Source organism: Paenibacillus terreus, from assembly GCF_042138595.1.
Lineage (GTDB): Bacteria > Bacillota > Bacilli > Paenibacillales > Paenibacillaceae > Paenibacillus > Paenibacillus terreus.
In genome coordinates this window covers 1-57,671 of sequence record NZ_JBHIRX010000031.1, presented here as the reverse complement: position 1 = coordinate 57,671, position 57,671 = coordinate 1, and the positions used below count along the sequence as shown (strand labels likewise).

General features: G+C 50.6%; 42 protein-coding genes (1 of these 42 running past the window's edge). 36 read left to right on the top strand and 6 right to left on the bottom strand.

All coding sequences use genetic code 11. The features are described 5' to 3' along the window. The 13 genes from ACE5KN_RS30470 to ACE5KN_RS30410 form a co-directional block, all read left to right on the top strand. On the top strand, positions 1-4,491 hold the 3' portion of the coding sequence (locus ACE5KN_RS30470; RefSeq protein ID WP_375528560.1) for an S-layer homology domain-containing protein. It extends 1,059 nt beyond the left edge of the window; the window shows 4,491 of its 5,550 coding nt (coding positions 1,060-5,550); its start codon lies beyond the left edge, outside the window; the stop codon is at positions 4,489-4,491. 943 nt (positions 4,492-5,434) lie between these two features. Continuing rightward, positions 5,435-6,187, top strand: coding sequence for an IclR family transcriptional regulator (locus ACE5KN_RS30465; RefSeq protein WP_375528561.1), 753 nt, complete (start codon positions 5,435-5,437; stop codon positions 6,185-6,187). 347 nt (positions 6,188-6,534) lie between these two features. Further along, complete coding sequence (locus ACE5KN_RS30460; protein ID WP_375528562.1) at positions 6,535-8,193, top strand: M20/M25/M40 family metallo-hydrolase; 1,659 nt, start codon at positions 6,535-6,537, stop codon at positions 8,191-8,193. An 85-nt stretch (positions 8,194-8,278) separates the two neighbouring features. After that, positions 8,279-9,199, top strand: a complete 921-nt coding sequence (locus ACE5KN_RS30455; RefSeq protein WP_375528563.1) for a proline dehydrogenase family protein — start codon at positions 8,279-8,281, stop codon at positions 9,197-9,199. A 75-nt stretch (positions 9,200-9,274) separates the two neighbouring features. Further along, positions 9,275-10,468, top strand: coding sequence for an ornithine--oxo-acid transaminase (locus ACE5KN_RS30450; protein ID WP_375528564.1), 1,194 nt, complete (start codon positions 9,275-9,277; stop codon positions 10,466-10,468). Between the two features lie 25 nt (positions 10,469-10,493). Then, positions 10,494-12,044: an L-glutamate gamma-semialdehyde dehydrogenase gene (gene pruA, locus ACE5KN_RS30445; RefSeq protein WP_375528565.1), complete on the top strand. Its 1,551-nt coding sequence runs from the start codon at positions 10,494-10,496 to the stop codon at positions 12,042-12,044. Between the two features lie 30 nt (positions 12,045-12,074). Beyond that, the gene (locus ACE5KN_RS30440) at positions 12,075-13,145 is read left to right on the top strand and encodes an ABC transporter permease (RefSeq protein WP_375528566.1); all 1,071 of its coding nucleotides are present in this window, start codon (positions 12,075-12,077) and stop codon (positions 13,143-13,145) included. Between the two features lie 70 nt (positions 13,146-13,215). Next, entirely contained in the window at positions 13,216-14,073 is an 858-nt protein-coding gene (locus tag ACE5KN_RS30435; RefSeq protein ID WP_375528567.1) for an ABC transporter permease, read from the top strand. 22 nt (positions 14,074-14,095) lie between these two features. Next, positions 14,096-15,073, top strand: a complete 978-nt coding sequence (locus tag ACE5KN_RS30430) for an ABC transporter ATP-binding protein (RefSeq protein ID WP_375528568.1) — start codon at positions 14,096-14,098, stop codon at positions 15,071-15,073. Continuing rightward, entirely contained in the window at positions 15,060-16,094 is a 1,035-nt protein-coding gene (locus ACE5KN_RS30425) for an oligopeptide/dipeptide ABC transporter ATP-binding protein (RefSeq protein ID WP_375528569.1), read from the top strand. Before ACE5KN_RS30430 ends, ACE5KN_RS30425 begins: the two co-directional genes overlap by 14 nt. A 38-nt stretch (positions 16,095-16,132) precedes the next feature. Then, positions 16,133-17,713 carry an ABC transporter substrate-binding protein gene (locus tag ACE5KN_RS30420; RefSeq protein WP_375533320.1) on the top strand — a complete coding sequence of 527 codons (1,581 nt, stop codon included), beginning with the start codon at positions 16,133-16,135 and terminating at the stop codon, positions 17,711-17,713. 24 nt (positions 17,714-17,737) lie between these two features. Beyond that, positions 17,738-19,141: a M14 family zinc carboxypeptidase gene (locus ACE5KN_RS30415; RefSeq protein WP_375528571.1), complete on the top strand. Its 1,404-nt coding sequence runs from the start codon at positions 17,738-17,740 to the stop codon at positions 19,139-19,141. 16 nt (positions 19,142-19,157) lie between these two features. Further along, positions 19,158-19,757 (top strand): MSMEG_1061 family FMN-dependent PPOX-type flavoprotein, encoded by a 600-nt coding sequence (locus ACE5KN_RS30410; protein WP_375528572.1) that lies wholly within the window; start codon positions 19,158-19,160, stop codon positions 19,755-19,757. An 84-nt stretch (positions 19,758-19,841) separates the two neighbouring features. Here the strand turns inward: ACE5KN_RS30410 and ACE5KN_RS30405 are convergent, their stop codons facing one another. Continuing rightward, positions 19,842-21,407: a choice-of-anchor I domain-containing protein gene (locus tag ACE5KN_RS30405; RefSeq protein WP_375528573.1), complete on the bottom strand. Its 1,566-nt coding sequence runs from the start codon at positions 21,405-21,407 to the stop codon at positions 19,842-19,844. 222 nt (positions 21,408-21,629) lie between these two features. Here ACE5KN_RS30405 and ACE5KN_RS30400 point away from each other — a divergent pair, with 222 nt between their 5' ends. The 6 genes from ACE5KN_RS30400 (at position 21,630) to ACE5KN_RS30375 (ending at position 27,217) form a co-directional block, all read left to right on the top strand. Continuing rightward, the gene (locus tag ACE5KN_RS30400) at positions 21,630-23,291 is read left to right on the top strand and encodes a LytS/YhcK type 5TM receptor domain-containing protein (protein WP_375528574.1); all 1,662 of its coding nucleotides are present in this window, start codon (positions 21,630-21,632) and stop codon (positions 23,289-23,291) included. After that, complete coding sequence (locus tag ACE5KN_RS30395; RefSeq protein ID WP_375528575.1) at positions 23,288-24,064, top strand: LytR/AlgR family response regulator transcription factor; 777 nt, start codon at positions 23,288-23,290, stop codon at positions 24,062-24,064. The genes ACE5KN_RS30400 and ACE5KN_RS30395 overlap by 4 nt, the downstream gene beginning before the upstream one ends. 163 nt (positions 24,065-24,227) lie before the next feature. After that, a complete protein-coding gene (locus ACE5KN_RS30390) occupies positions 24,228-25,481 on the top strand; it encodes an L-lactate MFS transporter (protein ID WP_375528576.1) in 1,254 nt (417 codons plus the stop codon). A gap of 200 nt (positions 25,482-25,681) precedes the next feature. Then, a complete protein-coding gene (locus tag ACE5KN_RS30385) occupies positions 25,682-26,143 on the top strand; it encodes an Hsp20/alpha crystallin family protein (RefSeq protein WP_375528577.1) in 462 nt (153 codons plus the stop codon). Positions 26,144-26,181: 38 nt separating this feature from the next. Next, positions 26,182-26,610 carry a hypothetical protein gene (locus ACE5KN_RS30380; protein ID WP_375533319.1) on the top strand — a complete coding sequence of 143 codons (429 nt, stop codon included), beginning with the start codon at positions 26,182-26,184 and terminating at the stop codon, positions 26,608-26,610. A 121-nt stretch (positions 26,611-26,731) separates the two neighbouring features. Then, complete coding sequence (locus ACE5KN_RS30375) at positions 26,732-27,217, top strand: Hsp20/alpha crystallin family protein (RefSeq protein ID WP_375528579.1); 486 nt, start codon at positions 26,732-26,734, stop codon at positions 27,215-27,217. Between the two features lie 72 nt (positions 27,218-27,289). On the opposite strand, the gene ACE5KN_RS30370 is transcribed toward ACE5KN_RS30375, so the two are convergent. From ACE5KN_RS30370 to ACE5KN_RS30355, 4 genes are read right to left on the bottom strand one after another with little or no spacing between them, the layout of a single operon-like run. After that, entirely contained in the window at positions 27,290-27,526 is a 237-nt protein-coding gene (locus tag ACE5KN_RS30370; protein ID WP_355320476.1) for a hypothetical protein, read from the bottom strand. A 33-nt stretch (positions 27,527-27,559) separates the two neighbouring features. Beyond that, the gene (locus ACE5KN_RS30365; protein WP_375533318.1) at positions 27,560-27,811 is read right to left on the bottom strand and encodes a hypothetical protein; all 252 of its coding nucleotides are present in this window, start codon (positions 27,809-27,811) and stop codon (positions 27,560-27,562) included. Further along, positions 27,798-28,055, bottom strand: coding sequence for a hypothetical protein (locus tag ACE5KN_RS30360; protein WP_375528580.1), 258 nt, complete (start codon positions 28,053-28,055; stop codon positions 27,798-27,800). Before ACE5KN_RS30360 ends, ACE5KN_RS30365 begins: the two co-directional genes overlap by 14 nt. Before the next feature lie 45 nt (positions 28,056-28,100). Further along, positions 28,101-28,328 (bottom strand): hypothetical protein, encoded by a 228-nt coding sequence (locus ACE5KN_RS30355; RefSeq protein WP_375528581.1) that lies wholly within the window; start codon positions 28,326-28,328, stop codon positions 28,101-28,103. Positions 28,329-28,616: 288 nt separating this feature from the next. Here ACE5KN_RS30355 and ACE5KN_RS30350 point away from each other — a divergent pair, with 288 nt between their 5' ends. From ACE5KN_RS30350 to yicI, 17 genes are all read left to right on the top strand, one after another. Then, the gene (locus ACE5KN_RS30350) at positions 28,617-29,729 is read left to right on the top strand and encodes an SAF domain-containing protein (RefSeq protein WP_375528582.1); all 1,113 of its coding nucleotides are present in this window, start codon (positions 28,617-28,619) and stop codon (positions 29,727-29,729) included. Between the two features lie 12 nt (positions 29,730-29,741). Then, positions 29,742-30,500 carry a hypothetical protein gene (locus ACE5KN_RS30345; RefSeq protein ID WP_375528583.1) on the top strand — a complete coding sequence of 253 codons (759 nt, stop codon included), beginning with the start codon at positions 29,742-29,744 and terminating at the stop codon, positions 30,498-30,500. 3 nt (positions 30,501-30,503) lie between these two features. Further along, a complete protein-coding gene (locus ACE5KN_RS30340) occupies positions 30,504-31,343 on the top strand; it encodes a P-loop NTPase family protein (protein WP_375528584.1) in 840 nt (279 codons plus the stop codon). After that, positions 31,343-33,214, top strand: a complete 1,872-nt coding sequence (locus ACE5KN_RS30335) for a P-loop NTPase family protein (RefSeq protein WP_375528585.1) — start codon at positions 31,343-31,345, stop codon at positions 33,212-33,214. Before ACE5KN_RS30340 ends, ACE5KN_RS30335 begins: the two co-directional genes overlap by 1 nt. Continuing rightward, positions 33,211-35,280, top strand: coding sequence for a hypothetical protein (locus ACE5KN_RS30330; RefSeq protein WP_375528586.1), 2,070 nt, complete (start codon positions 33,211-33,213; stop codon positions 35,278-35,280). The genes ACE5KN_RS30335 and ACE5KN_RS30330 overlap by 4 nt, the downstream gene beginning before the upstream one ends. A 44-nt stretch (positions 35,281-35,324) precedes the next feature. Then, entirely contained in the window at positions 35,325-35,741 is a 417-nt protein-coding gene (locus ACE5KN_RS30325) for an ABC transporter permease (RefSeq protein WP_375528587.1), read from the top strand. 18 nt (positions 35,742-35,759) lie between these two features. Further along, positions 35,760-36,146 (top strand): hypothetical protein, encoded by a 387-nt coding sequence (locus ACE5KN_RS30320; RefSeq protein ID WP_375528588.1) that lies wholly within the window; start codon positions 35,760-35,762, stop codon positions 36,144-36,146. Positions 36,147-36,162: 16 nt separating this feature from the next. Then, a complete protein-coding gene (locus ACE5KN_RS30315; protein ID WP_375528589.1) occupies positions 36,163-36,714 on the top strand; it encodes a hypothetical protein in 552 nt (183 codons plus the stop codon). Beyond that, positions 36,701-37,684, top strand: a complete 984-nt coding sequence (locus ACE5KN_RS30310) for a hypothetical protein (RefSeq protein WP_375528590.1) — start codon at positions 36,701-36,703, stop codon at positions 37,682-37,684. Before ACE5KN_RS30315 ends, ACE5KN_RS30310 begins: the two co-directional genes overlap by 14 nt. A gap of 93 nt (positions 37,685-37,777) precedes the next feature. Further along, on the top strand, positions 37,778-39,025 hold the full coding sequence (locus ACE5KN_RS30305; protein ID WP_375528591.1) for an S-layer homology domain-containing protein: 1,248 nt from the start codon (positions 37,778-37,780) through the stop codon (positions 39,023-39,025). A 778-nt stretch (positions 39,026-39,803) separates the two neighbouring features. Beyond that, the gene (locus tag ACE5KN_RS30300) at positions 39,804-42,443 is read left to right on the top strand and encodes a DUF5704 domain-containing protein (RefSeq protein ID WP_375533317.1); all 2,640 of its coding nucleotides are present in this window, start codon (positions 39,804-39,806) and stop codon (positions 42,441-42,443) included. Positions 42,444-42,477: 34 nt separating this feature from the next. Beyond that, positions 42,478-49,515 (top strand): OmpL47-type beta-barrel domain-containing protein, encoded by a 7,038-nt coding sequence (locus ACE5KN_RS30295; protein WP_375528864.1) that lies wholly within the window; start codon positions 42,478-42,480, stop codon positions 49,513-49,515. A gap of 371 nt (positions 49,516-49,886) precedes the next feature. Then, positions 49,887-50,942, top strand: a complete 1,056-nt coding sequence (locus ACE5KN_RS30290; RefSeq protein WP_375528865.1) for a substrate-binding domain-containing protein — start codon at positions 49,887-49,889, stop codon at positions 50,940-50,942. Between the two features lie 350 nt (positions 50,943-51,292). Beyond that, entirely contained in the window at positions 51,293-52,534 is a 1,242-nt protein-coding gene (locus ACE5KN_RS30285) for an ABC transporter substrate-binding protein (protein ID WP_375528866.1), read from the top strand. A 16-nt stretch (positions 52,535-52,550) separates the two neighbouring features. After that, on the top strand, positions 52,551-53,468 hold the full coding sequence (locus tag ACE5KN_RS30280; RefSeq protein ID WP_375528867.1) for a carbohydrate ABC transporter permease: 918 nt from the start codon (positions 52,551-52,553) through the stop codon (positions 53,466-53,468). A 1-nt stretch (position 53,469) separates the two neighbouring features. Continuing rightward, positions 53,470-54,300, top strand: coding sequence for a carbohydrate ABC transporter permease (locus ACE5KN_RS30275; protein WP_375528868.1), 831 nt, complete (start codon positions 53,470-53,472; stop codon positions 54,298-54,300). A 31-nt stretch (positions 54,301-54,331) separates the two neighbouring features. After that, a complete protein-coding gene (gene yicI, locus ACE5KN_RS30270; protein ID WP_375528869.1) occupies positions 54,332-56,653 on the top strand; it encodes an alpha-xylosidase in 2,322 nt (773 codons plus the stop codon). Between the two features lie 136 nt (positions 56,654-56,789). On the opposite strand, the gene ACE5KN_RS30265 is transcribed toward yicI, so the two are convergent. Then, positions 56,790-57,017: a hypothetical protein gene (locus tag ACE5KN_RS30265; protein WP_375528870.1), complete on the bottom strand. Its 228-nt coding sequence runs from the start codon at positions 57,015-57,017 to the stop codon at positions 56,790-56,792. Positions 57,018-57,671: the final 654 nt, after the last annotated feature.

Here is a 57,671-nt window from a genome sequence, read left to right as displayed (position 1 = left end):
CCGGGCGAGCGTTACGAAGGCATGCTTGTCGAGATCAGCCAAGCAGGGATCACCCGCAGCAGCAGCACGACCTTCTATGGTAAAGATACGCACAGCGATCAGGAGATTACGATCTATGCCAAGAATGCTCCAACAGCTCTTGCTGCAGGCAAGACCTATGAGCGGATTACAGGCGTGCTGACCTATAACACAAGCTACGGTCTGGAGCTCCTGCCACGGGATGCATCAGACGTAATCGAGCGCCTGCTGTCTGTGCAGGCCAGTGTTCCGGCCGGTGGGATTGTGAAGGGTGGTTCGGTAGCACTGACCTCACCGAAGGACGGAGCACAAATCTATTACACGCTGAATGGTGAAGTGCCTACCACGCAATCCGCCTTGTATTCTGCACCGATTGTGGTTGAGGAAGATACCACCATCAAAGCAATTGCGGTTATCAATAATGAAATCAGCAGTGTGTACACCTTTGCATACAAAGTGCTTCCTTCATTGGAGGGACTGCGCATCCATGATATCCAGGGAAGCTCCCAAACCTCGCTGTTTAACGGCATGGAGGTCAAGGACGTTGAGGGTATTGTTACCTCCGTATCCGGAAGCACCTTCACTATGCAGGAATATCCGGGTAAAGAGGATGATAACGAGGCCACCTCTGAAGCCATTCAGGTGTATCGCCCGTCACATGGCGTGACTGTAGGTACCCCGGTGAAGGTAAGCGGCCAGGTCAAGGAATACCTGCCGGCTGCCAATGAATTGACAGTTACTCAGATTGTGGCAAGTGACATTCAAAAGGAGAACACAACCGCAGCTTTGCCTGAACCCGTCATTCTGGGGACAGGCGGACGAATCATACCTAATGTAATTGATTCCGATCGTTTGGGTGCGTTCAATCCGGAACAGGATGCCATTGACTTCTTCGAAAGTCTGGAGAGCATGAGAGTAGAGATTGATCAGCCAACGATTGTTGGTCCATATTCAAGTGAGCCCGGACTTGCTGTCGTAGTAGATAACGGGCCTAACAATCCGTTGCGCACGCCGGCAGGCGGTGTCATTCTGCGCGGAGACGGAGCCGCGGAATTTGAGAGCTCCTTGAACCCGCAGCGGATATTTATTAGCAAAAAGCCATCTGGAGCAGTCAAGACCGGTGATAAGCTGAACGACTCTGTCACAGGTGTTATGAACTATTCTTCAGGAAATTTCAAGATTCAGCCGGAGGGCAACCTCCCGGAAGTGATTCCAAGCAGCTTGAGTCAGGCTGTCACAACTATTGAACCGGCTGAAGACAAGCTGACTGTGGCCACATTCAATGTAGAGAACTTTAGCAAGAAGGACGCAGCAAGAGCCCAGAAGATTGCAAATATTATGGTGAACAACCTGAAGCAGCCGGACATTATCGGTGTCATGGAGGTTCAGGACAACGACGGTGATACGAACAGCGGTACAACGGCTGCAGATCAAAGCTTCCAGACGCTGCTTGATGCCATTAAGAATAAGGGTGGAGTCAGCTACAACTATACGGACATTGCACCGGTCAACAATCAGGATGGCGGGGCGCCGGGAGCGAACATCCGGGTTGGCTTCCTGTATAACCCTGCGCGTGTAAGCCTGACGGACAATGCGGTCAAGGGAGACTCCACTACGGCCGTGCAGGTAAATGCGGATGGCAGTCTGTCGCTGAATCCGGGGCGGATTGCACCGGGAGATGAAGCATTCGCCAGCTCCCGTAAGCCCTTGGCAGCAGAATTCTCGTTCAAGGGCGAGCGTGTGGTTGTCATCGCCAACCACTTCAATTCCAAGGGTGGCGACCTGAAGCCATTCGGCAGTGTACAGCCGGTGGTGCGCAGCAGTGAGGTGCAGCGCGCCAAGCAGGCTGCCATCTTGAACGGCTTCGTTAAGCAGCTGGTAGAACGCGATCCCGACGTCAGAGTCGTGGCTCTTGGGGATTTTAATGATTTCCAATTCTCCAAAACATTGAATTTGGTGAAGGGCCAGGAGCTTAGCAATCTGGTGGATCAGCTTCCGGAAAACAAGCGTTACTCCTATATCTATGATGGCAACTCCCAGACACTGGATCATATCCTGACAGATCGCCGGACTGCCAAAACCGCTGCAATCGAGGCTGTTCATGTGAATGCGGATTTCGAGGAAGCACAGGGCCGGGTAAGCGACCATGATCCATTGCTGGCTCAGCTGTCCTTCACGGAGGTTCCTGAGGACGGCGGCTACAAGCTGCGTGTGCTGCATACGAATGACACGCACGCCCATTTGGACAATGTGACGCGCCGTATTACGGCGATTAAGGAGCAGCGCAACGATCATACCCTGCTGTTGGACGCGGGAGACGTGTTCTCGGGTACACTATACTTTAACTTGTTTAATGGACAGGCTGATTTGCGGTTCATGAATCTGGCGGGTTATGACGCGATGACCTTCGGGAATCATGAGTTTGACAAGGGCCCTAGCGTATTGGCTGATTTCATCAAAAAGGCGGAGTTCCCGTTCGTCAGCTCCAATATTGATTTTACGAATGATCCGAGCCTGTCTGGCCTGTACCGCAATGAAATCGGCCAACCAGGTGAGAAGGCCGCGATCTACCCAGCCACCATCAAGGAAGTAAATGGCGAGAAGATCGGTATTTTCGGCTTGACGACACCAGACACTGCAGCACTGTCTTCACCGGGGGATCATATCGTATTCCGCAATCAGGTGGCCAGTGCAAATGCGACTGTAGAAATGCTTAAAGGTGAGGGCATTAACAAGATTATCGCAGTCTCGCATCTGGGCTACACTGTAGACCTGGAGCTTGCGAAGGCTGTACAGGGTATTGATATTATTGTAGGCGGTCATTCGCATACGAAGCTGTCTGCGCCTGTGGTGGTGAATGATCAAGCCGAGCCGACGCTGATCGTACAGACAGGAGAATACAACCAATCCTTGGGAGAGTTGGATGCAACCTTTAATGAAGAGGGCATACTGCAAAGCTGGGAGGGTTCCCTGCTGAATCTGGATCAGAAGGATGCTTCCGGAGCCTATGTCTACCCGGATGACCCGGAGGCAGCGGCGATCCTGTCGGAATATTCCCCTCAGCTTGATGATTTCAAGAGAACCGTTGTGGGCCGCACAGAGGTGCTTCTCGACGGAGAACGCGGAAATGTGCGCAAGCGGGAGACCAATCTGGGCAACCTGATGACTGACGGCATGCTTGCGAAAGTCAAAAGCATCGTACAGGCGGATGATGTGAAAGGGTACGTAGCCATCCAGAATGGTGGAGGTATCCGGGCATCCCTGCCTCAAGGAGATATTACGCTGGGCGGACTGCTGACGATGATGCCATTCGGCAACAATCTCACAGCGCTCAAGATGACAGGCAAGGAAATTACAGCAGCTCTGGAAAATGGCGTCAGCGGGGTTGAATCCGGTGAAGGCCGCTTCCCGCAAGTATCAGGACTTCGCTTCTATTATGATTCGACCAAGCCAGGGGAGAAGATTGACGCTACTACCGGACAGGTTACACAGGTTGGCGAACGTGTTCGGAGAGTCCAGATCAAGAATGCTGACGGAACCTATAGTGATATTGATCCAAATGCATATTATATCGTTGCTGCGAATTCGTTCATGGCCGATGGCGGTGATTTCTATCGCTCCATGAAGGCAGCCAAGGCGGATAAACGTCATTATGAATTGAATCTCGTTGATTATGAGGTATTCCTTGAGCACCTGCAGCGAGTGGGTGTAGTGAAGCAAGGAGTGGAAGAACGGATTATCGATCTCAAGGGTGCTGCCCTCCCTGGCAGCGGCTCCAGTGGCGGCGGCTCTGGCGGCAGTTCCGGTGGAAGCTCTGGTGGAGGAAGCACAACCACGCCGGCCAAGCCAACGAATCCAGACACAACCACTCCAGTGACACCGACAACTCCGGAGTCGCCAAGTGGCACAACGGCACCGCCGGCAGCCAGCATCAACTTCTCCGACACAGCTAATCACTGGGCGAGAGAGGCGATTCAGAAGGCTGTAGCTCTTGGGATTGTTAATGGCTATGAAAATGGCGAGTTCCGTCCTAACGCGGCTGCAAGCCGTGCTGAATTTGTAGTGATGCTGGCACGCGCGCTGGGCCTTGAGACCGGCAGCAATGAGCTATCCTTCAAGGATGCAGGCAAAATTCCAGTCTGGTCAAGTTCTTACGTGGCACAAGCTGTACAACTGGGTATAATTAGCGGATATGAGGATGGAACCTTCCGTCCGTCTGCGAAAATGAACAGAACAGAAATGACTGTGATGATGGTAAGGGCGCTCGGGTTGACCGTTGACCCGGCTGCGAAGCCAACTTTCGCCGATGCCGCCCGGATTCCGGCATGGGCCGCGCCGTATGTGGCGGCTGCTGCCAAGGCAGGCCTGGTGCAGGGTGCAGGCAAAAATCAATTTAATCCGCTGGCTGAAGCAACCCGTGCTGAAGTAACGACTTTGCTCTTGAACGCCCTTGAGGCACGGCAAGTGCAATAAGTTGCGGAAGATACCACTTTATCAAATTGACAGGATTGCACACAAGCATCACATGCTTGCGGGTGCAATCCTGTTTCTTTTTAATTTTTTTACGCAACTTTCGCAGCAAGAAGTCGGCAAACAGGCCTTGATGTAACTGGGTAAAACGGGGATCCACTGCTGGAGTTGACGCTGAATCATCAGACAGCTTTTTTCTAGCTTTCTTGGAAGAAAGGGATTCGCCCCGCTCAGAGTCTCGTATCCAGAGTGAGAGGGGGTCTATAGGGTATGGTATCTGGTATCTGGTGCCCGTTACCTGATGCCTGTTGCCTCTCCATGCAGCTTTTCATGATTATCCCTTTTGCTCAGACTCTCGGTCAGTTTCACATCACCTAAACGCTCTGCTTTCTCCTAAGATCGCCTCATCATCTCGAACCGATCTGCTTCCTCATAAGGCACGATCAAAACATAATAGACCCATTCGATGGCCCTGAATAGCGTAACAACAGGCATTTTCGTGCCTCACTTGATCCGTTATTTTCTTTAACGTGCCTAAAGTATATTTTCGGTTCCCGGTTTTCTGGTTTTCTTTGCCTGATCCAAGGGGATAATCGTGCAAGCTCCCGAGCAGCGAGTTCATATGCCTTGCCATGATCGGCTGGCGGCTTGACTGTCAAGCTTTAACTTTCGCAGCATGAAATTGGCAAACTTGCACGGAGGGGATTCGAATTCCTCAGAACCCAGCAGCGGACTTCGCGTAATATTTTATGACATAAATGAAATTATAAAGCAAAAAATCAGCGAAAAATCATTTTTTTATTGACAATGAAAAGAATAAAAATTAACATCGTCAATAAGAAAAACATCTATCGACGTACATTCACAGAAGCCAGACCGCGTTTAGCGGTAATTTTTCTTGCGATTATAGAAATGTTCAGAAGCTTCCAAAAAGAGGGGGTAGACCATGATTCAGTCGTTCGACCGGGCGATGCAGATTATCCAGCTGCTGACCTCTGATTCCAAAAGAAGCTATTGGCCCATTTCGGATATTTCCGACCGGCTAGGTCTGCCGCTCAGCACGACCCATCGCTTGATTGCCTCATTGATGAAGCATGAGCTGGTCAGCCAGACTGCTGACACGAAGCACTATACCGTCGGCCCCCGCTGGATGGAAATCGGTTTGCGCCAGCTCGAGCAAGTGGATTTGCGCACCGCTGCGCGGCCCATTATGGAGAGGCTTGCCGAAGAAGTTAAGGAAAGCGTTTATTTAAGCATTCCAAGCGGGCTTTATGCGATCCTGATTGAGCGTATCGACAGCCCCTCGAGTTTGAAGGTCATCGATACTTTGGGAGTGCGCATAGATATGCATATCGGAGCACCGAACAAAACGATGCTCGCCTCCATGCCCCCTGCCGAGGCGGAGGACATTCTGTCCGTTCTTATTGCTGATCCTGCCGAACGCAGTAAATTATTAAACAGGCTGCCGGAAATCAGGGAAGCAGGCTTCTGTGTCAGCTACAGCGAACGAACGGAGGGGACGGCTTCTGTCGCCGCTCCAATAATCGGTTTCGGGCAAAAGGTGGCCGGATCACTCAGCATCGGCGTCCCGAAAGGCGAAATCCCCCAGGACAGACTGGACTATCTCAGCAAAATGGTTATCAGCACGGCCAGAGAAATCTCGGCCAGAATGGGCGGTTTGCAGACCGCCATTTATTGAATGTTATTTTCGGAAAGTGTTTCCGCAATACGGAAAAAGTATTAAAAAAGTGCTTTAAATGTTTCCTGTACAAGGCTACAACAATCTATCAATTTCTACTTTCTCTGCTCTAGTTGCACTAATATACCGCGTACTTTTTTATCCTTTCATGACTGCTTTTCAGCAGTGATCCATACTTCAAGTGAGTGATCCCAACCCACCTTGGAACAACCTCCAAATTGTGTTTTCAGACATTCAATTCCCACACCATGAGCAAACGAGTACAACTGAACAACATTTTTCGCAAGAACCGCCGCAGAGCTTTCTTTTAAGCGGTATGCGCGGTTCAGCCGCAAGGAGTGGAGAAGATGACAAAATGGTCAACACCGGACCAGCTTACCCGCCTGCTTGCCGACCTTGTCCGCATCCCCAGCATTACCGGCAGTCTGGCCGAAAGGGAATTCCCTGTTTTGCTGGCGGAACGGATCCGGGAGCTGGCTTATTTTCAGACCAGGCCTGATTTGGTGCAAACCCACCTGCTGGATGACGGGAACAGCGTACTGACCGCTTTGGTTCACTCAGAAAAAGCTGCCGGAGATACGGTGGTGCTGCTCAGCCATTTTGATGTGGTGGATGTGGAGGACTACGGCGAGCTAGCCGGGCAGGCGTTTGACATTGAAGCGCTGACGGAGCACTTTCGGACTCATCCCGGACTGCTTCCTGAAGAGGTCAGGGAGGATCTTGCCAGTGGAGACTGGGTGTTCGGACGGGGAGTCATGGATATGAAATGCGGGCTCGTTCTGCAGCTGTCGCTTCTGGAGAGGGCATCTCTCGGGGAATTTGAAGGCAATATTCTGCTGCTGGCCGTTCCGGATGAAGAGGTCAATTCGAGCGGCATGAGGGCGGCGGTAAGCATACTGGCGCGCATTGCACAACTTCATGGCTTGAATTACAAGCTGTTTTTAAATTCGGAGCCGATGCTTTTTCAGAATGAGGAAGATCAAAACCGGTATATATATACTGGTACGATCGGCAAGGTGCTCCCCGGATTTCTGTGCTTCGGCAAGGAAACACATGTCGGCGAGTCGATGGCGGGCCTGAACGGCAATTTCATGGCTTCCCAAATCACCTGCGAAATCGAGCTGAATACGGAGTTTTGCGAAATGGTGGATGATGAAGCGACCTCGCCGCCAACCAATCTGATCCAGCGCGGACTCAAAAAGGAATATTCAGTGCAGACACCTTTTCGCGCGGTGACGCTTTTTAACCTGCTTACGATGAACAAGACGGCTGATGAAGTGAAGAAGCCGCTGCTGGCGGCCGCCAAACGGGCGGCACTGCGCATGGAGCAGGCCTACGCGCAAAATACGGAGTACGTCTTGTCCCATGGCGGGATAGCCATCAAGGACTTGAAGATCCGAACGCTGACGTATGATGAGCTGTATGACTATGCCTGCCGTACGAAAGGGAAGGAACGGGTGGCGCAGCTCATGGATCGCATCACGGCGGGCAGAGGAACAGCAGACGACCGGGATGTGGCCATCATGCTCACGGATGAACTTGCACTGCTCTGTAAAGAGCTGGCGCCGATGATTGTCTTGTTTTTCGCCCCGCCTTATTATCCGGCCGTCTGCTCCAGCAGCATTCCGTTCGTCAGGCAGGTTGTGAAGGATTTACAGGCTTTTGCGAGGAGGGAATGCGGGGTGAAGCTCACAACCAGGCACTATATGCCGGGGATTACCGATCTGAGCTATACCGGCGCTGCGGATACGGCATCCCTGCAAGCCCTGACCCGATGCATGCCGAATTGGGGGCGCGGATACAGCATCCCGATCGAAGATTTGAAGCTTATTTCCGCCCCGGTGCTTAATGTAGGGCCTGTCGGAAAAGACGCGCATAAATGGACAGAACGCCTAGACCGCGCTTATGCCTTCGGGACGCTTGCACAACTGCTTCCGGAAGTTGTTCATGCCGCCTTCCGCACATCCGCAGAGACAGCCGGGGATGCGTATGCTAACTTCCGCTAACCAGGGTCTGCCTTTTGTGCCAGTACATCGTTAGATGTTTGTTATCCCCATTGCTCTATATATTCAGAGAAAGGAGGATGCAGAAATGGAGATCATGAGAAATACCTTGCTTTACCTGTCGAAGAATCGTACGGCCAATCGGATGGCGAAATTGCATGGGCTTCGATTGGGGGCTGAGCGCTTCGTGGCGGGTGAGACACTTGCAGCCGCCATTGAGAAGGTAAGAGAGCTGAACGCGGAAGGCATTGAGGCGACCCTGGACCATCTGGGCGAATTCGTGGAGGGCAGGGAGGAGGCGGAAGAGGCTGCGCGGGAGGTTGTAAATGCCGTGAGAGGCATCGCCGACTCCGGTATACGCTCCAATGTGTCGGTCAAGCTGACTCAGCTCGGGCTTGATTTGTCCGAGGATGAATGCCTGGCCAATATGCGGAGCATTGTCGGGGAAGCCAAGCTTCATGGCGGATTTGTACGCATCGACATGGAGGACTATGCCCATAATGAGCCAGCAATCCGCATATTCGAACAGCTTCATGGCGAATACGGGGGCCAGCATGTAGGACTTGTGCTGCAGGCCTATCTGCGGAAGACGGAGGATGACATGAAGCGGCTGGAGCATCTTGCTCCCAATTATAGGCTGGTCAAGGGAGCATACAAGGAGCCGCCGGAAGTCGCCTATCCGGAAAAGAGCGAGGTGGACGAAAACTTTATCCGTCTCATTCATATTCAGTTGGAACGTGGACACTATGCCGCTGTAGCCACCCATGATGACCGCATTATAGAACACGTTAAAGCCTTCACTGCCGAAAAGGCAATCCCGCGCGATGCCTTCGAGTTTCAGATGCTCTACGGCATCCGTCCCCAGCTGCAGCGCGAGCTGGCGCGTGAGGGCTACAGGATGAGGGTGTATGTGCCATACGGCATCGATTGGTACGGATATTTTATGAGAAGACTGGCGGAACGGCCGGAAAATGTAAGCTTTGTGCTGAAATCGATGTTTAAACGATAATTCTGAGCTGGTGTGGCGGTCAACATTTCAAAAAAACGCAATGCCTTTAAGACGGTAAAAGGAATGAGGTGCCTGATGTCTACAATGGAATCCATTATGGAGCAGACAGAGCGTCTGGGGGCGCATAATTATCATCCGCTGCCGATTGTGATTGCGGAGGCGGAGGGGGTATGGGTGACCGATCCGGCGGGGAAGCGGTATATGGATATGCTAAGCGGTTACTCCGCCTTGAACCAGGGCCACCGCCATCCGCGGATCATCGAGGCGCTGAAACGCCAGGCGGACCGGGTTACGCTGACTTCGCGGGCTTTCTATAACGAGCCGCTGGCAGAACTGCTGGAACTGCTGACCAGGCTTACCGGCAAAGAGATGATTTTGCCGATGAACACGGGCGCCGAAGCGGTGGAGACAGCCATCAAAGCAGCCCGGCGCTGGGGATACCGGGTGAAGGGAATTGCTGAAAACAAGGCGGAGATCATCGTGTGTGCAGGCAACTTCCACGGCAGGACACTGACCGTCACCTCGTTCTCTTCAGAGTCCGCATACCGCGCGGAGTTCGGTCCGTTTACGCCAGGATTCCGCATCATTCCGTACGGTGACATTGAAGCGCTGAAGCAGGCGATAAATCCAAACACGGCTGCTTTTCTGCTGGAGCCCATTCAGGGAGAAGCGGGAATTGTCATTCCGCCGGATGGATACCTGCAGCAGGCCCGCAGTCTGTGCACCGAACATGGCGTGCTGCTCATGGCGGATGAAATCCAGACCGGCTTCGGCCGGACGGGGCGGCGGTTTGCCTGTGACTGGGAGGGAGTTGTGCCGGACATGTACATTTTGGGCAAGGCGCTGGGCGGCGGTGTGCTGCCGGTGTCTGCGGTTGCCGCAGACCGCAGCATTCTTGGCCTGTTTGAACCGGGCTCGCACGGCTCCACCTTCGGCGGCAACCCGCTGGCAAGCGCTGTCGCCGTGGCTGCCCTGCAGGTCATTGAAGAGGAAAAGCTGGCTGAACGCTCCCGGCGGCTGGGCGCAAGGCTGCTTGAGCGCCTGCAAAGGCTGGAGCATCCAGATATTGTACAGATTCGCGGGCGCGGGCTGTTTATCGCCATCGAGGCTGCAGGCCCGGCAAGGCCTTACTGCGAAAGGCTGCAGCAGGAGGGGCTGCTCTGCAAAGAGACGCATGAGCATGTCATCCGGTTGGCTCCGCCGCTGATCATTTCCGAGCAGGAGCTGGATTGGGCGGCCGAAAGGCTCGAGCGGGTATTCCAAAATTAAATAATTTAGGAAAGGTGAGATAAGCATGGTGCCATACCGTCCCGAACCGTTTACAGATTTCAGCAATGAAACGAACCGCAAGGCAATTGAAGCAGCTCTGGATAAAGTGAAGGCGGAGCTTGGTCAGGAGTATCCCTTGATTATAGGCGGAAAACGGGTGAAGACAGGGGAAAGCTTGGACTCCATCAATCCTTCCCGCAAAGCGGAAATCATCGGGCACGTGTCCAAGGCCGATGCGGAATTGGCCGAAGAGGCGATTCAGTCTGCCCATAAAACCTTCGCATCATGGTCGCGCGTTCCTGCACAGCAGCGGGCGAGGCTGCTGTTCAAGACAGCGGCGCTGCTGCGCGGACGCAAGCATGAGTTCAGCGCCTGGCTCATGCTGGAATCCGGCAAGACGGCTCCCGAAGCGGATGCGGATACGGCGGAGGCCATTGATTTCATGGAGTACTATGCCCGCCAAATGATCGAGCTGGATACGACGGCAGCTTCACGCCTTATCTCCCTTGAAGGGGAAGACAACGATCTGCGCTATATCCCGCTTGGCGTCGGCGTTATCATTCCACCCTGGAATTTTCCGCTGGCTATCATGGCCGGCATGACAACGGCCGCCGTCGTGGCAGGCAACACGGTGGTACTTAAGCCAGCGAGCGCGACACCGGTCATCGCGGCCCGTTTTGTCGCCCTGCTGGAGGAAGCCGGCATGCCGCCGGGAGTGGTCCAGTTCCTGCCTGGCAGCGGGGGAGAGATCGGCGATTTGCTGGTTAGCCATCCGCTTACACGCTTTATTTCCTTTACAGGCTCCAAGGAAGTCGGACTGCGCATCTTCGAATTGTCGGCCAAAACCGCGCCCGGGCAAAAGTGGCTGAAGCGTTTTGTCGGGGAGCTGGGCGGCAAGGATGCCATCATCGTGGACAGTGAGGCCGATCTGGAAGCGGCTGCCCAGGCGATCGTGGCCTCGGCCTTCGGCTTCTCGGGGCAGAAATGCTCGGCCTGCTCGCGCGCGATCGTGCATGCCGATGTGTACGATGAAGTGCTAGAGCGCTGCAAGGAGCTGACCCGGCAGCTTAAAGTCGGCACAGCCAGCGATCTGGCCAGTTCAACCGGACCGGTCATCGATGAGGCGGCATACCGTAAAATTTTGAGCTACATCGAGCAAGGGAAGAAGGAAAGCCGCCTGGTGACAGGGGGCGGAACCGCAGGGGAAGACGGCTATTTCATCGAGCCGACGATCTTTGCGGATGCCGCTCCTGATGCGGTCATCATGCAGGAGGAAATCTTCGGGCCGGTCGTGGCATTCTGCAAGGCAGAGTCGTTTGAGCAGGCGCTGGACATTGCCAATAATACGGAATACGGCCTGACGGGCTCGGTATTTTCCTCGAACCGCACCCGGCTGGAGCAGGCAAGGGAGCACTTTCATGTCGGCAACCTGTATTTCAACCGTAAATGTACGGGGGCGCTTGTCGGCGTGCATCCGTTCGGCGGCTTCAATATGTCCGGCACGGATTCCAAAGCCGGCGGACCGGATTACCTGCTGCAGTTTACACAACTCAAGCTTATTTCCGAGAAATTATGATGTTTATCCCAAAACAGGGAGAGCGGTCCGTTGTGTGCCGCTCGTCCCTGTTCACCCGGTGAAGGCAAGCAGAGCTTCAGGCTGAGACTTCTGCACATTGAAGCAGCAAAGTATTTGATCGTGGAGGTGACGCAAGTGTCCAGATATATCGCCAGAAGAGCACTTACCGGCGCTCTGATCGTGCTCGTATCCATTTTTCTTAACTTTATGCTTATTCATCTTGCTCCCGGCGATCCTGTCAGCATCTTATCAGGGAAGGACAGCCCGTCTCCGGAAATGGAAGCGGCGCTGCGTGCCAAGTATGGTCTGGATCAGCCTGTACTGGTCCAGTTCGGCGCTTATATCCGTACTCTGCTGCAGGGAGATTTGGGGGAGTCCATTCTCAGCGGCCGGCCGGTGGCGGAAATGATTGCGGAACGCATCGGCCCTACACTGCTTCTGGCTCTGACGACGGCTGTTTTGTCGGTCATGATTGGCACGGCGCTCGGTATTCATTGTGCCAGACGGCAGGGCACGAAGCTTGATACGACGCTGAGCGGCATATCCTACCTGTTCGACGCAATGCCGCCGTTCTGGCTTGGCATGATGTTCATACTGGCGTTCGCGTCCACGCTCAAGCTGTTCCCGACGGCGGGCATGGTCGATATGCGGGCCGATTATGAAGGCATACAGTACGTGGCGGACGTGCTCAGGCACTTGTTTCTCCCCGCTCTGACACTTACGCTGCTGAACATCCCCTACTTTTTCCGGATTGCGCGTGCTTCGGTCATTCAGGTGATGTCCGAGGATTTCGTCATGACATTCCGGGCCGCCGGCATGAAGGAAAGCCGGATATTCTACAAGTATATTTTCAAAAATTCGATTCTTCCGACAGTTACGGTTTTCGGGATCACGCTAGCTTACATCATTACCGGTGTATCCATCATTGAAATTGTGTTTTCCTGGCCGGGCATGGGCAATTTCATGATGAATGCCATTTCGCGCCGCGACTATCCGCTTTTGATGGGTCTGTATCTGATTTTATCCGTGTCGGTTGCCGTCAATATGATCCTTACAGATATTGTTTACGCTTGGATTGATCCCCGCATCCGCTATAACTGAAGACACGATTTGGGGACAAACCATAGAATGGCAGTCTGAACATGCAGCCGGAGAAGGAGGAGGTAAAAGGATGGAAATGAAACGCAGGCCGAATGTCTTGCAGCGCGCTTTGACACATATCAGCTCCGTGACTCAGCTCAAGGCAGGGCTCATCATTCTCTGTCTGCTGCTGATTATGGCGGCATTTGCGCCCCTGATCGCCACCCATGGACCGCAGGAGCTGACGGACGACATGGCCGTGCCCCCCGGCAAAGAGCATCTGCTTGGGACGGACGGGCTCGGCCGGGATGTGTTCAGCATGATTGTGTACGGAACACGCACTTCCCTGGTCATCGGGGTGACCGCCGCGCTCATATCCGGGGTCATCGGTACGGTGCTGGGCGGGATCGCGGGTTTTTACCGCGGCAGGACCGACACGGTGCTGACCGAGCTGAACAACGTTTTCCTGATGATGCCGACTTTTTTTCTGATTCTGATCGTGATTGCTTTCTTCGGCAGCAGCATGCTGAATGTCATGATCGTCATCGGACTTACAAGCTGGGTGGGTAACGCCCGTCTCATGCGCGCGCAGGCGATGTCCCTGCGGGAGCGGACCTTTGTGCTCAGCTCCTTTGCCGTGGGGGAAAGCCGGACAAGAATTCTGTTCAGGCACATCATGCCGAACGGAATCTTCCCGATTATTGCCAATACGACGATGAATATTTCAGCCGCGATTTTAACGGAATCAAGCCTGAGCTTTCTCGGCCTGGGAGACCCGAATGTCGTGAGCTGGGGGCAAATTGTATATAACGGCCGCTCCTATTTGACGAATGGCTGGTGGATTTCGACCTTTTCCGGTCTGATGATCGTGATCACGGTGCTTGCTTTTTATCTGATCGGCGACGGACTTAACAAGGTGCTCAGCCCGAAGCTGCGCCAGCATAATTGATCAACTTAAGGGGGTGCACGGCATGGCGCTTTTGCAAATTCGCAATTTATCGGTGTCCTATCATACCGGAAGCAGGATGGTCACCGCTGTAAACGGGGTTTCGCTTGATGTGGAAGAACAGGACTCCGTTGGTATCGTGGGGGAATCAGGCTCCGGAAAATCCACCCTGGCCATGGCCATTCTGCGACTTCTGCCCGGTCGGACGGCCAGGGTGGAAGGAGAGATTTTATTTGGTGGCCAGCCGCTGCTGGAGCTGGGAGAGCAGGAGCTGTCCCGGCTGAGGTGGAAGGAGCTGGCAGTCGTGTTCCAGAAATCGATGAACTCGCTCAGTCCGGTTCACCGTATCGGGGCGCAAATGGCGGACATATACCGGCTGCACGAGAAGGGGCTGAACAAAAAGCAGCTCCGGGAACGGATCATCAAGCTGCTGGAGTCTGTAAGGCTCCCGGCCAGGGTGTATGATCTGTACCCGCATGAGCTGTCAGGCGGCATGATGCAGCGGGTGTCGATCGCCCTCGGTCTGATGCACAGGCCCAGACTGCTCATTCTGGATGAGGCGACAACGGCGCTGGATGTCGTTACCCAAGGGCAGATTCTCCGGGAGATGATGGAACTGGAGCGGGAGCTCCGCATCGCACGCATCATGATTACCCACGACATGTCTGTGGTGGCGGTGGCCTGCAAGAAGGTTGCGGTCATGTATGCCGGTCATCTCGTCGAGTTCGGGCCCGTTCAGGATGTCCTGCGCCATCCCCTTCATCCATATACAAAAGGATTGCTGCAGTCTCTGCCTTCCTTCAAAGGCGCCAAAGACAATATCCGCGGCATTCCCGGCTCGCTGCCCGATCTGAGCTTGCCCGTGCAGGGCTGTGTGTTCGCAGACAGGTGTGAGCATGCCATGCCGGTCTGCCGGCAGGTGAAGCCTGCGGACACTGCTTATTCCGTGTCAAGGCGCACAGCCTGCCACTTGATAGGAGGTGAGGAGCATGCCGCACAATAATGGGCCTGTTGTCGTGGTAGAAGATGTCAAAAAGCATTTCAAGCAGCGTGGAAGCTCCTTTTTCGGGAGGGCAAAGAAAGCGGGCGCCATCAAGTCGGTCGACGGGGTCAGCTTTACGCTCGGACAGGGAGAGGTGCTCGGGGTCATCGGGGAAAGCGGCTGCGGCAAGTCCACGCTCGGCAAGCTGCTGGTGCAGCTTGAAAGTCCGACAAGCGGGGAAATCGATATCCTGGGGGAATCGTCCCGTGGCATGCTGAAGCGCAGCCCGCTGGCTTTCCGCCGCCAAGCGCAAATCATCTTTCAAAATCCATTCGATACCTTTGATCCGCGCCATACGATTGCCCGTATTTTGACGGACACGCTGCGGCTTCACGGCGTGGGAGGAAGCCACGAGGAGAGGCTGACCCTGTGCGGGCAGCGGATGGAGGAAGCCGGACTGGCGCCTGCCAGAGACTATCTGTATCGCTTTCCGCATGAGCTGTCCGGGGGGCAGCTGCAGCGCATTTCCATTTTGCGCTCAATGCTGCTGGACCCGCTGTTTCTGGTGGCGGACGAGCCGATTTCCATGCTGGACGTGTCCATCCGGGCCGACATCATCAACATGCTGTCGGAGTTGTGCAGGAGCCGCAACACCGCCATGGTGTTCATTAGCCATGACATTACAACGACAAGGTATATATCGGACCGGGTGGCCGTCATGTATTTGGGTCGGTTCGTGGAGATCGGCCCGACCGACGAGGTGCTGCACCGTCCGCAGCATCCGTATACGAGAGCACTCATCTCCAATTCGGCGCCGCTGGATGCGGGCGGGGAACAGGAAATTATCCGTATTGACGGAGAGCCCCCGACGCCTGTGAATACGGGACCGGGCTGCTACTTCTACGACCGCTGCTACCAGCGGCGCGAGGAGTGCAGGCTGCATTATCCCGCATTCCGGACGGTGTCGCCGGGCCATCAGGTGGCCTGCCCGTATTCTTCCGGAGACAGCGAATCTGTTAGCGTCGGTTCAGCAGGCGGCTAACAGACGAACAACATTGACTTTGAGGGAGTGGATCCATGATGAAAAGAAAGGCTATCGTTTGGCTGGCATTGCTGTTGGCGCTTTCCTTGCTCGCAGGCTGCGCCGGATCGGGGAGCGGTGGAGAGGAAGGGCAGGATAACGGCTCCGGCGGAGGAGGCACGCTCGTAGTCGGAGCCAGCGGCGATCCGCAAACCTTTAACCCGAGTGCCAGAGCGGACGACAACTTTTATGCCGCCGCGCAAAATATTTTCAGCAGACTGATCAAGATTAACAACAATCAGGAGATCATCCCGGACCTGGCCAAGGAATGGACGGTGTCCAAGGATGGTACGGAAATCACATTTAAGCTGCATGAAAATGTGAAATGGCATGATGGAGAGCCATTCACCTCGGCGGATGTCAAATTCACATTGGATTCCATACACGAGAAGGCGGGCTTTGCCGTCAGCAATCTGAGCAGCATGGAAGAAGTGACTGCGCCTGACGACAATACAGTGGTCATCAAGCTATCCAAGCCCGATGCGACCTTTCTTGGTTATCTGGCTTGGTATGCGACGTTTATCGTGCCCGAGCACATTTATGGCGGCGGCAATTGGGATGCGGGAACGGCGGTTGAGCCTGTCGGCACAGGCCCGTTCAAGTTTGCGGAATATCAGACAGGTGTAAGTCTGACCCTGGAGCGGAATGACGACTATTTTGGCCAGGTTCCGAGCGTAGACCGGCTTGTCTTCTCCATCATGACGGATCCGAATACGATGGTTCAGGCCTTTTATAACGGAGAGCTGGATATTCTGGGCACCGATCCGCCAAGCTCCGAGGTGCAAAGCATGCTGGACGATCCGGATATCACTGTAAATCCCAAAGTATTTCCTTCACGGTATTATTTGACCTTCAATATGGAGAAAGCCCCGTTTGACAAACCGCAGGTCCGGCAGGCGATCGCTTATGCGCTGGACAATGAGGAGATTGTGAAGCGGGCGATGAAGGGCCAGGGACAGGCGTCGACGACATTTATATCACCGGTGTATGAGTGGGCGCTTAGCGATCAATACAAGGTGCCAGGCTATGAACCCGAACGTGCCAGGAAGCTGCTGGAAGAAGCCGGGCTCACTCCCGATGGCAATGGCAATTATTTGTCCCTTACCTTCAAGCTGTTCGAGGGTGGAGCCTTCTCGGATATAGCCACCGTCGTCAAGGACCAGCTGAGCCAGGTCGGTATTGACGTGAAGCTGAGCGTGATGGACTACGCCACCTGGGAGGAGGAGGTTGTGAACAGCCGCAATTTTGAATTGACGATGCTGGGAGGTTATCAGGGACCGGATGTCGGAGCCGTCGGATCGCGGGTTGGCAGTGAAGGGGCGAGCAATTTTATGGGCTACAGCAATCCCGGGCTCGATCAAGCGCTAAAGGAAGGAGTCACCAGGACGACGGAAGAGGAACGCAAGCCGTATTATGAAGAGGTACAGCGCATCATGTCCGAGGATATGCCGATTTATCCGGTTTCGGAATGGGTAAGCCTCGTGCCTGCCCACTCCTATGTTAAAGGCGATCCTACCTCCGACGAGGCCATCGTTCACACCGGTTTCAGCGAGTATAACTACGTGCGCATTGAAAAATAATGGCGGAAGGGGAGGAATAAAATCATGGATTTTCAGCGTATTATAGACGGCGTTCCCGATTACGGGGCATTTATGACGGTGGATGAGATGGATGAAAGCACCCGCCGGTTGGCGGAGGAGTTTCCAGATATCGTAACGGTTTTTGAAGCAGGCGTTTCCCGGCAGGGGCATCCTCTGCTCTGCCTCAAAATCGGGGACGGTCCGCTGAACGCTCTCTGCTTCGCCTGTCCGCATCCGAATGAGCCGATCGGCGCCATGACGATGGAATATTTCTCAAGGGCGCTTGCGGAAGACAAGGAGCTCCGGGAGGAGCTCGGATACACCTGGTATATTATCAAATGCATAGACCCCGACGGCACAAGATTGAATGAAAACTGGTTCAAGGGGCCTTTTCATCTGTACCATTATATGCGCAACTATTTCCGTCCCGTGGGCAAGGAGCAGGTGGAATGGACCTTTCCGGTGGATCATAAATCATTGCATTTCAACAGTCCGCTGCCCGAGACGGAAGCCCTGATGAAGCTGATCAGGGACAAAAAGCCGAAGTTCATGTATTCCCTGCACAATGCCGGCTTTGGCGGCGCCTACTGGTACATTTCCGAGGATATGCCCGAAGTGTATGAAGCGCTGTATGCATCCGCGCGCAGGCAGGGGGTGGCGATCAGCCTTGGCGAGCCTGAAGTGCCTTCGGTTACCGAATTTGCACCGGCTGTTTACGGCTGCATCAGCGCGGCACAGGAATACGACTATCTGGAGCAATACGGCGGCGATCCAGCCACATACGACTGCGGCACAAGCAGCGCGGATTATGCTTTAACCGAGACGGGCGATTGTGTCACCTTCCTGACAGAGCTTCCTTACTTCTTTGATCCGAGGATTGAGGATTTAAGCGACAGCGACATGACAAGGCTGGAGGCCGTACGGAAAAATGTCGAGCAGAGCAGAGCACAGCATGCGGATCTGGAAAGCATTCTTGCCGATATCCGCTCCGATATCCAGCAGGACAATCCGTTTGTCAAGCTGGTGAATCAAATTCTCCGCTATGGTGAATCGGGCGGGGATGCCAAGCTGAAATGGGCGGAAAGCGATGCTTCCTTCAAGGAGCCGGCGAAGGTGTCGCATGTATTCGATAACTTGCAGATTGCTTCTTTCTATCACGGTCTATCGCTCGGACTTAGTGTCCGTGCCTGCGAGTATGAACTTGACCGTCTGCCCGGCAGTGGAGCACCAAATGAGGCTGCTCAGCGTCTGAAGGCGGCCAGAGATCATGGCTTGGAGCTGTTGAAGAGTTTATGTGATAGACTTGAGAAGGAAATGAACTACTCGGTCATTCCTATTCAAAAGCTGGTGCGCATTCAGCTTGAAGGCGGGCTGATTGTCTCGAAACGTGTAGCTGATAAACAGAAGGATGCGCATGTCAGCCTCTAATCGGGAGGAAGAACATATGAATTCACCATCATGGATGCAGCACATTATGACATCCCCGGATGAGCTCAGGGAGCTTGTCGGGACTCCGAGTGAGCGTGTGCAGCATAAGGTTGTATCTGTCATCGAGGAGCATACTCGGGGATATCTGCAGCAATCTCCGCTATTTTTCCTCGCAACGAGCAGCGCTGACGGGCGCTGTGATGTGTCTCCGCGCGGAGACGGGCCGGGCTTCGTCAGGGTGCTGGATGAACGCAGGCTGGTCTTTCCCGAGCGTCCGGGGAACAAGCGGGTGGACTCGCTGCTGAACATCATGGAGAACCCCCAGGTGGGCATGATTTTTCTGATCCCCGGTCTGGATGAAGTGCTGCGCATTAACGGTAAAGCATGGATTACGAGGAGTCCGGAGCTGCTGGAGCAAATGCAGTGGGATGGCAAAACAACAGGAATGTGTGTCGTGGTCGAGGTGGAGGAATGTTTTGTGCATTGTCCGCGCGCATTCAAGCAGTCGAAGATATGGAGCCCGGACGCTTGGCCAGAGAAGGAGGAGCTTCCATCCATAGCGGAAATGTTCCTCGCGCATCTGGAGCTGAACAAAAGTGTACAGAAGGAGGATTGAGGCTTTACGGGGCTATGTTGAATATTGTCTTTAAAAAAAGGCAGTCGGGCAGAATGGGAAACACTCCGCTCGTCTGCCTTTTTTTTACTGCTGTCTTTTATAGAAGCTGATCGTACCAGTACCTTCATCGGCGCTGACGAACATATCTCTTGCGTTCACATAATGAATTCCCTCCGGTGATTCGCCAGCCGTTGGAATCAGTCCCAGCAAAGCCGGCGATTCGGGATTCGACAGGTCGAAAAACAGGATGGCGTCCGCACGCTCGGAGGCAACTGCCGCAATATCGCGACCATTCACCTGCGCAATCGTCAGATTTTCCACCTCGCTGCCCTTCTTCTCGCTGCGTCCATCCGGATACAAGCCGACTCTGGCCGCTGCCTTGTCAATCAAATCGGCGCTGTCGTAAATTTTATCGCCATCAAGGCTCCACACCGCGATATTGCGTCCGCCAGCCTTCACGCCGTCCTTGAATTCATCCTCGCCAAGGTCCCCTTCATTCGCCGTCAGCAGGTAGCGTCCGTCCGAGGTAAAGGTGATGCCGTCCGGCTCATAGCGGGCAGTAATTTCATCCGTAAACGATACCCGGCCATCATCCTTCGCATCCGCAGCATGGGTGGTCGTACCGAGGGCGAATATACGGACAAGCTTCCGCGCCTTCAGATCGACAATCGCAATGGCGTTATTCTCCTGCAGCGTTACCGCAGCGGTAGTGCTGTCCGGACTGATGGCCACGTATTCCGGCTGCGGCTCGTGCGGATACATGGCGCCTTCAACGCCGTTCAAGTCCACGGGCACCTGAACCAGCTCACCTGCCAGCACGTTGCCCTCCGGGAAGTGAAGCACAGCGATGCTGCCCGGGCGCTTGTTGGCCGTATAATCAAACTCCTCCGTCTTCGGATCCATTTCTTCATCCTCAATCGCGATTACGGCATAGCTGCCGTCGCGGGAAATGGCGATGGAATCCGGGCCAATGCCGATCTCGTACACCTTGGCAATCTCGTAGGTATCCAAATCGATGACGGCGGCCATGCCTGGATTCGGATCATTAAAGTTGTCACCAGTGCGGATGACGGCGATGGCATGCTTGCCGTCAGGCATAACCGCAACGCTGGTAACCTCCGCTTTGCCAGAGAGGCTGCTGAAGCTGATGGTTTTTAATTCATTAACCTGGTCCGTGTAAGTAATGTCAAGGACGCTGACGCTGCCTTTGTCCGCCTCGGTCACGAGCAGGCGGCTGCCGTCCGGAGTGGAAGCGGCGATCTCGGCCTTGCCGCTAGGCATCTGGAACGAGCCGGCAAGCTCATATCCTGTCCGGTTTTGCGCGTCGATCAGGCTGCCGCGCAGCTGCCTGGCAGTGTTTTCAGAGATGTATAATTTACCGTCTTCAATATATGGCGCTTGATCAAGTGTAACCTCTGCTCCATCCAGGACGGCCTTCGCCGAGCCGGTCCGGAAAACAGCGGTTATATCACCAAGGCTGATATTTGCACTCTTATCCCCGGTGTTCCATTTCAAAGTCCCCTGCATGTCCGATACCATGGAACGGACCGCTTCGCCTTTAGCCTCGGCGGCATGCACAGCCGGCAATGCGGCGGCAGTGGTGATGGAGGCTGCTGCCATGGCGAGCAGCCATTTGTTTGTCTTTTTCAAGTTATAATCCCCTTTTTATTCAATATAGTAGATGGGCTTTAGCAGAGACCGTTCGCCCTTTGTTTGTAAAAATTATAGTTTCTTTATGTTAAAAGAAACGGGGATGTGCGTAAAATTTGTCCGATTAATGTAAAAAATGCATTGGAGAGCGCTGCTGCTCTGGGTCTCATAATCTGGTACACTGATTTAGTTCTGAAAGTTTATAGGCGCGGGGGGAGTAGATTGAACGCACAATTTGAAATGCTGATGCAGCTGTTCGAGCGGGCCGCCTTGCTGCTCATCTGTCTTTTTTTCATGACAAGGATACCCCGCTTCAAAGAGACGCTGCAGCGGGAGAGTCACTCTCCGGCTGAGCTTGCCGTGGTAACGGCTATATTTTGCCTGTTTGCTCTCTTCGGCACTTATTCGGGCATTGAAGTGGAAGGATCACTCGTTAACGTAAGGATCATTGCGATCGTTTCCGGAGGTATTTTGTTCGGTCCGTGGGTAGGCATCATCACCGGCCTCGTCTCCGGCATTCATCGTTATTTGATTGACATCGGGGGCGTAACTTCGCTTCCCTGTCTTATTACAAGCATTCTTGCAGGGGTGCTGTCCGGTTATATCAACCGCAAAGTCAGCCGCGCCAAACGGTGGATCGCCGGCATTACGGCAGGCATGCTGTGTGAGGCCTTAACGATGCTGCTGATTCTGGCGATGGCCGAACCGCTCGCCTTGGGACTGGAAATTGTCTCGAAAATCAGCTTTCCCATGATTCTTGGAGAAGTTAGCGTTGGCCTGATCGTGCTGCTGGTTCAGAGCGTGGAAGGGGAAAAGGAAATGATTGCGGCCCGGCAGGCCAAGCTGGCCCTCGATATCGCCAATAAAACGCTGCCTTATTTCCGTTCCATCAACAGTGATTCGCTGCGGACGATCTGCAGCATCATCAAGCAGGATATTCAGGCGGATGCCGTGGCTATTACGGATAAGCATAATGTGCTTGCTTATGTGGGCTTCGGTGAAGAACGCTATCACATCGGGCATCAGATCAGCAGTGATGTGACGAAGGGCACCATCCGCAGCGGGAAGATTACCATCCGCAACCATATTGCGGATGACCAGACGCCGCAGATCCAGTCTCTGCTGATTATTCCACTGGAGGAACGGGGAGAGGTTACGGGAACGCTCAAGATTTATTACCGCAAGGCCTATAAAATCACCTATCCGCTGCAGACGATGGCGATTGGTCTGTCACAGATCATCTCCACCCTGATGGAGGTTTCGCGGGTGGAGCAGATTAAAGAGGCGGCCAATAAAGCGGAGCTGAAGGCCCTGCAGACGACGATCAATCCGCATTTTCTGTTTAATGCGCTGAACGCGGTAGCGTCTACGACCCGCACCAACCCGGAGAAGGCCAGGGAGCTGATCATCAATCTGTCCGGTTTTCTACGCTACAATTTGGAGCTGAACAACGAACTGATCGATATTCACCGCGAGCTGGAGCAGGTGAGGGATTACGTGGAAATCGAAAAGGCGCGGTTCAGCAGCAGACTCAAGGTAGAGTATGATATTGACGATGTAGACGTCCGCATTCCGAGTCTGATTATTCAGCCTTTGGTGGAAAATGCGATCAATCACGGCATTTTGAAACGGAAGGGCCCCGGGACTGTAGCTATTGCAGTCAAAGACAAAGGGGACAAGGTAAGAATTACGGTGTCAGACAGTGGAGTGGGCATCCGGCAGGAGGTCGTCGATCATTTATACAAAGATGATGTTCCTGTTCAGCAAATCGGTTTATACAACGTGCATCAACGGGTCAAGCTGATCTACGGACAGGGACTGGTGATCCGCCGTTTGCAGCCGGGAACAGAGATTTATTTTGATATAACGAAGGGGATTGTATGAAAGCGATCATTGTAGAGGATGAAATACCGGCCCGTCAGGAGCTGGAATATCTCATAGGCGCCCACAGCGGGATTCAGGTGACGGATTGCTTCGAGGACGGCCTGGATGTGCTCAAGTTTCTGCAGGACCAGGAGACGGACGCCATTTTCCTTGACATTAATATCCCGTCCCTGGACGGTATGCTGCTGGCCCGCAATATCAGCAAATTTGCGAAAAAGCCGTATATCATTTTCACTACGGCATATAAGGAGCATGCCGCACAGGCGTTCGAGCTGGAAGCGTTCGATTACATTCTCAAGCCGTATGATGAAAAGCGGATCGCTTCCATGCTGGCCAGGCTGGAGGCTGCGTATGCGCGTGAACGCTACGAAAGGGTGCAGCCGTCCACAGAACGTGCCGATGCAGCAACTGCACCGAATGGCGCGGAGACGCCGGGACCAGTTTCCGGACGGGTGAATCTGCTGAAGAATGACAAAATTATCGTAACGGACGCCAACGATATTTATTACGCTTCCGCCAGCGAGAAAGTGACTCTGGTCTATACCAGAAATGAGGAGTACACGATGCCGATGAGCATCAGCGAATTTCATGCACGGCTGCCGCAGGAGCTGTTTTTTCGCTGCCATCGCTCCTATTCCGTCAATGTGTCCAAAATCAGGGAGATCGTTCCCTGGTTCAACCACACGTATCTGCTGAGGCTGAAAGACCTGAGCGCTGAAGTGCCTGTTAGCCGCAGCAAGGCAAAGGAATTCAGGCAGCTGATGCGCCTGTAGGTGCAGTTCATTCCCGTTCCGGTGCATTTCATGCGCAAACCGGTCCGGCTGTTCATTCCGGGTTTTATAATGGGTTGTGTGGGGAACATGATAACGCATTCATGCGAACGTATTCGGAATTCATTTGCAGCATTATCAGCCGGAATGAAAAGAGGAGATTGGAATGAACAGAAGTACTGGCAGCAACCGTTGGCTTATTGTACTTGGCACCATCATCGTTCAAATGGGATTAGGCACGATTTATACGTGGAGTTTGTTTAATCAGCCCCTGGTCGACCGGTTTGGCTGGGAGTTCAGCTCGGTCGCCATCACCTTTTCCATCACAAGCTTTGCACTGGCGTTTGCCACGCTGTTTGCTGGCAAGCTGCAGGATAAATGGGGATTGCCCCGCCTGATTTTGGCCTCGGGAATAGTGCTCGGTGCAGGCTTGATGCTGAGCTCGCAGGTATCGTCGCTTTCTCTGCTGTATTTGCTGGCAGGGGTTGTGGTCGGATTTGCGGATGGTACGGCATATATCACTTCATTATCCAATCTGATCAAGTGGTTTCCTGAACGGAAAGGGCTGATTTCCGGTATCTCTGTCGGAGCTTACGGAACGGGCAGCCTGGTGTTCAAATATATTAACGGCTCACTGATTGGGTCGGTCGGTGTTACGCAGGCTTTTATGTATTGGGGAATTATGGTCATGATCATGATTGTCGGAGGTTCTTTTCTTGTCAGGGAAGCGTCTTCTGCAGCCGGTACGGTTCAGCAGCGGAACGATTCGGCGCAGCATAATTACACGGTGAAGGAAATGCTGCGCACAAAGCAGGCCTATCTGCTGTTCATTATGTTTTTTACCGCCTGCATGAGCGGTTTGTATCTGATCGGCATTGTTAAGGACATCGGGGTCAAGCTTGCCGGGCTGGATGCGGCGACTGCCGCAAATGCGGTGGCCATGGTGGCCATATTCAATACGACCGGCCGTATCGTGCTGGGTGCCTTGTCGGATAAAATGGGCCGCCTCAAAGTAGTAGCCGGTGCGCTGCTTGTAACAGCCTGCGCGGTAGCTGTCCTGAGCTTTGCGAAGCTGAACTTTGGCCTGTTCTTTGCTTGCGTGGCGGCCATCGCCTTCTGCTTTGGCGGCAACATTACCGTCTTTCCAACGATCGTGGCCGATTTCTTCGGATTGAAAAATCAAAGCAAAAACTACGGTATTGTCTATCAGGGCTTCGGGCTCGGCGCCTTGTCCGCTTCCTTTATCGCTGCTGCGTTGGGCGGTTTTATTCCTACCTTTACCGTCATCGGGGTCCTGTGTATCATATCGTTTCTGATTGCTGTATTTATTCAGGCACCGGGTCAGAAAAAGCGGCGGGACGAGCATGAAAGCCAACATGTGGGTATGCGCAGCATGAGAGCAGGAACAAAAGCGGGTTGATTCCGGGCGGGATTATTCCCGGATCATTCCAATGAAACTCACTTCACAAGTGGGTTTTCTTTTTGTTACAGAGCCAATCATTTAAACAGCCAGTTTGCCAGGCATTTATTGTTCCAGCCTCAAATAAGAATAAATAAAGAGGTATTCTGCCCAATCGGAGAACCTTGCCGCTAATCTAAACCGGAAGCAGGAGGACCGTCATGCAAAATGACAATATAAAGCGATGGTTGGAGCTGGCGAAGCAGTTTCAGCAGGGGCAATTTTGGGACAGCGTGTTTGATTCCGATTACACCGAACAGATGATGAAGCAGTTCTCCGCCACGGACGGCACTGCTAAATCGGCTTCATCGTTCCCTCGTGCAGACGTCTTGCTTGGAATGCGCGAAATGCTGATCCGTGTGGATCTCCCCGGGGTCCGCAAGGAGGATGTGGAGCTGTCTGTTTCGGATAATGCTGTCGTCGTGAAAGGGATCGTTCATCCATTCGCTCAAAACATGAAAATCGTGCAGACGGAGCGGCATACCGGAGAATTTGAGCGGGCGATTTCACTGCCTGAAAGCATAGCTCCGCAAGGGAAAATAACGGCCCGGTTCGAAAACGGTTTGCTGGAAATTCGCATTCCGCGTGTGCAAAGACCGAGAGAGGAAATAAAAATCGATTAGCATCCGCAAGGGGTATGCCATGAAAGGCGGGGAACGGAATGTTCATGAAGCTGTTGAAGCAGTTCCTCGGACAAAATAACCGGATATCCAGTTACAAAGCCGCAGATGCAGAGCAGCAGAGCTATCAGCGGCTGTTGTTGAAAATAGAAGCCATGGAAAAAGAGCTCTCATTATGCAGACAAGCCCTGGATCAGCAGGCGATGAATCCGCCTGTCATTATTGAACATTTGAACATCGAGCATTTGAATATTGATAAGCTCCAGCATGAAAACAACTTTGGAGCACTGGGCATCAAAGAACTCAGCGGACAGCTGAATATCGGCGCCAATTATTACACCGGGAGACCGCAAACGGTGAAGAACAGCGGAGCTGCTCCCATCAAGCCGTCAGCGGCTGTGAAGTCCGAGGAAGGTCCGCGGTGCACCATTCGCGCGCAGAAATCCTCAGATCATGGCAGCAATCATTGAGCAGACTGTACATAAGAAAACGGGCGGTTTTGATCGATAGCTGCTTTCAAGGTCAGTATCGGGTGGGCATTTATCCGCATATGCTGGATAAAAAGCTAAATTGGAAAGGAAGCTGGACCTTGTGACAAAAAGGCAGCACCCCGTATTTGATTGGGATCGCTTCGGAGAATATCTCCAAAAGCAGATTCCGTTTGGCGGCAAATCCGATTGGCTCGGCGGGCTCGTACCCGGCAAACAGATTGAGAGCTATATTCGTAAAACGATGGATCAATTTTTGGGGGACTCGGGCCTTAACCTGAGCGCATTTCAGCCATTCGCAGAATCGGGGGCGGAAACGGGCGAGATTAAATACAATCTGTTTGAGACACACCGCTGCATCTTCGTAAGATGCGACGTTCCGGCAGATACTCCCCTGGAGGACATCAAATTTCTCGTAAACAGACGGACGCTGCGTATCCAGCTGGCGGGAAAGTCCCGGGAAATCACCCTTCCGCAGGATGTAAATCCGAACCGGTCTATCGCGAGGTTAAAGGACGGAATCCTTGAGGTGCGCATGCCGAAATTGCCGGGCACTCAGCCGCTGCGGGAAATTCCCATCCGCGATTGATACAGGATGGTTACAGAGCACAAAAAATCCCCACTGGTGAAACAGCAGGGATTTCGGACTTCCTGCAGCGCCTTATATAGCGCTGTTTTTGACTGTATTACTATCCGCTAAATCAGGATCGACAATCGTAGCGACAGGCACATTGATGGGCGACAAGTCTCCGTTGATTTCTCCCACGGCCTGATTCCTTTTATACGAAAGCAGTTCATCGATTGACTGGAAGGACCCCGCGTTGGTCACGGAAGCATTATCCACTGCATTGATTTTAAAAGCGAGCAGATTGATTTGCATCGGTGTTATAAACAGCATGACATCACTCCTTTTGATCAGACTGGCGAACGGTTAAACGATGCTGTTTTTAATGGAATTCGAGTCCAGCAAATCGGTGTCCGAAACCCACGAAACAGGCAGGAACATGGGGGATATATCGCCATTCTGCTCACCGATCCCCTGATTCCGTTTGTAAGACACGAACAAGTCGATATGCTCACTTGGGCCTATGTTGACAACAGCCGCATGATCAATCGCATTGATTTTTAATCCGCCGATATTGAGTACCATGGGCGCAAAATTCAATATATCACCCCTTGACATAAGGAATCCTATTCGAGTCAAAAGTAGTATTCGAATCGGCGCCATCCCGGTCATCCACAAAGCTGCGTGTCCCCAGAAAATCGGCACCGTCGCCCATATTTTGACCAAGACCCATGTTTTTCTTGTCCGAATTATGCCATTCTGCCAGCAGGTTCTGGCCTACATTGATGGCAGAAGCATTTTCGAAGGAATTCACCTTGATGATATTGATATTAATGACAATGTGAGGAAATGAGGGGGGCATCCGTGTTTCCTCCTTTTGATTTGTGTCATGCTGTCCGGGGCCTCTTTACAGGTTCTTTTTTTGTGAGAAAGAGTCCAGAAAGTCTTCATCCAACACCATTTGTACGGTGAAAAAGCGGGGCGAATCATCCGCATGCTGCTGGCCGAAGCCCTGATTTTTCTTGGCACTGACATTTCTGCCGACCTTGATATTGGTTCCGAACGAAATGTTGCCCAAATGATCCGTGTTATTGACTTCCAGGCCGCCAATATTCACACATACCGGAATAAACATGTCGAATGTTCCTTTCGTGGTTTTTGATCTTGCTGTCAGGCATGTCAGCACCCGGCAACAGGTTTTTTAATAAGACTATGGATTGAAAGCATGAAATATGCCCGCTGTATCCGTAATATGATTTTCCGGTGCCGGGAACGCGCATTTCAACTGGTGGTTGACGAGATGGACGTTTGTTTTTATAATGAAAATAATTTGAATAGCGGAACCTATCGGAAGCACCGATCATCTCCTCCGGGAGAATGGTCGGTGCTTTTTTGTTTTCCGTTCCGGCAAAGGAGAGAAGATATGTCCAGATTACGTGTGCGGCACAGGCAGCTGGTGCTGGCTTGTGCTGTGGGGGCTGTTGTCACGCTGATCGTATGCCTGACCATCGGCGTGCTGCTGTTCCGAAGCTTTGAGACAGATTATTCGCAGGAAACAGCGGAGCTGGAGCAGGAGCTTGCGGAGACGAAGCAAATTTTGCAGCAGGAGATGAGGCAAGTGCCTGTCGTTGTCAGTGATCACAAAGCCGGGGATGCGCTCGCGGAGACAGATATTGCCCTTGTAAATATTCCTGCCGCGTCCGTGCCTGAAAATGTGTTGAACAAGGAGGACATCGTCGGCAAATACACGAGGATTGACCTTCCCAAAAACACGGCGGTTACGAAATCCATGCTGTTTGAGAATGGTGTCACCCCGGATGATATGAGGAATCAGGAATTCAGGCTCATTCAACTGCCAGCCAAGCTGGGGCCGGATCAATTTGTCGATGTCCGGATCAAATTCCCGACCGGTGAAGACTACATCGTCCTGTCCAAGAAGAAAGTAAAGGATCTGTCAGGGGGGCTGATTTCCTACGAGATGGATGAGCAGGAGATTCTGATGATGTCCAGCGCCATTGTGGATGCCTATATCAACGAGGCAACGATCTATGCACTGAGCTACGTCGATCCTTACATGCAGGACAAGGCGATCGTAACCTATCCGCCTAAGGACGAGGTCAAGAAGCTGATCCAGTCCGATCCGAACATTGTGAAGGTGGCGACGGAGCAGCTTGAATCCAGGAAAAGAACTGTCCTTGAAATGAATTTGGCCGCCATGTCCGAGACGGAACGGGGCAGATACAGTGCGGGCGCAGCAGGTGCAGGGAGCTACAGTGAATCTGCTTCAGCCTCAAATGAGGTGACAGACAGCGGCGGCTCAGGCTATGCTTCACAGCTGCCTCCCGTTAAAGATGCACTGCCTGTAGAAAGTAACGACTATGCTGAGAGCCAGCATACGACGGCTGCCAATTCCCCCACCCCTCCGGCAAACGGGAAAGCGCAAAACCCGAAGCTGTTAGAGGAAACGGCTGGAACCGCCGCGGCCAGCGACGATGTCATCTATGGACAGACGCCCGAGATCGGTGTTCAACCTTAAGGAGGTGCAGTTTTGCAAAACATTATGTTTTTAGGCGCTTGTGATAAGGGAGGGCTGCTGCTCTGGCTGGGTAAAATTCTGGCGTCTGCCGGCAAAAAAGTGCTCATTATCGATGGTACCGTGCTGCAGAAGTATCAGTTTGCGGTTCCGGAGCTGTCTGGGGGCGGTTTGAAGGGAGGCAGCAGAGTCATTGAATTTGATGGTTTTGATGTGGCGTCAGGCTTCGAACACAGCTTCAAAAACGGAGCAGCCATTCATGAGTCGCTGGAGAGCTTTTTCCAAAGCAACAACGAGCAGTACACAAGTTATGATTTTGTGCTCCTGGATGTTGATCATACGGACACGCTGGAGGCTTCGCTGCTGACGGCATGGGGGGGTGTCAGCAGCTATGCGCTGGTCACCAACAGCGAACGGTATACGATTCAGCGTAATGCAGAGCTGCTGCAGAAGCTTCTTCAGGAGCGGCAGGGGGATGACCTGCAAATGGCTCGCATCAGGTACATGGCAGCAGAGAGCCCGGTCAGTGAAGCTTTTATGGAGACTGCCGCAGGCCAGCTGAACACAGTATTTCCTGACGAAAAGGATGTGGAGTTTTATTACGATGAAACGGACTACATAGCAGGTGTGCGCATGCAGTATGAGACCAGCCTGAAGCTGAAGAGACTATCCAGAAGCACAAAAAAGACGCTGCTCAGCATTCTCGCGGCTGTATCCGATGTGGAGAGAAACTCATTGCGGCTAGCCTTGAAGGCGGCGGGAAGGGGAAGGTAAAACATGTCGATCATTACATTCTGGAGCCCGGATCACGGGCGGGGGAAGACGGCGAACTGCGCCGCCGCCGGGGCTATGGTTGGGCTGGATTATGATATCCGGACGCTGATCGCCCGGACCCAATTTGGGAACTCGAGTCTGGAAGACGCTTTTATCAAATCCAAGGAACTGCAAATGAAAAATTTCGTGACCTCGGCAGCGACCGGTATGGATGCGCTCGAGCGGCTGTTTAAAACGAAACGGCTAAGTGCGTCCGGCATCAGCAACCATACCTTATCGCTTGAGCCTGGACGGCTGGATCTTTTGGCAGGTACCAGCAAGCCGGATGAATCCGGTCATGAAGGGATTGAGCATGTTATTGCCGCCATATTTGATGAGGCAAGGCGATATTATCAGGCCATCATGTTGGATATTGAAAGCGGCGGAGCAAATCAGATCACAAATCAGCTTATTCAAAGCTCGGACCTTGTCGTGGTCAATCTGAGTCAGGATCTGAGCTCACTGGAGCGTTATGCCAGCCAGGAACAGTGGCCGTGTGCATTGCAGGGGAAGAACAAAATGATTTTGCTTGGGCAATATGATCCTCACTCCAAATATAACGCGACGAATATCAGGCGCAAATTCGGGATCAAGGATCCGCTCTTTGTGATTCCGTACTGCTCGGATTACCGTGATGCTTTCAATGATAAGGATGTACTCGGCTGGTTCCGGCGTACCCGCAATGCCGGGCGGCGGCATGGAAGCTATCCTTTTTTCCAGGAGGTCAGGAAGGCGGTAAAGGAGATGCTGTCTCAAATTGGAGTTAACACGGAGATCAAGCGAATCGAGAGGGGAGTATCCTGATGCTTGTCATATGGAATGGCATCGGTATTGGAATTCTGCTGACCGCTCTTCTGTCCTACCTGATTTACAAGCTGAGGCATCCGCAGGCGATGCGGAAAGAAAAGAAAAAGCCGGAGGATATGGAGCGGTACAGCATCAAGCAGATGACCCAGTATATTAAAGACAAATTCAATGAAATGACAGGTGCGAATCTGTATGATCTGGCTCTGGATCTTGAGGATTTCAACCGGCAAAAACATATGCGTACCGAGCTGAAGGCTGCGCTCAAGGGCTGCAACAGCGGTGACTTGTACGACAAAATGTACGTCAAGGATCTGATTTATGATCTGCTGATCAGGGATTACGGGATGAATGAGCGCAATGCAGATTATGTCCTGCCCTTTGATGAACCGGGCAAGCTTACCGCCAGGGACAAATTCGATATTTTAATGCAGCTTTACAAGAAAAAGCATCACTACAAAGCGCTCCCCAGGATGATCGACGAATACCGGCTGGATGAGCTTAAATCCGTGATTGAGGAAGGGCAGACGGAGTCCTACATCATCACAGAGGATGAGATAAGCAAAATTTACCGCGAGAAGTGTTCAGGTTTGCTGTCTTTTGAGGATAAAATGCAAGTTATTGTACAGCGGATTTACCAGGGGTTCAAAGGCTTTGGCGTCATAGATGAGATTCGGTATATGGAAATCGACGGCGTATCGGGAGGAGTATCCGGCATTCCTTCCTCCATGCAGGATATTGAGGATGAAGAACAGATGCTGCAGGCGATGAAAGCCAGCTCGGGGCATGATAACACCCATTCGGTATGGATTATGTACCGGGGGAAAACGATGCATTTATCCTTTCTGTCCTTTGGCAGCGAGCTGGAGCTGAAGCGGATCTGTCAGACGATCTATAAGTGGAACAACCCTGGCCAGCTTACGGAGCAGAACGGCTTTATCGTCAACGATATGAAGGACAATTCGCGGATCGTTGTGATGCGTCCCCCGTTTGCGGAGTCATGGGTGTTTTTCAACCGGAAATTCAATCTCACGTACACCGATCTGGAGCATTTCCTGAATCCCAGGGACCGGGGATTCACATTTGGAAACACCGAGCTGCCCATTCGTCTGATTCCTTTCCTTATGAAGGGGGCCAGGGTGACTACGGTTACAGGGGATCAGGGAACGGGCAAATCAACTCTGATGATGGCCATGACACGTTTTATAGCCGGGTATTTGACGCTTCGGGTACAGGAAATGGCCTTTGAGCTGCACCTGCGAAATCTGTTTCCACAGCGGAACATCGTGTCCATTCGGGAAACGGCGGATATTACAGGTCAAAAAGGGATGGATATTCAGAAAAAGACGGATGGAGCGGTCAACATTATCGGGGAGGCTGCGACCGCGGAGCAGGTTGCCTGGTTTCTGCAGGCCGGTACCGTTGCCAGTTTGTTCACCATTTTATCGCACCATGCGAAGACGTTCCGCGACCTCGTATTTTCCCTGCGGAATTCAACGCTGCAGACCGGACTGTTCCGAAATGAGTCCATTGCCGAGCAGCAGGTGGTCAGCGTACTGGATTTTGACATCCATCTGTTCAAGGATGCGGAAGGGCGCAGATATATTGAACGGATTACGGAATGTGTGCCCTTGCTGGAGCAGGATACGTATCCCGAAGATCCCGGGCAGGCAGCCATCGAGTTTTACAGGCGCATGACAGACCGCAAAACGTTCGAAGGTAGAGATATCGTCGTATTTCAGGACGGCGAGTATATCGCCAAGCATCCGATTTCGGAGCGGCAGCAGGCGGAAATGATGCGTCATATGAATGCCAGGGACCGGGCGGAATTTACGGAGCTGCTTGCAGCCCACTGGAAGGTGCCCGCATGAACAGCTGGCTGCTTACAGGCCTTTTTTTCGGTATGTTTCTGCTGTTTATGATTGCTTTTGCCTGGATCGTCTTCGTGAAAAACGCGGAAGGGAGAAGGAAGAGCGACGCTTTTGAAAGACTGTTCGGGAAGAGAGCGAGCCTCCATCGCCTGAATCTGATTTATCAGAAATCCTATGTTCAGTTTCAGCGACTGCCCTTGCTGCGAAAGTACATCTGGAAGATCCGCAAACGGCTGGAGGTGCTGGATTCCTTCGATGAGTACGCGATTCGCCGGCAGACGATGCATATTGCTTTTATTACATTAACTTCGACAACGATTCTGGTGCTGCTGTTCTACCTCATTAGCCGTGATCTGTTCACCATTTTCTTTATTCTGTTCGGCGCTGTCGTACTGAACGGAGTGATGATTACCACGTTTGTGAATCGTGTGGAGGACCGGCTGCTGAAGCAGTCGATCACGCTGTATGAGGATACAAGGCATCAATTTCAGCGGACCCGGAATGTGGAGGAGGCCATCTATGAAGCAAGTCTGACTGCGCCTCATGAGGCGGCACGGCACGGCGAGCGGATTTATGAAATTTTGACCGCAGATGATCAGCACAAAGCTTTGGATATTTACTATGAAGTTGCGCCCAACAAATATTATAAGATGTTTACCGGCTTTTCCTTTCTCGTATCCGAATTCGGGGACCGGATTGTCAGAAATTCGTCCATGTATCTCAGTGCGATCGCCAAGCTGATCCAGGATGTGAACTATGAAATTTTAAGAAGAGAGCGGCTGAACTATTTGCTTAAGGGCTTATCAACGATTGCCGTGCTGTCGGTGCTGTTTGTAAAACCGATTGAGTTATGGGCGAAAACTTACTTTCCCGTCATGAGCGATTTTTATTCAAGCAAGCTGGGGTTCTTTATCAAGGTCTTTTTCTTCCTTGTCGTACTGCTGTGTTACGCGCTGATCAAGAAGCTGCTGGCGAATGACGAGGCCAGGTATGTGGCCAAGAGCGAGCGTCTGCTTTGGGAGAAGCTTCTCTATACCAAAATTCCCCCGCTGCGCTGGGTAGTGGACTGCTTTGTGCCTGCGCCGAACAAAAAGGCTCATTTTCAGCTCACGGTTTTGCTCAAGGAAGCCAACTCTTATCTCACATTGGAATGGCTGTATGTTCAGCGTCTGCTGCTCAGCGGGATCATTTTGATAGGAACGGTTTCAATGTTCTTTTACATGCATTCCCTGTCCATTAACAATGTGCTGCATGATCCTCTGCGGGGGACGGGAATTTTCGGGAAGCTTGGCCCTGATGAGCTGGCGGTTGCACAAAAGAACACCGATTTTGACCGCTCTGTGCTTGTCATGCTGGAGGAAATGGCAGAGGTATCGCCATCATCGCTGATTCCCCTGGTAGGCACGTTAACAGAGACCAGCAGCAATGATGCAACGACTATATTTACGGCCAACCGAATCTATCAAAAATATATGGACATTCAGAATGAGTATTTCAAGTGGTGGGAGTTGCTGCTTTGCATACTGCTCGCCTGTACAGCCTATCATACGCCGCTTTGGCTGCTGTATTTCCAGAAAAGGATTCGTTATATGGAGATGCAGGACGAGGTGGATCAGTTCCATACGATTATATCCATCCTGGCCCAGTTTGAAAGAATGGATGTTGAAACGGTGCTTGAGTGGATGGAGAGATACAGCGTTATTTTTAAAGACCCGATCAAAAACTGCCTGAACAACTACAGCAGCGGACAAGAGGAAGCTCTGGAAATACTGGGTGAGGATGTGGCCTTTGAGCCTTTTGTCAGGGTTGTTGAAAAGCTGAGGCTATCAGTTGAGAAGATTCCGCTGCTGCAGGCCTTTGACGATCTGGAATTGACAAAGGAGTATTACACCGAAAAGCGCAAGGAGCACTTCAGCAGACTGATTGAGAGGAAAGCGTTCTGGGGCAGAATTTTTGGATTGGCACCGTCCATGTACTTAATCTTTCTTTATTTGGTAGTCCCGATGATTTACTTGAGCATGACACAGGCCGGAGCGTCCTTTGAGCAAATACGGAGTGTGCAGTGAGTTGATATTTTATTGATTACATTTAGAAAAGGGGAGTATGAAATATGGGTACTGCGGCAAAAGCATTAATCGGAGCAGCAGGTCTGTTCCTCGCTATCGCCTTGATTACGTTGAGTGTAACACTGTTCGGCACAGCCCAGGAGGGTGCCAAGCAAGCGCAGACAGAGTTTTCCGGAATTCAAACCGAGCTGTCAGGACAGGCGTATGCCGGCTATGATAATACGATTTTGACCGGCAGTCAGGTGGTGAACACCATCCGCAAATTCAGCAATAAAGAAAATTTTACGATTAAAGTGTCAACGAATAAGAACCGAGGCGGAACCGTCTACACCAAAGGTAGTATAGGTGGGTCTACGGATATTACCTCCAACGAATATGTCAATCCGTCCGGACAATTCAAGGGCGTTATTATCCGTGACGAAAACAATGTGGTCACAGGCATTGAATTTACGCAAAGCTAGTGGACAGGGTTGGCCGAAATGAATAGTATTACCGCCAAAATGCTGTTTACTGCGGTCGGTTTTCTGCTGTTCATTAGCGCAGCCGCAGTCGGAGCCGGATTGTTTATTCAAAATCACGCTGCGCTGGATGAAGTGGATGCTGCGCTGAGCAGCCGGGATCGGGATGTCGTCTTGATTCCAGTGATGGAAGGGGAAGAGAAGGTCAGCGGGGCCGCAGTCATGCAATCCGTATTCCAAATTGCGGGGCTTGGGGTGGACATTCAGGTGGACGGTTATCTTTTTTCCAAAGACGTTGGTATAGAAGATACGGATGTGTCCATAGTTGATCTGCGGGCTGTCTACAGCACAGCATATCAAAGGAATGGGGATGGTGTGCTCGAACGTTTGATTTTCAGAAAACAATGAGAAATGGAGATCGTGAATGGCCAGGTACGTGCTTTATCCATTTGCCATTATGGTTGCTTGTCTGCTGCTCTATTTCTATCCTATGCAAACGGCGTATCAACAGCAGGATCAGATTGCTTACAATCTTGCTTATCAGGCGACCACCAATTTTGTGGATGCTGTGCGCAGCAAAGGATACATTACACCGACCATGTATAAAGATTTTACGAGGGAGCTTGGTGTTTCAAATCTGTATGATATTCAAATGGAGCATAAGGCAAAGCAGTATAATCCGGTCTATCTGGACCCGCTCGATTCTGCTACCTTTACCGGAAAAACAGATGTTTATTATGAGGCACAGTACACGAAGAGTATTTTGGCGGTTCTTTTTCCGGTGGGGGGCGGCTCGGATTTTGCGGATAGCCGGAAATATTACATGCGGGAGGGGGATTTTTTCTCCGTTACAGTGAGGAATACCAATACCACCAAGGCTGCCCTGATGCATAACTTCCTGACGAACGATCATTCCGAAGATCCTACGCGGATCTATATCCCTTATGGAGGGATGATACTGAATGAAGATTATTAGCTGGTCGCTTGTGCTGGTGGTGATCGTGTTTCCGCTTTTCTTCAAAAATAATATACGGGTGCTGGAGCAGGAGAGGACTCAGGAAAAGATTGTACTCTATGATGGGGCTGTACGAACAGCAGTGCAGGATGCGGCTTTTGCCTTGCGGTTGAACGAAAACCAGGACATGGAGAGCAGTTATGCTTCCGTGAAACGGGTTCGTGCCAACAAAGAGCTGGCAGTAGATGCTTTTTACGAGACACTTTTTAATAATATAGGAATTCGTGATGATGAAAATGCCCAAGGGGGGCTTAAAACGTACATTCCCCTCATTGCGGTTGTCGATTACGATGGGTTATGGGTGTATACCAACGAAAACTTCCGGAATGGTAGAGGAGAGAATGTCAACAAGCAGGTGTGGAAATCCAAAAAGCCGTATGCTTATGCAGATGAGCAGGGGAACAGCCTCTCTTTTACATTGGACGATTATGTCTATGCTTATGATGCCGAGGCGAAAACGTGGTTTGAGGGGACAAGAGCAGATGTTGCGGTTCTTACCGGCAACCGTATAGCTCTGCTTGATAATCCGGAGCTTTTTGAACATGTCCGGCGAACGACGATTATATCGGTGCTGCAGGACAATTTGGCATATTACATTAATTCCTATAACGAGTATGTGCGAAAGCTGGGCATCACCTATACATTTACGCTGCCGCGTGTGAAGCAGGAGGAGTGGAATAATACAATCAACGATATCGGGGTTATTTCCTTTATCCAAGGGGTACCGGTTGGGTTGAATCGCTATAACAGTTATGCGTTCGGCGGCAGCAGGCTGATTAAAAATACGGAGATATTTGGATATGTGGAAGATGGTATCAAAGTCTACTATCGGGCATCTGATAAACATGCGGGTGAAGTCATAGAAAAATTCACAAGTGAGAAAGAGGCGGCTTTGGCCGGTTATTTTCCAGGAAGTGCAGTCAGAAAATAATTTTACAAATTCTAGTGAATTTTTTTGGAGAAATTGGAAGAGGAGGTTACACTGGAAGAGTATATGCAAAGAGATTAATTGGGGGGGAAAACTATGGTGATGAAAAAAGTAATGGTTTCGGTTGCTGCAGGTATGCTCGCTGTGGCTGCGGTATGGGGATCGGCAGGAGTGGAGGAAGCTTCCGCGGCTGCGGCTTTCAGGGATATCCCGGCAGGGCATTGGGCCAAAGCCTCTATCGATGCTGCGGTTAACAACGGATATTTAAAGGGATATTCGGACGGAACATTCCGCCCTAATGCCCCAGTAACACGTGCGGAATTTGCCGCTATTTTGTCCCGCGTCTCCAGCAACGAAGCAGCACAAGGAAAGGGTAGCTTTGCGGACTTGGCAGGGAACTGGAGTGAGGCAGAAGTTGATAAAGCGATCGGGATGGGGTTTATTTCTCCAGGCGATTATCCTAACGGGTTTAAGCCATCCACGTCGCTGACCCGCCGTGAAATGGCAAAATGGATGGCCTCCGGTCTGGCCACTGCACAGGAAGATTTTCAAACTGCTCTATCCGATACGCAAGACACGCTGGTTCCTGTTGCTGAGTATTACAAAGGCGGGCTGAACAAGGCGGATTACCCTTATGTGTCGGTAGCACTGGGAACGGGACTGATGACAGGTTATGAAGATGGAACATTTGGTCTGGCCAAAACGACGACGCGTGCTGAAGTTGCTGCTATTTTGGAGCGGTATGAGGGAGTGCAGAAGAAGAAAGCCGCAGATTTTCGGGATTTAAATGAGATGAGGGAAGTAGGTCTGACGGGGACGAATTTGACTTCGCTGACTCCTTATAAGTATGGGAAAAATGGTATTACTGGCCAACCTGCTGACTTTAGTCAGATTAGAGATAACGAGTTTAAGCTTCGGAATAATCTAGGAACACAAACCATTCATCGAATAATTTTTGTTGAATCAGGTAGTGATAAAAAGCCTACGAATCTCTATGGAAAAATGTTTATAGATAAGGAATTTGATTGGCCAGTTAACGGAGATGCTTATCATGTTTTCACAGAAACAACGCTTACGCCTAATGATAATAATTTAACTAATCTTGCTTTTGCTAACGCCACCGGAAACGGTTTTTTAAGTGGTTCTAACTTTGAAACAGGCACAGTTAAAACATTTGGGATTACTAATTTACCGCATGATGACTACATTACATCCGGTTTCTTCAAAAAAGCTGTAAAGAGAAAATTTTGGATGTATAATTCCGTACCTAATAGTGCGGCTAAAGGAGAAGTAACGGAAACAGTTACTGTTAACGGTAAAACCATGGTTATTTACTTAGACTAAATATATGTAAGGAAGGATGCCTTTGTCTCTAAGATTGTTGAAGATATTTGTTATTCTCCCTTTAATTTTATCAGGATTCTTGTTTTATGGTAGGTTTTATGCATATGCTGTTGATCAAGTAATAGCAGTGAGTGGTAGCATAGAAGATCAATTGGAGCTTAAGGCTCCCTATGTTACCCCCACTGGTCCTGTTCAAGAACAGAAATATGTTATTCCAGTGAGTGGGATTAAGGATGCAAATCCAGGAGTTTATTGGGTGCAAAGAGATAGTGGTGATTGGTCTGCAACTTCTTCACGAGTAGCCGGAGGTAAGGTAATAGTTTCTAATGTCGGAACAGACAAAGACCCTTGGCCCGGAGTAGAAGTAGTACCAGACAAGATTGATATGAATAGACCAGTTTATCAGCCTGAATCTTTTATTGACAAAAACAGGTCAGAATATCCTCCGAGGCTTGTTACTAATGCACATATTGCTAAGGCAGAGACAATTGATCGATATCAAGGGAACAATTCACAAATAATAGAACTTGAAGTTAAGGATATGTATTATGTTTTGATTACTTCACTTACAGGAGAAATAGAATCTAGGGAAAGTAGTAACGGTCTTTATAGAGAGGAATATAATAGACCGCAAAAGGACGAAAACAACAATGATTTATTCCGCCCAGGCGGCCAGGGCTATCCCAAAAAAACAGCATTATATATCACCCCTCTTAACCTAGAATGGCGCGGTACTATTGTCGAACACAAGAAAATCCAGGCCACGGGTGCCCAGCAAATGGAAGTCGGTGAGGAAGATCAGTTCAAAGGTGAGGTGGCCACCCAAGCTCCAGGGGAAACGGCATTTGGAGACTGGATAGACATTACCCAACGTCCAGAACAAACAAAATGGTCTTCGGATAACAATGTAGTAGCAACTGTAAATCCCGAGACTGGACTTGTTAAAGCAGTAAGTCCTGGAGTTGCCAAGATCACTGTCCAATGGAAAAACGGAACGTATTGGCTTACAGATTCCGTTACCGTGGCAGTAGGCGGGGTTCCACTTCCAGAGGAGCCAAAAGAAGCATCCGTGGTCTGTACCCCTCCTCAATCGGCAGGTACCCAAACCGGGAAAGACATGAGTGCCCAGCCCAGCGGGATCATTAAAGCCGACGAGCGTGGCAGTGAAAGATTTGATGTTGCCAAAGGCATTCCAACCTCGGAAAGCCTATATGGCAACGTAGTGGCCAAGGAATACCTGTTCAATAACAAGTTTGAAAGATTCAGCGGTACCTGCACCTTTGCCGTTCCAGTCACCAAGACTTATCACCTGAAATGGACTGAGAAGGAAGAGAGGGACCGGTCGGATGGCACTTCCCATACCGTGACCGTGAAAAAGTCAAGAACGGAGACAGTAACGAAGTCTTATGAAATCATTAGAAACTACTCTTACTGGACCATTCCTGACCTGCAGGTGTATAAAATCTCGACTGCCAAGTTATATAACTATGCGTTTGAGAACAACGGTATTGTGATCATACCAGGCAGCTCCTACAAAGTACCGACTATGGATGTAAAGACGGATGTTGTGCATCTGGATGAACCATCACCTGTAACAGCTTCAGCTCCTAGCCAAACGATTAACGGGGGATCAAGCGAGCCGGATGTTCCGGATGAAGATTTAAAGAGTTATGCAGAGAAAGCGACCCCGGAACTCGATGTCCGAAATGATGCTTTTGAGCTCAATGGGACGACGATTATGGATGGTAAAACGGTGAAGACAAGCGCCCCAACACCTTCCAAAATTCCAACGGCAGGCAAGATTGATCACAACGCTCTCTTTAAGCCGGGCAATGTTGTTCCCACTTCAAAAACCAACAAAGCGGACAATGAAAGCACCGGGACCATGGAATATGACCCGCTGGCAGGCAGTCTCCATCATCCGGAGCCGTACAGAGAGCCCATTTATAACTTGAATACCGTAACCGTTCATACTCCAGTCGTGATGTATCCAAGTATCACCAATGACAAAGAGCATAATCAGAAGGTTAAGCCGACTGCCGGCACTGCTGCTCTTGTGCTGGACAGGCCTTTTACCGTTACCATTCCAACAACAGGGCAACACCGGGACATTAAAGGATACGGCAACCGGGATTATGCCAAGTATACCGCGTATAAACAGGTGCTGTTTGAGTTTGACGTCTACAACGAGGATATGGGCAAATACATCCCCGCCAATACGTGGATTGATATTCCGATAACGCAGCTTGAGACGACATTCCGAATGCCGGTATGGGTCGATGAAGGAAAATACACGGTACACTTCCGCTCCATCGCCGAGAACGCACCGGAAAACTTTACATGGGAAAGCATGGCCAACTTCGACTTAGCCAACCATGTTGCAGTGAATACGATTCCTGTAGAAGTGATCGGGCGTTTATATGATTTTAAAGTGACGGACATCGCGGACTATGATTGGGAGACGGTATTCCGGACGAAAAAAGGAAGCTCGGAGTCAACCGGTGCAGCTTACTGGGTCGGGCCGAACTCTATTGACGGCGCTGCACGCGGGAATAAGCCGCCATTCATTCTTCCCATTCTGCCAGGAAGCCACCCGAATGATGGATATAAAAACGTGGCCATCAAGACAGGCTATCATTTCAAATTTGATTTTAAAACGAAAGGCAATATGTTCGGCGCAAAAGATCATGTGAAGATCGTACCGGCCTTTTATTTCGTAAGCAAAGATGGAACCAAGCGGCAAAAGGCCGATTTATATTATCACAATCAGAGCACGGGGCAAAAATTTGTAAAGATCGGTTCGAGCCAGGACACAGTGACCCGCAGTATCGTTCTGAACAGCCCGATGCGGAACATTTCTGCGACGGAACTGAGCAATACCGCAAAATATGTGGAAACCTATGGCTTCACCGATTTTCTAAAGCAATCAAGCAAGAAAAGCACCATAGGTTTGTACAGTTTACTGGATTTGAACCAGCGGGTACGAACATTGATTGGACCTGCATCCAATATACCGAAAAGCGTAGATCCGGGCCGGGCGTTAGCATCCGTGCAAAAATGGTACGGAGAATACAGCTTGCCGGCGGCTCCGTATGTAGTACCAGCCGGGTTCAATATTGCAGAGTACGGCAGAACCAACAAGCTAACGGACCATTCACCGATTTTCCTGAAAGACGGATATATCGTGGTGAACTTCAACATTGAAACCTATCAGGATGGAGCCGATGCGCCGCACCTGCGGTACTATAGATTGCCGGGGAATAACACACCGCTGGATAACCAATGGCAGCTGGAAGGGTACAGGAATGCAACTCAGGATAAGTATGGTCACGAATTTACAGCTCCGGACGGAGACGTTGCCTATTATCATGCGAATTTGTCCAGCTATGATGACTTCAGATCCTCTGTAACCCATTAACATGTAGAGGAGGCGAGACGTTTTGCGAAGATGCATGAGCATTCTTCTCCTGATGATCTTGGCAACGGGTATTTTTAATCCGTATTTCGGCCCGGCGGTTTACGGATCGACCGATATGCCAGAGATAGGAAGTCAATTGAAGAATGCTGAATTACCTATAGGAAGTTCTTCAGATTCTCTTTCGGAGCTAAATCATTTGGATACGGATCCGGAGCGAGGAGAAGCTGTTGAAAAAAACAAAAATTCGGATAACAATGAATTAAATGCATCAAATAAAGATGGTGTTGCACCTGATATGCCGAACATTCTGGTGAACAATGTAAGCTGGGATAGTGATGAAAAGCAGCTTGCACTTCAGGATGGGTCGGATGCAGGAGGCAGTGGTGTATTGAAAAGTCAGTACAGGATTGGTGACGGTGAATGGCAGGATTACCGTTTACCTATTCGCATTCCGGATCAAGATACGGTCATCTATGCCCGTACGCTGGATCATGCTGGGAACAGCAGTAGAGTAGCTCAAGCTACAACAAATATCTCCAAGACACGCCCTGCTACGCCAAATATCCAGTTAAGCAGTTCCGAATACACGGAGCAGCCTGTTCTCATCACCATTACCGGGAGTCGCTCAGGCATGGAGACAACCCAGTATCGGTTGGGTGAGTTTGGTTCATGGATTGACTATACGGAGCCTTTTACCATTACCAAAGAAGGCAGAACAACGGTGTATGCCCGCACATTAGGTGAATCAATGGTGGAGAGTAATATTGCTACGACAGATGCCAAAATTCGATCGGCGGCTTCTGCTGGTCCGGCCATGCATACAGCTGCGGAATGGGCAGCCCTAGGGTTTAGCAATCAAACAGAATCAGATATTCCATTCATGCAGCGAATGAAGAGCTTTGTTTCTTCTGCAATTCATAAGCTGGTGAGCTATGATGGACAGCTGCACCTCATTGATGAAGTAGTGGTTTTGCCAGCCAAAGAGCGCCGCGCAAATCAAAAGGCCTCGCTTGCAAAATCGCCTGGGCGAAGGAGAAAACGGGGGGCCGAGCAGCATAATCGAAGTCTTGAAAAGATAGATCATCCGTCCTTCTGGGGGAAAAGAGGGATAGCGCTACTTTTGAGTATCGTCTTGCTGTTCCCTCTGGTATCTGCGTATACACCGAAAGCTGCAGCTGCAGGGCATCTCTACAACTACTCTAAATATGAGGTGGTCACTACACCAAACGGGCCGTGGACGGATCCGCGTGCATTAGGTCAAGCTGCTGATTACGATTACCTCCCTGCGGGCCATGTCAGGAATGGACAAATTACTGTCAGAGCATATGAGTCTTATTCTTTCAATCCCACAACGGGCATTTATTCCCTGGGCGGAGATTATACACAAGCAAAAATTTCAGGAAACACAGGTGGATATGAATATACTGATTACCCATATATTTCTCAAATAACAAATAGCGATAATCAAGGTACTACTGTGGAAGATAGACCAAGCAATACACTCTGGGTAAGCACAGGTTGGGACACAGATGGCTCAAAAAAAGATTTATTCGGTAAAACCTATATCGCAAAGCCTAACTCTTACTCGTACTCCCGAGGAGCCTATCTTACAACATTTCAGGCCGCAGATGGCGCTTATCCGGACAACGGGAGGCACTCAGAAGGATACTGGTATGTAAAGGACAGTGTCGTGAATGCTGCCCCAAACCTATCCATAGCGACATCTGGAACGAAGTACCTATCAGACGCATCGGGCTATACAAACCTAACAGTATCGGGTTACGTCAATGATCCGGATGGAGACTTCATGACAGTCAGCGGAAGCCTTGCGGGAGTAAGCAAGTCCGTGAGCGTATCAGACGGTACATGGTACCTTACCTGGTCGGCAAGCGAATTGGCCCAGGGCAGTTACGGTCTTAGGATTTCAGTCAATGATGGTTACGGTGGCTCTACTTCAGTCGGATATACCGGTACGATTATCGTCGATAAGACTGCGCCGGGAGCACCAACTCTACTGATCAACAATCCTGCATACTCCAACGCAGATAAAGTTGTGACCATCCAGCATGGAGCGGACAGCGGTGGAAGCGGTGTGTTAAAGAGCCAGTACCGTATCGGGGCAAACGGTGCCTGGACGGATTATGTATCTGCCATAAATGTCACCCAGGAGGGCATCATTATTTATGCCAGAACTGTAGATAATGCAGGCAATATAGGGCCTATTTCAGAACTGGATACTAAAATTGATAAAACGGCCCCGACAGCTCCGACGATAACGACGGACAAGACGGGGAAATCCAATACAGCAGTTACCGTATCCATCGTGCCAGGAACGGACGCAAGATCCGGAGTGGCCAGAACGGAGTATGCTCTTTCCGGAGCCACCGTTTCGGATTGGAAGACCTACTCGGCTTCCTTCAAGGTGGACAATGAAGGACAGACAACGGTCAGTGCGAGAACCGTGGATAACGCAGGCAATATCAGCAGCGTTAAGACTGTTATCATCCACATCGACAAAACAGGACCCGCAAAGCCTACAATCGTACCGTCAAAAACTCTATCAAATGCGGCAATACTTGTGGAAATTGTGCCCGCTGCAGATAGCGATTTAAGCGGTACGGAATTTAAGCTCGATGGTGCGGTGACGCAAAACTGGCAGGCATACAGCGGACGGTTTTCCGTTCCCGCCGTTGAAGGAGAGACGACCATAACTGCCCGCTCCTTTGACGACGTTGGTAATCTGAGCGACATAAGCACGGCGGCAGTCAAAATCGATACGACCAAGCCGACCACTCCGGTAATCATGACGGATCCTATCGGTAAAACAGCGACGGATGTTACTGTCAGTATCGTATCTGGAACGGATACGTTTTCGGGGGTAGAGAAAACAGAATACGCATTAAGCGGCGCTGAGAATGCTGATTGGAAAGAAGCCGCAGCTCCGTTCACGATTTCAACTGAGGGGATTACGGTGGTCAGGGCGCGAACCATCGATAAAGCAGGAAATATCAGTGACGTGACCGAGGAAACGATCCAGATTGACCGGACAAGCCCCGGCCTGCCGAAGATTCATCCATCCAAAACTGTGTCCAACCGCGATGTCAGGGTCACTATTGAACCACCGGCCGACCAGGATGTCAGCTTAACGGAATACAAATTGGAAGGAACCCTAAATCAAGGCTGGCAGCCGTACAGCTCCGAATTCATTATTCCGGCTGGCATGGAAGGGGAGACGGTCATTACCGCGCGTTCCACAGACGATGTAGGTAACGTAGGGGAAGAAACAAGTGTCACGGTTCTCATTGATATCACCAGCCCAACGGCGCCAGTGATTGAAGTAAGCAAGGCTTCGCCAAGTAATGAAGATGTGAGCGTGCATATCCGCCCAGGAACGGACACAGGATCGGGTATACATCGAACAGAGTACATTTTGTCCGGAGCAACACAGTTCAAGTGGCCGGTTGATGCGGCAGATGATTTTATCGTCTCCGCTGAAGGAATGACCGTGATCACGGCCCGCTCGTATGACCAGGCAGGAAATGTCAGCGAGGAAGCCATCTATAATCTGACGATCGATAAGACAAAACCGGTTGTTACCGTGACTGCGGACGCTGAATATGCTCAAGATGCCATTCATGCCGTTTTCAAGTTTGATGATGCTATTTCTGGCATCGACAAACGATATATTCAGGTTTCCGATTCACCTGATGCTCCGCAGACCTGGATACCGGCCGACAGTGACACAGAGACAACGATCACAGATGAGGGGATCTGGTATGTCCATGCCAAAGCCATGGATAAGGCCGGTAATGAGGCGGATGCGGAACCGTTGCGCATTGTGGTAGATAGAACAGCACCAAGCGCGCCGGTGATTACTACGACAGAAGAGGACTATACTGCCGGCAATGTGGATTTCACCGTGAATGGCAGCACGGATCTGCTCAGCCCGTTTTATTATGAGTATCAAATCGGGAATGGAGCATTCGAGAAGGGCAGCAGTGGCAGTATTACGGAGAATGGTACAACGGTGATCTCTGCACGCACCATTGACGCTGCAGGGAACGTGAGTGCTATAACCCGTAAGACGGTATATATCGATAAGCAGGCACCGTCTATAGATATCTCGCCGGACGGCCGCAGCTGGTCGGATGATGACATTCGTGCTTTTATTGCATTCTCAGATGAAGGCTCGGGCGTCAAAGAACGATATTACAAAGTAACGAACTCCCTGGACGAGCCGACCACTTGGGATATAACAGCTGATAACCGGGCGGAATTAAAAATCCAGGATGAAGGCATTTGGTACATCCATGCCAAAGCGGTGGACCGGGTGGGGAACGAAGAGATTACTGTTTCTAAACCGCTTCACTTACAGAAAAAGCCGGAGGCTCCAAGTTTATCGGTACAGTCGGTAAAACAGGACGAGGCGGTCCTGGAATGGTCTTTACCAAGTGGATCTGCCTATACGGACGGCTATAAATACACCTTGTACAACCGGTCAGCAGGCCAGCGTTTCACGGCTGATTACCCAGAAAATGTACTTACCATTACGGGGCTGCAGCCGGGCACATGCTATCCGCTTGAACTGGAAGTGGGTAACTATGTCGGGAAAGCAACCAGCAGCGCAGTAGAGGTTCTAACGCTGCCTGCCGCTCCGCAGCATATGTCAGTATCACCGGTAGAAAATGATTCAAGTCAGGTGCTGGTCAGCGCGGATCCTGTGCAGTCGGCAACTTCCTACCGCTTGAGAGCAGTTCAAGCCGATACGTTGCAGGAAGTGTTCAATGAGACGGTTACAAGCAGCGTGTATGCTCCTGTGCTGAACCTGCAGCCGGCTACGTTCTATGACATTTCCATATCAGCAATCAATGAGAGCGGGGAAGGCACAACAACACACCAGTCTATTATGTCACTCCCGGCATCTCCTGGATTTACATATATCCAGGTCGGAGAACGAGACATTGATCTACAGTGGGACAGCGTAACAAGCGCAACCTACTATGGACTTGAACGAGACGGAATGACGGTGTACGACGACGTGTATAACGCCTTCCATGATATCGGATTGAATTCCGGTACCGAGTACAGTTACCGATTGACAGCTACCAACGAGTCCGGCAGTGGGGATGAAGCGAGGCTTGATCTTATTACCCTTCCGGCCAAAGCCGAAAACTTTCACAGCTTGGAAGCAGGCGAGGATTGGATCAGGCTAGGTTGGAGACCTGTACGAGGGGCAGCAGGGTACTGGTTATCCATGGATGGAGGGACGCCAATGCAGCTGGAAGCTGGTCAGAACGAGATTACGATAAGTGATCTACCAGCCGGTCAATCAGCTCAATTTACAATTCAACCATATAACCGAAGCGGTTTAGGAGTAACAGAAGCTGCCTACGCACTGACGCTTCCGCTACAGGTGGATGGAATTCAATTCACCGATATTGGGGAGAAGAGTGTCAAAGTGAACTGGAATGCAGTGTCTGGCGCGACCAAGTATCAGGTAAGCATGAATGGACAGACGATGACCGTTTCGGATACGTTCGCTGTATTCACCGGCCTTGAGGGCGGAACCACCTACAAAGCAAACGTGGCCAGTGGTAATGCTTCCGGTTTTGGAAAAGAAATAAGCGATAGTGTGCTCACACTGCCGTCAGCTCCACAGGGGCTGAAAAGCACGAATGAGAAAGACAAGTCATTTACCTTGACCTGGGCACCATCAAAGAGTGCTACAGCGTATCGTGTAGAGCAAGAAGGTGTAGGGAAAATAGGGGAAGTTATAGAACCAGCTGTATATGTAAATGGCCTTTTGCCAGGTATACTCTACCACTTCCGTGTCTTTGCTATGAATGAAAATGGAGAGGGAAACTACAGCCCATTCACTTGGCGGGCATTTCCGAGCGATATGCAGGAAGGCTCTCTTCAGGTGTCTGAAATTACATCATCTTCCGCAGTGGTTACTTGGAAAGAAGTCAACGGTGCCGATTTCTACCGAGTCTATCTGGATGGACAAGTTATCGAAGAGATCACAGGTTTGGTATATAATTTGGGCGCCTTGAACAGCTCTCAAACATTTAAGGTTTCAGTGGAGCCCGTCAACACCAGCGGAAGCGGAGGAATGCTATCAGCTATCTTTGAGACGAAACCATCAGGGGATTTCACATTACGCAGTGAACATACGACCGATTCGGCTACCTTGTATTTTGAACGTGTACAGCCGAACGAAACCGTGGTTGTATCATTAGCTGGAAAAGAGGTATATCGCGGTAAAGCAAATTCATTTACTAAAAATGAACTGCTTCCTGGAACGAGCTACACCTTTACCGTTTGGACGGAGAATAACCGAGGAGTAAAGTCTGAATCGAAAGAGCTTTCGGTACGGACAGATACCAATCCTTCTGTTGGTTCCGGCGGTGGTGGAGGGGGAGGCGGTGGCGGTGGCCGAACGACGGTCATCGAAGAGCCGTCTGCTCCGATTCCAGCTCCTGTAAAGCTACAGATGCCAATAGACATGGTAGACTCCGAAACGGATTCAGGTAATGAGAAAACATTTGTCGATATTGATAAAACTTTCAGTCGGGATAAAGTCAAATACTTGGCTGCTATAGGTGTGGTTGAAGGAACGACAGAAAGTACCTTTGAACCAAACCGGGCCGTTACACGTGCCGAGTATATGGCCATGATGGTTCGCGCCCTTAAGCTTCCGGAAGCATCCGAAACGGAACTGACCTTTAAAGATATCGACTCACGAGGATGGTATGTTTCTGAGTTGCGGACGGCTATCGCTTATGTCGTTGCTCGTGGCTTCAGTCAAAACATATTTGCTCCAGACGCTGTAATCAATCGGGAACAAGCCAGCAAAATGATTGGAAATGCCTTACAGGAGTTACCTCGGAGAAAAATCAGTAAAGTATACAAAGATGAGAATGGAATTTCTGTTTGGGCCAAGGATGAGGTTATGGGGCTAACCCAAGAATCTTTGGTAAAAGGGTACCCAGACGGAACTTTCCGTCCGAAAAATAATGTTACCCGCGCTGAAGCTGCAGAAATGATCTATAATATGCTCCAAAAACTATAAAACCAATGTACTTGGGAGATAAACCGAATTACAGATTTTGAAGTAGAAGCTTGGTAGTCATATTGGGGTTTAAAAAGTAGCATTGAGTTACAATGTTTAGGTATGGACTACGTAATGATGAAGCATGGAACCACGATTTCTAAAGATCGAGGTTCCATGCTGTTTTCAACAAAAGGCTGTATACTTAATCTTTGCCATTGACCAGAAATCAAGCTGGCTTCAGTTTTTTTCTGATGTACGAACATCATTTTATCGATGTTAACATCACAAAGACATTGACAGCTTTTGCCGCAAAGATTATGATGAATTTGAAATAAATAAAATAGCTTTCTATCCATTTTGAGAACGCATACAATCCGAGGTTGGAAAATATGAACGATAACAGAAGATTGACGCTCAAGGAAATTTCGCAGATGATCGGAATCTCGGTGGCGACGGTGGATCGGGTGCTGAACAATCGGGGTAATGTCAAGCCTGCAACGTACCGCAAAGTGATGGATAAATTGCAGGAACTCAATTATACCCCGAACAAGTCAGCCAGTTTTTTGTCGCGGAAGAAGGAATTGTCGCTGGCGATTGTATTCCCGGAGCTGCCGGATTATTTCTGGGACCAAATTGAGAGGGGGGTTCGGACGGCCTATGAGGAGCTGAGAGATTATGGGCTTCATATCGAGCTGTTCAAATCCGAAAAGTATGACCTGGAGAAGCAGAAGCAGGTCGTTATGGACCTGATTGAGTCCAAGACGTTTGATGCGATTGCGATCTCGCCCAATGATTCCGAGGAAATGGCGGATATTATCGACAAAGGAATCGACAGTGGCATTCCCATTTGCACCTTCAATAATGACTCTCCGCTCAGCAAGCGGCTGTTTTATGTAGGCTGTGATTACCGCATTGCGGGCAGATTGGCCGCAGACCTACTATGCAAATTTTCCGGAAGCCACGGCAGAGTTGGCCTCATTACTTCGGACGCCTCCTCGGTGCCTTCGGCCACGACGTTTCAGATGCAGCAAAAGATAATGGGCTTCAGGGAAGTCATTGCTGAATACGGCAATGTGGAAATGACACAGATGCTGAAGCTTAAGCAGGAAGAGTATGAGAACCCGGATACCTTTGCGGATTTATTCAGCCAGGTCGATTCTGTTTATGTGACAAGCGCCAAGCTGCAGGTAGTGGCTGCTCATTTGGAGAAGGCGGAATTGGCAGGCAAGGTGGCGTTGGTTGGGCATGACATTACAACGGAAATTTTTGAGTTCCTGCGCAGAAATGTCGTGACCGCAACGATTTGCCAGGACCCAGTGAACCAGGGCTATCTCACCGTAAAGACTTTATTTGCCCATTTGGCCTATGGCGAGAAGATCAACATGCGGGAGAACATCACGAAGCTGGAGCTTGTAACGAAGGAAAATGCCCGTTATTACATTTAACAAAAGCATCAGCACCTTATTCTGACTCTTGCAGGAGTAAGGATGCGTGCTTTACACAATAAAATGATGTACGTACATCATTAAATACTTTTTGACATCATTATTTCGATTTTTTTCTTTCACCATACGATTGTTCTTTAATCATGTGGTTTTTCATGTGATTTTTGTTCCAACATACGATGACATTTTTCCTCATCTTCAATCGAAATGCCTTCTTTACGCAGGATTTCATATATGGCTTTAAAAAACGACTTCGAAAATTCCGCCACAGATAAGTGGGCTCAGCGCCCGTTGGCGTTAACCATACATCCATCATGGCAACAGAGTAAAAGCATAAAGGGGGACTTATCGTGATCGGCAAAATGAAGGCGCTATCAATTGTCATGTGCCTGATCCTTATTATGACGGCCTGCACCCCGGGCCAGAATTCAGGGGGATCGGGAGATAAAGTGAAAATCACCTGGTGGGACACGATGACCAGTGACGCCAGCGTGGCAGCCATCAACAAAATCATTTCCGAGTATGAGGAAGCACATCCCAATATCACGATAGAACGGACCTATGTATCTTACTCGGATATTAAGACCAAGCTGCTGCTCGGGTCCATTGGCAACCAGGGTCCGGATATCGTCTGGATCGATAGCGCGGACCACCAAACCTTTGCGGCTGCCGGTGTGCTTGCGGACCTTACAAAAGAGATAGAAAAGTGGGGGCAGGCCAAGCATTACATCGAGGGACCTTGGTCATCAACCGTGTACAATGGCCGGAATTATGGCGTGCCGGTCGGAAGCAACAATCTTGCTCTGTATTACAACACGGATCTTTTCAAAACAGCAGGATTACAGCCTCCTACCAATTGGGATGAGCTGCAGGCCGCGGCCAAAAAGCTGACGAATAAAAATATATTTGGTTTTGCTGTAAGCGCTGTTAAAACGGAAGAAGGAACGTTTCAGTTCCTGCCGTTCGTGCTGCAGGCCGGTTCGGACATTCCGGATTTTGATTCACCGGGAACTTTGAAAGCGCTAACCATGTTAACAGACATGGTAAATGAAGGGCTGATGTCCAAAGACGTGATCACGCAAAAGCAATCGGATACTGCAACCCAGTTTGCCGCCGGCAAGGTAGCCATGATGGTGAACGGAACATGGCAGATTCCCTTTCTGCAGAAGAACGCAAAAGTAAACTGGGATGTTGTCAAGCTCCCATCGGATGTGCAATCAGCAACTGTGCTTGGCGGAGAAAACTGGGCTATCTCAGAGGCCTCCAAGCATAAGGATATCGCTTTTGATGTAATTCAGTTCGCCAACGAGCCGGAGCGGCTGAAAGAGCTGCTCAAAACGAATGGCCGCTTGCCGAGCCGCAGCGATCTGCTTCAGGATCCCTTCTGGCAGGAAGACAGGCAGATGAAGGTGTTTGCCGACAGTATGCAGGTGGCAAAAGCGAGAGCATACGGTCCGAACTACGCCAGCATTTCGGAGGCGATTCAGACCATGCTTCAGGAAGCGCTGACGGGAGCCAAAACACCGGAAGCGGCCGTCAAGTCGGCCGGTGCCATTATAGCCTCACTGCTTCAGGAACAACAAGAAGAATAGAAAGGGGGGATTCGGGATGGCGCACTCTGCAATGACTCCGGCAAAACGCTCCTCCAGATCGTTTTCCTCATGGAACAACTATCTGTTCGTTCTGCCGATCGTGCTGTTCATGCTTGTGTTTGTTCTGTTCCCGATCGTTTATAACATCACGCTAAGCCTTCAGGATGTTAATGTATATAACTTCAAGAAGGAGCATCATTTTGTCGGCTTCGAGAATTATGTAAGCACGTTCAAAGATCCCGTGTTCTATACGGCTTTACGGAACTCCATCGTATTTACGGTATTCAGCCTTGTTTTTCAATTCGGAATAGGATTTGCTTTGGCGCTGTTTTTCAACCGCAGATTTCCGGGGCGTAACCTGATGCGTTCATTAATGCTGCTCGCCTGGATGCTGCCGATGGTCATAACGGCTTCCGTATTTCAATGGATGCTGAATGGGGATTACGGGGTCGTGAATTTCATCCTGCAAAGCCTCGGCATCATTGATGAGCCGTACAGCTGGCTAAGCAATCAGTCCACTTCGCTGCTGTCCACGATTATTGCGAACATTTGGGTGGGCATTCCGTTCAACATGATTATTTTGTTAACTGGTCTGCAGGGAATGCCTGAGCAGCTGTATGAAGCCGCCAAACTGGATGGTGCAGGCAAATTGAAGCAGTTCCGCCATATTACGCTGCCGCTGATGAGGCCGACCATCCTCATTCTGATCATGCTGGGTATCATCAATACGTTCAAAGTATTCGACATCATCTTTATCATGACCGCCGGTGGTCCGGTGAATTCATCGAACGTATTGCCGATCTATTCGTACCAGATGTCCTTTACCAAGTTCGAGTTCAGCCAGGGAGCGTCCGTATCCATGATTATGTTTGTCATTCTGATTCTGATCGCAATGGTGTACCTGCGTATGACGAGCAAGGAGGAGGCGCATTAGGATGGAGCAAAGCCGAAAAAACATTTTCCTGACCGTCATTGCCGTCATCATCACCGTCATCTTTTTGTTTCCTGTGTACTGGATGGTCAAAACGTCGCTGACTCCAATCACGGGCCTGTTTCAGACCCCTCCGGAGTTTGGCTTGATGAACTCAACGTTCACTGCCTATGTCGATAACTTCATCAATAATCAGGATATGCTCCATTACATCGGCAACAGCTTTATCGTGGCCATCGGTACGATGGTGATGTCCCTCTTGTTTGCCGTACCGGGTGCGTATGCGCTCGCCCGGCTTGATATCCGGGGCAAATCCATTCTGCTGATTTTGCTGCTTGCCATTCAAATGCTGCCTGGAATTACGATGGCAATGCCATTATTCATCATGTTTTCCAAGCTTCAGCTTGTGGACAGCTATCTGGGATTGATCCTGGCGGATATGATTCATGCGCTGCCCTTCGCGGTGCTGATTCTAAGACCTTCCTTTCTGGCGCTTCCCAAAGGGCTTGAAGAGGCCGCAGCTATCGACGGCTGCAACAAGTTTACAGCGTTTACAAGAATCATTTTACCGCTTGTTGTGCCTGGCATGATGACGGTTGCCGTGTTCTGCTTCCTGTTCGGATGGGGGGATTTCATTTTCGCCTTGACCCTGACGACCGAAAACAGCGTACGCCCGTTGACCCTTGGCCTGTACCGCTTTATTGGCCAATATGGCACGGAATGGAACAATTTGATGGCGGTGGCGACCATTGCGGCCATGCCGATCATCATCATTTTCGTCGCTCTGCAGCGTTATGTTGTGGGCGGAATTGTAGCAGGATCCATGAAAGACTAATTATCGAATAAAGACAGGAGATAACCATACGATGAAATTTACCGATGGCTACTGGCATGTAAGATCCGGACTGAATGTACTGTACCCTGTGGAAATCCGGGATATTCAAACCGACGCGGAATCTGTGACTGTTTTTGCATCGACCAAAAAAATAGAGCATAAAGGAAATACACTCAACACCACGCTGCTCACGGTGCGCTACAGTTCTCCAATGAAAAATGTGATTGCCGTGGAATATATCCACAATGATCTGGATGAAGTCCTGCCCAAGTTCGAAATCCATCAGGAAGAGAATCTTGAAATTGCCGTAAAAAAAGAGAGCGGGCAAGTCAGCCTCACCAGCGGAGCGTTGAGCGTGAACATTGATTCGCAGGACGGATGGAAGGTAGACTATGAATATGATGGCCGCCGACTGACCGGCTCAGGTTATAAAGGACCGGCCTATATCAAATCTGCATCTGATGCCACGGCATATATGCGTGAACAGCTCGATTTGGGCATTGGTGAATACATTTATGGCCTGGGAGAGCGGTTTACTCCGTTTGTGAAAAACGGCCAGGTTGTCGATATGTGGAACGAAGACGGGGGAACCTGCAGCGAGCAGGCGTACAAAAATGTTCCGTTCTATATTTCGAATTACGGTTACGGCGTATTTGTGGATCACCCCGAGCGGGTGTCCTATGAAGTAGCCTCGGAAAATGTATCCAAGGTGCAATTCAGCGTTCCCGGAGAAAGCCTGAAATATTACATCATCGGCGGCAGCTCCATGAAGGAGGTCCTTGAAAATTATACGGCTCTCACCGGAAAGCCTGCTCTTCCGCCCGCATGGTCCTTCGGCTTATGGCTGACGACGTCGTTCACGACAAATTATGATGAAGCAACGGTCAATAGCTTTGTCGACGGGATGCTGGAAAGGGATATTCCGCTGCATGTATTTCATTTTGACTGCTTCTGGATGAAGGAGTTCCAATGGTGTGATTTTAAATGGGATGAAGATGTTTTCCCTGATCCGCAGGCAATGCTGGACCGGCTGAAGAACAAAGGGCTTCATATCTGCGTCTGGATCAATCCCTACATCGGACAAAAATCATATTTGTTCAAGGAGGGCAAAACGAACGGTTATCTGGTCAAAAATCCGGACGGAAGCGTGTGGCAATGGGACCGCTGGCAATCCGGCATGGGGCTTGTGGATTTCACCAATCCCGCTGCGGTGCGATGGTTTAAAGACAAGCTGATTGAACTGGTGGATATGGGAGTGGACAGCTTCAAAACGGATTTCGGCGAACGCATTCCGACGGATGTGGTGTATTTTGACGGCTCCGATCCGGTGAAAATGCATAATTACTATACGTATCTATACAATAAAACCGTGTTCGAGGCGCTTGAAGAAAGCCGCGGCAAAAATGAAGCGATGCTGTTCGCCCGTTCGGCTACGGCAGGCAGCCAGCAGTTTCCGGTGCATTGGGGCGGCGACTGTTCGGCGACTTATGCATCCATGGCGGAGACGCTGCGCGGCGGACTTTCGCTCGGATTGAGCGGGTTTACCTTCTGGAGCCATGATATCAGCGGCTTTGAACAGACGGCTGCCCCGGACTTGTACAAACGCTGGACCGCGTTTGGGCTGCTTTCTTCCCACAGCCGACTGCATGGCAATCAGTCGTACCGTGTGCCATGGCTTTTTGATGAAGAGTCTGTGGATGTGCTGCGTTATTTTACCAAGCTGAAAAGCCGGCTCATGCCATATCTTTACGCTCAATCGGTCGAAGCTTCGCGCAGGGGCCTTCCGCTGATGCGTGCTATGGTGCTCGAATTTACGAAGGATGCAAACTGCGCGCCGCTTGATCTGCAATATATGCTGGGCGACTCTTTGCTCGTTGCTCCGATCTTCAATGATCGCGGGGAAGGCCGCTATTACTTGCCGGAGGGAAGGTGGACGCATTTCCTGACAGGAGAGGTAGTGCAAGGAGGAAAATGGTACAGTGAGCAGTATAACTATTTCAGCCTGCCGTTTTTCGTTCGTGAAAACAGCATCGTCGTTGTAGGACAGAATGACCAGCGCCCGGATTATGATTATGCCGATGGAGTTGAACTGCACCTGTTTGAGCTTCAGGATCGGAGTAATGCGGAGGTAACTGTGTACAGCACGGCGGCTGAAGCTGAACTGAATATCAGTGTGCAAAGGGAAGATGGCAGCATTTTCATTCAGGCTGAGGGTGCGGGCAAGCCATGGAAAATGGTTTTGCGCGGTATCAAGGAAGTGGGAGCCGTGGCTGGGGGCCGATGGGAAGCAACAAATGAGGGAGTTTGTATTACTCCGGATTCAACGTTGGGTCAATATCGGGTTACTTTGTAAAGGCTGGCTTTATATCAAGTTCTCATATACCAAGAAGAGAGACCCATCAGGGAGCAATCTCCCCGATGGGTTTTCGGTGTTTGATTTTATTTTGTTGTGATCTCCATTTGTACATTACGGCTGGTGTAACTCACATTTACCTTGTATTTATCGGATAAACCGAAGGCTTTGAAGGTATCAAATTCTCCGCCCCCCCCATAACATCAAAAGGCGAGTGCATGCCTGCAACAATACGGTTGTTGCCCAGCCCGGAAGCACGTGTAAGCAGCTCCTGGTAACGCTCCGGTACAGCATAAGCCATCAATAGTACGGAAACAGATAAGGATGCAATCAGAAATTTCTTTTTGGGCCAGTTAGTTTTCAAAATCAATCCTCCCTTATGATTCTGAACACATGTCAAAAAGTTATACACCCAATGAATGTACATTCAACCTTAGCTTGATTTTGTTAAATTAGAGTAAACTATTATGTATGGAGTGCTTTAAATTTTTAAAAAACGGAGTAAAGCAGAAATGTTGTTTCCGCCTTTCTCCGTTGCGAAGCATTATATTCAATGAAAGTTCCCGTTATTCATTGAGTAGGGAAATTGAAATAAGGAAGCTGTAATATCGAAGGATAAAAATATCGTTAATGGGAAAATATTCTCGTTGCTATTACATTTTCATTTATGATATATTCTAATTCCGGTCGTTGATAGAGACGCCGTGAGCGAGCTGAAAAAAATAATGCTTGCAAACATGAATGAATACATGATATATTCTAATTCCGGCCGCTTGAGAGAATGATGCGGTTGCGAGAATGATAGTTTGATCTTTGAAAACTGAACAACGAGTGAGAGGATTTTGCGAAGCAAAATCCACCGCGAAGGTTTTTGGTGCATGTCTATGACTGTATGAAAACCTGAGCGAAATGAGATATGATATCTCGTCAGATTCAAATGAGCTTAATCGCTCTTTCGATAGTGCTCACCGAATTTGATTCACTCAGTCGAGTGGAACCCAAATCCGGTGAGGTCGAT

Excerpts from the sequence above, each read along its gene's own strand:
- ACE5KN_RS30465 (WP_375528561.1), top strand. The coding sequence starts at position 5,435 with ATGATTCAGTCGTTCGACCGGGCGATGCAGATTATCCAGCTGCTGACC.
- ACE5KN_RS30460 (WP_375528562.1), top strand. The coding sequence starts at position 6,535 with ATGACAAAATGGTCAACACCGGACCAGCTTACCCGCCTGCTTGCCGAC.
- ACE5KN_RS30455 (WP_375528563.1), top strand. The coding sequence starts at position 8,279 with ATGGAGATCATGAGAAATACCTTGCTTTACCTGTCGAAGAATCGTACG.
- ACE5KN_RS30450 (WP_375528564.1), top strand. The coding sequence starts at position 9,275 with ATGTCTACAATGGAATCCATTATGGAGCAGACAGAGCGTCTGGGGGCG.
- pruA (WP_375528565.1), top strand. The coding sequence starts at position 10,494 with ATGGTGCCATACCGTCCCGAACCGTTTACAGATTTCAGCAATGAAACG.
- ACE5KN_RS30435 (WP_375528567.1), top strand. The coding sequence starts at position 13,216 with ATGGAAATGAAACGCAGGCCGAATGTCTTGCAGCGCGCTTTGACACAT.
- ACE5KN_RS30430 (WP_375528568.1), top strand. The coding sequence starts at position 14,096 with ATGGCGCTTTTGCAAATTCGCAATTTATCGGTGTCCTATCATACCGGA.
- ACE5KN_RS30425 (WP_375528569.1), top strand. The coding sequence starts at position 15,060 with ATGCCGCACAATAATGGGCCTGTTGTCGTGGTAGAAGATGTCAAAAAG.
- ACE5KN_RS30420 (WP_375533320.1), top strand. The coding sequence starts at position 16,133 with ATGAAAAGAAAGGCTATCGTTTGGCTGGCATTGCTGTTGGCGCTTTCC.
- ACE5KN_RS30415 (WP_375528571.1), top strand. The coding sequence starts at position 17,738 with ATGGATTTTCAGCGTATTATAGACGGCGTTCCCGATTACGGGGCATTT.
- ACE5KN_RS30410 (WP_375528572.1), top strand. The coding sequence starts at position 19,158 with ATGAATTCACCATCATGGATGCAGCACATTATGACATCCCCGGATGAG.
- ACE5KN_RS30395 (WP_375528575.1), top strand. The coding sequence starts at position 23,288 with ATGAAAGCGATCATTGTAGAGGATGAAATACCGGCCCGTCAGGAGCTG.
- ACE5KN_RS30390 (WP_375528576.1), top strand. The coding sequence starts at position 24,228 with ATGAACAGAAGTACTGGCAGCAACCGTTGGCTTATTGTACTTGGCACC.
- ACE5KN_RS30385 (WP_375528577.1), top strand. The coding sequence starts at position 25,682 with ATGCAAAATGACAATATAAAGCGATGGTTGGAGCTGGCGAAGCAGTTT.
- ACE5KN_RS30380 (WP_375533319.1), top strand. The coding sequence starts at position 26,182 with ATGTTCATGAAGCTGTTGAAGCAGTTCCTCGGACAAAATAACCGGATA.
- ACE5KN_RS30370 (WP_355320476.1), bottom strand. The coding sequence starts at position 27,526 with ATGCTGTTTATAACACCGATGCAAATCAATCTGCTCGCTTTTAAAATC.
- ACE5KN_RS30365 (WP_375533318.1), bottom strand. The coding sequence starts at position 27,811 with ATGTCAAGGGGTGATATATTGAATTTTGCGCCCATGGTACTCAATATC.
- ACE5KN_RS30360 (WP_375528580.1), bottom strand. The coding sequence starts at position 28,055 with ATGCCCCCCTCATTTCCTCACATTGTCATTAATATCAATATCATCAAG.
- ACE5KN_RS30355 (WP_375528581.1), bottom strand. The coding sequence starts at position 28,328 with ATGTTTATTCCGGTATGTGTGAATATTGGCGGCCTGGAAGTCAATAAC.
- ACE5KN_RS30350 (WP_375528582.1), top strand. The coding sequence starts at position 28,617 with ATGTCCAGATTACGTGTGCGGCACAGGCAGCTGGTGCTGGCTTGTGCT.
- ACE5KN_RS30340 (WP_375528584.1), top strand. The coding sequence starts at position 30,504 with ATGTCGATCATTACATTCTGGAGCCCGGATCACGGGCGGGGGAAGACG.
- ACE5KN_RS30335 (WP_375528585.1), top strand. The coding sequence starts at position 31,343 with ATGCTTGTCATATGGAATGGCATCGGTATTGGAATTCTGCTGACCGCT.
- ACE5KN_RS30330 (WP_375528586.1), top strand. The coding sequence starts at position 33,211 with ATGAACAGCTGGCTGCTTACAGGCCTTTTTTTCGGTATGTTTCTGCTG.
- ACE5KN_RS30325 (WP_375528587.1), top strand. The coding sequence starts at position 35,325 with ATGGGTACTGCGGCAAAAGCATTAATCGGAGCAGCAGGTCTGTTCCTC.
- ACE5KN_RS30320 (WP_375528588.1), top strand. The coding sequence starts at position 35,760 with ATGAATAGTATTACCGCCAAAATGCTGTTTACTGCGGTCGGTTTTCTG.
- ACE5KN_RS30315 (WP_375528589.1), top strand. The coding sequence starts at position 36,163 with ATGGCCAGGTACGTGCTTTATCCATTTGCCATTATGGTTGCTTGTCTG.
- ACE5KN_RS30310 (WP_375528590.1), top strand. The coding sequence starts at position 36,701 with ATGAAGATTATTAGCTGGTCGCTTGTGCTGGTGGTGATCGTGTTTCCG.
- ACE5KN_RS30305 (WP_375528591.1), top strand. The coding sequence starts at position 37,778 with ATGGTGATGAAAAAAGTAATGGTTTCGGTTGCTGCAGGTATGCTCGCT.
- ACE5KN_RS30300 (WP_375533317.1), top strand. The coding sequence starts at position 39,804 with ATGGAAGTCGGTGAGGAAGATCAGTTCAAAGGTGAGGTGGCCACCCAA.
- ACE5KN_RS30295 (WP_375528864.1), top strand. The coding sequence starts at position 42,478 with ATGAGCATTCTTCTCCTGATGATCTTGGCAACGGGTATTTTTAATCCG.
- ACE5KN_RS30290 (WP_375528865.1), top strand. The coding sequence starts at position 49,887 with ATGAACGATAACAGAAGATTGACGCTCAAGGAAATTTCGCAGATGATC.
- ACE5KN_RS30280 (WP_375528867.1), top strand. The coding sequence starts at position 52,551 with ATGGCGCACTCTGCAATGACTCCGGCAAAACGCTCCTCCAGATCGTTT.
- ACE5KN_RS30275 (WP_375528868.1), top strand. The coding sequence starts at position 53,470 with ATGGAGCAAAGCCGAAAAAACATTTTCCTGACCGTCATTGCCGTCATC.
- yicI (WP_375528869.1), top strand. The coding sequence starts at position 54,332 with ATGAAATTTACCGATGGCTACTGGCATGTAAGATCCGGACTGAATGTA.